The organism is Zobellella taiwanensis (assembly GCF_003012795.1).
Classification (GTDB): Bacteria; Pseudomonadota; Gammaproteobacteria; order Enterobacterales; family Aeromonadaceae; genus Oceanimonas; species Oceanimonas taiwanensis.
This window is the reverse complement of sequence record NZ_PXYH01000023.1, coordinates 1-56,462: the sequence shown is the minus strand read 5'-3', so window position 1 is coordinate 56,462 and position 56,462 is coordinate 1. Positions and strand designations below refer to the sequence as shown.

52 protein-coding genes, 1 pseudogene and 1 riboswitch (1 of these 54 running past the window's edge) are annotated in these 56,462 nt (G+C 59.6%); of the genes and pseudogenes, 20 read left to right on the top strand and 33 right to left on the bottom strand.

All coding sequences use genetic code 11. The features are described from left to right. The 11 genes from cysT to C7I36_RS14380 all read right to left on the bottom strand — a co-directional run. Window positions 1-305: the start of a sulfate/thiosulfate ABC transporter permease CysT gene (gene cysT / locus C7I36_RS14430; protein WP_106454397.1), read on the bottom strand. Its footprint begins 535 nt before the window's first position; the window shows 305 of its 840 coding nt (coding positions 1-305); it begins with the start codon at window positions 303-305; the stop codon falls past the left edge of the window. A 3-nt stretch (window positions 306-308) separates the two neighbouring features. Continuing rightward, window positions 309-1,310 (bottom strand): thiosulfate ABC transporter substrate-binding protein CysP, encoded by a 1,002-nt coding sequence (gene cysP, locus C7I36_RS14425; protein ID WP_106454396.1) that lies wholly within the window; start codon window positions 1,308-1,310, stop codon window positions 309-311. 147 nt (window positions 1,311-1,457) lie between these two features. After that, window positions 1,458-2,669 (bottom strand): benzoate/H(+) symporter BenE family transporter, encoded by a 1,212-nt coding sequence (locus tag C7I36_RS14420; protein WP_106454395.1) that lies wholly within the window; start codon window positions 2,667-2,669, stop codon window positions 1,458-1,460. A 77-nt stretch (window positions 2,670-2,746) separates the two neighbouring features. Further along, complete coding sequence (locus tag C7I36_RS14415) at window positions 2,747-4,087, bottom strand: MFS transporter (RefSeq protein ID WP_106454394.1); 1,341 nt, start codon at window positions 4,085-4,087, stop codon at window positions 2,747-2,749. Between the two features lie 96 nt (window positions 4,088-4,183). Beyond that, complete coding sequence (benD, locus tag C7I36_RS14410) at window positions 4,184-4,963, bottom strand: benzoate diol dehydrogenase BenD (RefSeq protein ID WP_106454393.1); 780 nt, start codon at window positions 4,961-4,963, stop codon at window positions 4,184-4,186. Then, a complete protein-coding gene (benC, locus tag C7I36_RS14405) occupies window positions 4,960-5,988 on the bottom strand; it encodes a benzoate 1,2-dioxygenase electron transfer component BenC (protein WP_106454392.1) in 1,029 nt (342 codons plus the stop codon). The genes benD and benC overlap by 4 nt, the downstream gene beginning before the upstream one ends. Before the next feature lie 17 nt (window positions 5,989-6,005). Then, complete coding sequence (gene benB / locus C7I36_RS14400) at window positions 6,006-6,497, bottom strand: benzoate 1,2-dioxygenase small subunit (RefSeq protein WP_106454391.1); 492 nt, start codon at window positions 6,495-6,497, stop codon at window positions 6,006-6,008. Next, window positions 6,494-7,870: a Rieske 2Fe-2S domain-containing protein gene (locus tag C7I36_RS14395; protein ID WP_106454390.1), complete on the bottom strand. Its 1,377-nt coding sequence runs from the start codon at window positions 7,868-7,870 to the stop codon at window positions 6,494-6,496. The genes benB and C7I36_RS14395 overlap by 4 nt, the downstream gene beginning before the upstream one ends. A gap of 100 nt (window positions 7,871-7,970) precedes the next feature. Then, the gene (gene catA, locus C7I36_RS14390) at window positions 7,971-8,900 is read right to left on the bottom strand and encodes a catechol 1,2-dioxygenase (RefSeq protein WP_106454389.1); all 930 of its coding nucleotides are present in this window, start codon (window positions 8,898-8,900) and stop codon (window positions 7,971-7,973) included. A 50-nt stretch (window positions 8,901-8,950) separates the two neighbouring features. Next, window positions 8,951-9,241 (bottom strand): muconolactone Delta-isomerase, encoded by a 291-nt coding sequence (gene catC, locus C7I36_RS14385; RefSeq protein ID WP_014290843.1) that lies wholly within the window; start codon window positions 9,239-9,241, stop codon window positions 8,951-8,953. 33 nt (window positions 9,242-9,274) lie between these two features. After that, window positions 9,275-10,393: a muconate/chloromuconate family cycloisomerase gene (locus C7I36_RS14380; RefSeq protein ID WP_106454388.1), complete on the bottom strand. Its 1,119-nt coding sequence runs from the start codon at window positions 10,391-10,393 to the stop codon at window positions 9,275-9,277. Window positions 10,394-10,500: 107 nt separating this feature from the next. Here C7I36_RS14380 and C7I36_RS14375 point away from each other — a divergent pair, with 107 nt between their 5' ends. Continuing rightward, window positions 10,501-11,403 carry a LysR family transcriptional regulator gene (locus tag C7I36_RS14375; protein ID WP_106454387.1) on the top strand — a complete coding sequence of 301 codons (903 nt, stop codon included), beginning with the start codon at window positions 10,501-10,503 and terminating at the stop codon, window positions 11,401-11,403. Between the two features lie 304 nt (window positions 11,404-11,707). On the opposite strand, the gene C7I36_RS14370 is transcribed toward C7I36_RS14375, so the two are convergent. Together C7I36_RS14370 and C7I36_RS17325 are read right to left on the bottom strand one after the other, a co-directional pair. Then, window positions 11,708-12,496 (bottom strand): IclR family transcriptional regulator domain-containing protein, encoded by a 789-nt coding sequence (locus C7I36_RS14370; protein WP_106454386.1) that lies wholly within the window; start codon window positions 12,494-12,496, stop codon window positions 11,708-11,710. A 34-nt stretch (window positions 12,497-12,530) separates the two neighbouring features. Further along, window positions 12,531-12,770: a hypothetical protein gene (locus C7I36_RS17325; protein WP_146137342.1), complete on the bottom strand. Its 240-nt coding sequence runs from the start codon at window positions 12,768-12,770 to the stop codon at window positions 12,531-12,533. Here C7I36_RS17325 and C7I36_RS14365 point away from each other — a divergent pair. From C7I36_RS14365 to C7I36_RS14340, 6 genes are all read left to right on the top strand, one after another. Next, window positions 12,769-13,587 (top strand): CoA transferase subunit A, encoded by an 819-nt coding sequence (locus tag C7I36_RS14365; RefSeq protein ID WP_106454385.1) that lies wholly within the window; start codon window positions 12,769-12,771, stop codon window positions 13,585-13,587. The genes C7I36_RS17325 and C7I36_RS14365 overlap by 2 nt on opposite strands. Beyond that, entirely contained in the window at window positions 13,587-14,381 is a 795-nt protein-coding gene (locus C7I36_RS14360) for a CoA-transferase subunit beta (protein WP_106454384.1), read from the top strand. Before C7I36_RS14365 ends, C7I36_RS14360 begins: the two co-directional genes overlap by 1 nt. Then, window positions 14,378-15,583, top strand: coding sequence for a 3-oxoadipyl-CoA thiolase (gene pcaF / locus C7I36_RS14355; protein WP_106454383.1), 1,206 nt, complete (start codon window positions 14,378-14,380; stop codon window positions 15,581-15,583). Before C7I36_RS14360 ends, pcaF begins: the two co-directional genes overlap by 4 nt. Before the next feature lie 123 nt (window positions 15,584-15,706). Continuing rightward, window positions 15,707-16,489 carry an alpha/beta fold hydrolase gene (locus C7I36_RS14350; RefSeq protein WP_106454382.1) on the top strand — a complete coding sequence of 261 codons (783 nt, stop codon included), beginning with the start codon at window positions 15,707-15,709 and terminating at the stop codon, window positions 16,487-16,489. 104 nt (window positions 16,490-16,593) lie between these two features. Continuing rightward, window positions 16,594-17,544 (top strand): methyl-accepting chemotaxis protein, encoded by a 951-nt coding sequence (locus tag C7I36_RS17890; protein WP_106454381.1) that lies wholly within the window; start codon window positions 16,594-16,596, stop codon window positions 17,542-17,544. An 89-nt stretch (window positions 17,545-17,633) separates the two neighbouring features. Next, complete coding sequence (locus tag C7I36_RS14340) at window positions 17,634-18,629, top strand: virulence RhuM family protein/type II toxin-antitoxin system death-on-curing family toxin (RefSeq protein ID WP_106454380.1); 996 nt, start codon at window positions 17,634-17,636, stop codon at window positions 18,627-18,629. Between the two features lie 206 nt (window positions 18,630-18,835). On the opposite strand, the gene C7I36_RS14335 is transcribed toward C7I36_RS14340, so the two are convergent. The 9 genes from C7I36_RS14335 to C7I36_RS14295 form a co-directional block, all read right to left on the bottom strand. Beyond that, the gene (locus tag C7I36_RS14335; protein ID WP_106454379.1) at window positions 18,836-20,020 is read right to left on the bottom strand and encodes a thiolase family protein; all 1,185 of its coding nucleotides are present in this window, start codon (window positions 20,018-20,020) and stop codon (window positions 18,836-18,838) included. 36 nt (window positions 20,021-20,056) lie between these two features. Continuing rightward, the gene (locus C7I36_RS14330) at window positions 20,057-21,334 is read right to left on the bottom strand and encodes a TRAP transporter large permease (RefSeq protein ID WP_106454378.1); all 1,278 of its coding nucleotides are present in this window, start codon (window positions 21,332-21,334) and stop codon (window positions 20,057-20,059) included. 3 nt (window positions 21,335-21,337) lie between these two features. Next, the gene (locus C7I36_RS14325; RefSeq protein WP_106454377.1) at window positions 21,338-21,808 is read right to left on the bottom strand and encodes a TRAP transporter small permease; all 471 of its coding nucleotides are present in this window, start codon (window positions 21,806-21,808) and stop codon (window positions 21,338-21,340) included. A gap of 123 nt (window positions 21,809-21,931) precedes the next feature. Further along, window positions 21,932-22,897, bottom strand: coding sequence for a DctP family TRAP transporter solute-binding subunit (locus C7I36_RS14320; protein WP_106454376.1), 966 nt, complete (start codon window positions 22,895-22,897; stop codon window positions 21,932-21,934). A 382-nt stretch (window positions 22,898-23,279) separates the two neighbouring features. After that, entirely contained in the window at window positions 23,280-24,437 is a 1,158-nt protein-coding gene (locus C7I36_RS14315) for a CdaR family transcriptional regulator (protein ID WP_106454375.1), read from the bottom strand. A gap of 24 nt (window positions 24,438-24,461) precedes the next feature. After that, on the bottom strand, window positions 24,462-25,619 hold the full coding sequence (locus C7I36_RS14310) for a glycerate kinase family protein (RefSeq protein WP_106454374.1): 1,158 nt from the start codon (window positions 25,617-25,619) through the stop codon (window positions 24,462-24,464). A gap of 69 nt (window positions 25,620-25,688) precedes the next feature. Then, a complete protein-coding gene (gene fabG, locus C7I36_RS14305; RefSeq protein WP_106454373.1) occupies window positions 25,689-26,426 on the bottom strand; it encodes a 3-oxoacyl-ACP reductase FabG in 738 nt (245 codons plus the stop codon). A gap of 18 nt (window positions 26,427-26,444) precedes the next feature. After that, complete coding sequence (locus C7I36_RS14300) at window positions 26,445-27,983, bottom strand: acyl CoA:acetate/3-ketoacid CoA transferase (protein WP_106454372.1); 1,539 nt, start codon at window positions 27,981-27,983, stop codon at window positions 26,445-26,447. 30 nt (window positions 27,984-28,013) lie between these two features. Next, the gene (locus C7I36_RS14295; protein ID WP_106454371.1) at window positions 28,014-29,540 is read right to left on the bottom strand and encodes a class I adenylate-forming enzyme family protein; all 1,527 of its coding nucleotides are present in this window, start codon (window positions 29,538-29,540) and stop codon (window positions 28,014-28,016) included. Between the two features lie 397 nt (window positions 29,541-29,937). Between C7I36_RS14295 and C7I36_RS17795 the strand changes: the two are divergent. Then, window positions 29,938-30,118, top strand: a pseudogene (locus C7I36_RS17795) (IS66 family transposase); the annotation flags it as partial. A gap of 133 nt (window positions 30,119-30,251) precedes the next feature. Here the strand turns inward: C7I36_RS17795 and C7I36_RS14290 are convergent. Together C7I36_RS14290 and C7I36_RS14285 are read right to left on the bottom strand one after the other, a co-directional pair. Continuing rightward, window positions 30,252-32,237 carry an exoribonuclease II gene (locus C7I36_RS14290; protein ID WP_106454370.1) on the bottom strand — a complete coding sequence of 662 codons (1,986 nt, stop codon included), beginning with the start codon at window positions 32,235-32,237 and terminating at the stop codon, window positions 30,252-30,254. A gap of 105 nt (window positions 32,238-32,342) precedes the next feature. After that, the gene (locus C7I36_RS14285) at window positions 32,343-33,257 is read right to left on the bottom strand and encodes an o-succinylbenzoic acid (OSB) synthetase (RefSeq protein WP_106454369.1); all 915 of its coding nucleotides are present in this window, start codon (window positions 33,255-33,257) and stop codon (window positions 32,343-32,345) included. Between the two features lie 134 nt (window positions 33,258-33,391). On the opposite strand from C7I36_RS14285, the gene menA reads away from it, so the two are divergent. From menA to C7I36_RS14245, 8 genes are all read left to right on the top strand, one after another. Then, entirely contained in the window at window positions 33,392-34,273 is an 882-nt protein-coding gene (gene menA, locus C7I36_RS14280) for a 1,4-dihydroxy-2-naphthoate octaprenyltransferase (RefSeq protein ID WP_106454368.1), read from the top strand. 336 nt (window positions 34,274-34,609) lie between these two features. Beyond that, a riboswitch (TPP riboswitch) is annotated at window positions 34,610-34,712 on the top strand. Between the two features lie 88 nt (window positions 34,713-34,800). Continuing rightward, entirely contained in the window at window positions 34,801-36,753 is a 1,953-nt protein-coding gene (thiC, locus tag C7I36_RS14275; RefSeq protein ID WP_106454367.1) for a phosphomethylpyrimidine synthase ThiC, read from the top strand. Next, on the top strand, window positions 36,750-38,267 hold the full coding sequence (thiE, locus tag C7I36_RS14270) for a thiamine phosphate synthase (RefSeq protein ID WP_106454366.1): 1,518 nt from the start codon (window positions 36,750-36,752) through the stop codon (window positions 38,265-38,267). The genes thiC and thiE overlap by 4 nt, the downstream gene beginning before the upstream one ends. Next, window positions 38,257-39,024 (top strand): HesA/MoeB/ThiF family protein, encoded by a 768-nt coding sequence (locus tag C7I36_RS14265; RefSeq protein WP_106454365.1) that lies wholly within the window; start codon window positions 38,257-38,259, stop codon window positions 39,022-39,024. The genes thiE and C7I36_RS14265 overlap by 11 nt, the downstream gene beginning before the upstream one ends. Further along, window positions 39,015-39,215 (top strand): sulfur carrier protein ThiS, encoded by a 201-nt coding sequence (gene thiS / locus C7I36_RS14260; RefSeq protein WP_096778238.1) that lies wholly within the window; start codon window positions 39,015-39,017, stop codon window positions 39,213-39,215. The genes C7I36_RS14265 and thiS overlap by 10 nt, the downstream gene beginning before the upstream one ends. Window position 39,216: 1 nt before the next feature. Next, complete coding sequence (locus C7I36_RS14255) at window positions 39,217-39,987, top strand: thiazole synthase (protein WP_106454364.1); 771 nt, start codon at window positions 39,217-39,219, stop codon at window positions 39,985-39,987. Continuing rightward, window positions 39,984-41,102: a 2-iminoacetate synthase ThiH gene (thiH, locus tag C7I36_RS14250; RefSeq protein ID WP_106454363.1), complete on the top strand. Its 1,119-nt coding sequence runs from the start codon at window positions 39,984-39,986 to the stop codon at window positions 41,100-41,102. The genes C7I36_RS14255 and thiH overlap by 4 nt, the downstream gene beginning before the upstream one ends. A gap of 313 nt (window positions 41,103-41,415) precedes the next feature. Beyond that, window positions 41,416-41,817: an NINE protein gene (locus C7I36_RS14245; RefSeq protein WP_106454406.1), complete on the top strand. Its 402-nt coding sequence runs from the start codon at window positions 41,416-41,418 to the stop codon at window positions 41,815-41,817. A 79-nt stretch (window positions 41,818-41,896) separates the two neighbouring features. On the opposite strand, the gene C7I36_RS14240 is transcribed toward C7I36_RS14245, so the two are convergent. The 4 genes from C7I36_RS14240 to C7I36_RS14225 all read right to left on the bottom strand — a co-directional run bounded on the left by C7I36_RS14240 (window position 41,897) and on the right by C7I36_RS14225 (window position 45,574). Continuing rightward, a complete protein-coding gene (locus C7I36_RS14240) occupies window positions 41,897-43,066 on the bottom strand; it encodes a hypothetical protein (protein ID WP_106454362.1) in 1,170 nt (389 codons plus the stop codon). Window positions 43,067-43,184: 118 nt separating this feature from the next. Then, a complete protein-coding gene (locus tag C7I36_RS14235) occupies window positions 43,185-44,117 on the bottom strand; it encodes a 5-oxoprolinase subunit C family protein (protein WP_181256386.1) in 933 nt (310 codons plus the stop codon). 3 nt (window positions 44,118-44,120) lie between these two features. Further along, the gene (gene pxpB / locus C7I36_RS14230) at window positions 44,121-44,831 is read right to left on the bottom strand and encodes a 5-oxoprolinase subunit PxpB (protein ID WP_106454360.1); all 711 of its coding nucleotides are present in this window, start codon (window positions 44,829-44,831) and stop codon (window positions 44,121-44,123) included. Further along, complete coding sequence (locus C7I36_RS14225; protein WP_106454359.1) at window positions 44,828-45,574, bottom strand: 5-oxoprolinase subunit PxpA; 747 nt, start codon at window positions 45,572-45,574, stop codon at window positions 44,828-44,830. Before C7I36_RS14225 ends, pxpB begins: the two co-directional genes overlap by 4 nt. Window positions 45,575-45,933: 359 nt before the next feature. Here C7I36_RS14225 and C7I36_RS14220 point away from each other — a divergent pair, with 359 nt between their 5' ends. Then, window positions 45,934-47,466: a TerC family protein gene (locus C7I36_RS14220; protein ID WP_106454358.1), complete on the top strand. Its 1,533-nt coding sequence runs from the start codon at window positions 45,934-45,936 to the stop codon at window positions 47,464-47,466. 46 nt (window positions 47,467-47,512) lie between these two features. Here the strand turns inward: C7I36_RS14220 and C7I36_RS14215 are convergent, their stop codons facing one another. Together C7I36_RS14215 and C7I36_RS14210 are read right to left on the bottom strand one after the other, a co-directional pair. After that, window positions 47,513-48,052, bottom strand: a complete 540-nt coding sequence (locus tag C7I36_RS14215; protein WP_106454357.1) for a glutathione peroxidase — start codon at window positions 48,050-48,052, stop codon at window positions 47,513-47,515. A gap of 281 nt (window positions 48,053-48,333) precedes the next feature. Then, entirely contained in the window at window positions 48,334-49,401 is a 1,068-nt protein-coding gene (locus C7I36_RS14210; RefSeq protein ID WP_106454356.1) for a tartrate dehydrogenase, read from the bottom strand. 102 nt (window positions 49,402-49,503) lie between these two features. Between C7I36_RS14210 and C7I36_RS14205 the strand changes: the two genes are divergently transcribed. Continuing rightward, window positions 49,504-50,448 (top strand): LysR substrate-binding domain-containing protein, encoded by a 945-nt coding sequence (locus C7I36_RS14205; RefSeq protein ID WP_106454355.1) that lies wholly within the window; start codon window positions 49,504-49,506, stop codon window positions 50,446-50,448. Beyond that, complete coding sequence (locus C7I36_RS14200; RefSeq protein ID WP_106454354.1) at window positions 50,448-51,344, top strand: helix-turn-helix domain-containing protein; 897 nt, start codon at window positions 50,448-50,450, stop codon at window positions 51,342-51,344. Before C7I36_RS14205 ends, C7I36_RS14200 begins: the two co-directional genes overlap by 1 nt. Before the next feature lie 74 nt (window positions 51,345-51,418). Here the strand turns inward: C7I36_RS14200 and C7I36_RS14195 are convergent, their stop codons facing one another. From C7I36_RS14195 to C7I36_RS14185, 3 genes are read right to left on the bottom strand one after another with little or no spacing between them, the layout of a single operon-like run. After that, window positions 51,419-52,369, bottom strand: a complete 951-nt coding sequence (locus tag C7I36_RS14195; RefSeq protein WP_106454353.1) for a PDR/VanB family oxidoreductase — start codon at window positions 52,367-52,369, stop codon at window positions 51,419-51,421. Between the two features lie 23 nt (window positions 52,370-52,392). Continuing rightward, window positions 52,393-53,841, bottom strand: coding sequence for an NAD-dependent succinate-semialdehyde dehydrogenase (locus C7I36_RS14190; protein WP_106454352.1), 1,449 nt, complete (start codon window positions 53,839-53,841; stop codon window positions 52,393-52,395). Window positions 53,842-53,879: 38 nt separating this feature from the next. Next, window positions 53,880-55,019, bottom strand: coding sequence for an aromatic ring-hydroxylating oxygenase subunit alpha (locus tag C7I36_RS14185; RefSeq protein ID WP_281258153.1), 1,140 nt, complete (start codon window positions 55,017-55,019; stop codon window positions 53,880-53,882). Between the two features lie 343 nt (window positions 55,020-55,362). On the opposite strand from C7I36_RS14185, the gene C7I36_RS14180 reads away from it, so the two are divergent. Beyond that, window positions 55,363-56,361, top strand: coding sequence for a BCCT family transporter (locus tag C7I36_RS14180; protein WP_219899664.1), 999 nt, complete (start codon window positions 55,363-55,365; stop codon window positions 56,359-56,361). The last annotated feature ends 101 nt before the right edge of the window (window positions 56,362-56,462 follow it).

The window sequence follows — 56,462 nt, the reverse complement described above, 5'->3', positions numbered from 1 at the left end:
TCCATCAGGCCGTCGAGCAGGGCCCGGCCGGGAAAGCGGTAGCGGGTGAGGATCCAGGCCATCAAGAGCCCGAACCCCAGGTTGAACAGGCTGGCCACGGCGGCGGCGCTGAGGGTGACCTTGTAGGTGGCCACCACCCGCGGGTCGGTCACCACCTGCCAGTACTGCTCCCAGCCCATTTGGCTGGTGTTGATCACCAGGCCGGTGAGGGGTAACAGTATGATCAGGCTGACGAACAGCAGGCTGGTGCCCAGGCTCAGGGTAAAGCCCGGCAACACCCGCTTGGTACCCAGCAGCGCCGCCATCGCTTAACGACCCCGGGCCTGCAGCTGATCCAGGCTGCCGCCGTTGGCGAAGTGGTCCTGCATTGCCTGCTCCCAACTGCCGAAGATGTCTTCTACCTTGAACAGTTCGGTGGCGGGGAAGCGATCGGCCACCTCGGCGGCGACGTCCTCGTTGTGTACCCGATAGTAGTAATTGGCCAGGATACGCTGGGCCTCGGGGGTGTAGAGGAATTCCAGGTAGGCCCTGGCGGCGTCGGCGGTGCCGTTGCGTTCCACGTTGCGGTCGATCCAGGTGACCGGGAATTCGGCCAGCACGTCCACCGGCGGCACCACCACCTCAAAGGCCTGGTCCGGATACTGGTTGCGGATATTGTTTACTTCCGACTCGAAGGTGATCAGCACATCGCCGATGCCGCGCTCCACAAAGGTAGTGGTGGCGCCCCGGCCGCCGGTATCGAATACCGCCACCTGTTTGATGAAGTTACCTACCTGTTCGCGGATTTTTTCCTCGTCGCCCTCATGCTGGAGGTGCGCCGCGCCCCAGGCGGCCAGGTAGCTGTAGCGGCCGTTGCCCGAGGTCTTGGGGTTGGGCAGCACCGACTGGACGTCGTCCCGGCCCAGATCTTCCCAGCCCTTGATATTCTTGGGGTTGTCCTTGCGCACCAGGAAGGCCATGGTGGAGAAATAGGGTGAGCTGTCGTTGGGCAGGCGGGCTTTCCAGTCGGCGGGGATCAGGTCGCCTTTCTGGTGCAGCACGTCCACGTCGGTCACCTGGTTGTAGGTCACCACGTCGGCGCGCAGGCCCTGCAGAATGGCCTGGGCCTGGCGGGAAGAGCCGGCGTGAGACTGTTTGATCTCCAGGGTCTCGCCGGTTTGCTCCTGCCAGTGCTTCACAAACACCGGATTGATCTCGGCAAACAGCTCGCGGGCGATGTCGTAGCTGCTGTTGAGCAGTTCCTTGGCCTGGAGCGGCAAGGCGCTCAGGCCGGCGGCAAACAGCACGGAAGCCAGAAGAGATTTACGCATAATTGAACTCCAGGGACAGGATAGGATCTGGTGAGCAGTTTAATATGCGATTGGAGTATTTAAACCATATTTGATAGTCGGTTTTGGAATATATAAGCAAAAGTGGATATATGGTGGCGGATCCGGCCCCGGATCCGCCCGGCCTGCTCAGGAGGCTTTTTCCCCGTCGGCCGCCGGTCGTGCCCGGGGCAGGGCGATGTGTCCGTCCAGCACCAGATGGGCCGTCAGGCCGAACACCACGCCCCACAGGGCCGACGACAGCCCGAACAGCGACAGCCCCGAGGCGGTGACGATAAAGGCGATCAGCGCCGCTTCCCGCCCTTTTGGCTGTTCCAGTGCGGCGGCGAGGTTGCCGCCAATGGCGCCGAGCAACGCCAGGCCGGCCAACACCGCTACAAAGGCCACCGGCAGCGAGGTGAACAGGCTCACTATGGTGCCGGCGAACAGGCCGCCCACCAGGTAGAAAACGCCGTTGAACACTCCGGCCACATAGCGCCGCTTGGGATCCTCGTGGGCGTCCTTGCCGGCGCAGATGGCGGCGGTGATGGCCGCCACCACTATGCTGATACCGCCGAACAGCGCCATGGGCAAAGACGCCAGGCTGGTCACGGCGAGCACCGGCCGGGCCGGCACCCGGTAGCCGGCGCCCTGCAAGATGGCCATGCCCGGCAGGAACTGGCCGGACAGGCTAACCAGCACCAGCGGCAGCGCCAGGCTCAGGGTGGCGGCCAGCGACCATTCCGGTTTGATCAGCTGTGGGGTGGCCAGCTCCCAGCGCAGGCCGGCCAGGGAGGCCCCTTCCAGCGCCACCGCCAGTCCAATGCCGGTCAGCAGCAACAGGATCAGGCTGTACTTGGGCCAGCAACGGCGGCCCAGCAGATAGGCGCCCAGCATGCCGAGGGCCAGGGCGGGGGAGCCGTCGATGGCGGTGAAGGCGCCCGCCCCGAACTGGAACAGGATGCCGGCCATCATGCCGGCGGCCACGCCCCTGGGAATGGCGCGCACCAGGGCGTCGAAACTGCCGGACAGGCCGATCACCAGGGTGATGGCGGCGGCGGTGAAGTAGGCGCCTACCGCCTCGTTGAGGGACAAGTCGGGAAACAGGGTCACCAGCAGGGCGGTGCCCGGGGCCGACCAGGCGGTGACCACCGGCGCCCTGAGCCAGAACGACAGCACCATGCCGGAGACGGCGGCGCCGAGGGAAATAGCCCATACCCAGGAGGTCATCATCTCCTGGGACACGCCGGCGCTGGCGCCGGCCTGGAAGAAGATGGCGAGTGGCCCGGCGTAGGACACCAGCACCGCCAGAAAGCCGGCGGCCACCGCCGGCAGCGACAGATCGCGCAGAAAAGAGGTCATATCCGGCTCCTGTGAAAACAAGAGAAAATAGTATGGCCCCGGCACAAGGCCGGGGCCAGGGTTATCGCCGCCAGGGTTTAGCCCTGGGTCGCCGCACCGGCCTCGGCGGCGGGCTGGCGGGCGCCAACGCGCCGGCCCACCAGGGCGATGGCGACGGTGGCGATGGCGCCGGGAATCGCCAGGGCCAGGAAGTTCATCTGGTGCGGCAGCGCCAGGGCCAGCAGGGTGCCGCCAAGCATGGGGCCGACGATGGCGCCGTTACGGCCGATGCCCGACGCCCAGCCCAGGGCGGTGGAGCGGATGTCGGCCGGGTAGAACTGGGCCACATAGGCATACAGCAGGATCTGCGAGCCGATGGTGGTGGCGCCGGCCACGGCCATCAGGCTGTACAGCAGCCACATGGGGTGGGGGTAGCCGAGCAGCACCAGGGAGGCGGAAGCCAGCATAAAGAAGCTGGCCAGCACCGAGCGCAGCGAGAAGCGATCGGCCAGCCAGCCGCCGCCCACGGCACCGACGATGGCACCGATGTTGAGCACCATCAGGAACATCAGACTGGAGCCCAGCTCGTAACCGGCAGCGGACATCAGCTTGGGCAGCCAGGAGCCCAGGGCATAGACCATCAGCAGGCAGCAGAAGAAGGCGGTCCAGAACATCAGGGTGCTGAGGGTACGGCCGCCGCGCAGCAGCTCCAGCACCGGCGCCTTCTTCACCTCGACCTTGGGCACCACCAGCTCATCCCGGTCGGTGATTTGTTGCTCTGGCGCCACCTTCTGCAGCAGTGCCCGGGCCTCTTCCTGGCGGTTCTGGGCCATCAGGAAGGCGACCGACTCGGGCAGGAATTTGATCATCAGCGGCAGCAGCAGCAGGGGTACTGCGGCCAGGTAGAACATGATCTCCCAGCCGTAGTTGGGCACTATCCAGATGCCCAGGCCGGCGGACATCATGCCGCCCACCGCGTAGCCGCTGAACATCAGCGCCACCAGGGTGCTGCGGTTTCGCTTGGGCGAGTATTCGCTCATCAGCGACACCACATTGGGCATGACGCCGCCGATGCCGAGGCCGGCGATAAAGCGCAGCAGGCCGAACTGCCAGGCGTTGCTGGCCAGGCCGTTGAGCACTGTGGTGAGGCTGAACAGCACCACGCACATCAGTATGGTTTTTTTGCGGCCGAGCTTGTCCGACAACATGCCAAAGCCCATGGCGCCGAACATCATGCCAAACAGGGCGCTGCTGCCCAGCAGGCCGGCCACATAGGGGTTGAGCTGCCACTGTTCCATCAGCAGCGGCAACACCACCCCGTAAATGACCAGGTCGTAGCCGTCGAAAATGATAATCAGGGTACACCAGAACAACACCCTCCAGTGGAAAGGGGTAAAGCTGGCGTTGTCTATGGTCTGGTTTACATCTATTTGTCTCATCGGGTATTACTCCGTATTTTTCCTTAATCCAGGAGTCGGATTGGCCCCTGCGGGCAAAAAAAAGGCTACCCATCCTCGGGCAGCCCTGTTGGTTTATCAGCCGAGATCGCCCCCGGCCACCGGCAGAATGGTGCCGGTGATATAGCTGGCCTCGTCGGAGGCCAGGAACAAAATGGCCGCCGCCTGCTCGTCCAGGGTGCCGTAGCGGTGCATCAGGCTGGTCGATTTGGTCTGCTCGACCAGGGTCTGGTACCACTGCTGCTCCCGTTCGCCCTGGGCCTCGTTGTTGCGCGGGGTCAGCCGGGGCGGCGCCTCGGTGCCGCCGGGAGCGGTGGCGTTGACCCGAATGCCGTGTTCGGCGTATTCAAAGGCCAGGTTGACGGTCATGGCGTTGACCCCGCCCTTGGCGGCGCCGTAGGGCACCCGCATCAGGCCGCGGGTGGCTACCGACGACACATTGACGATGGCGCCGCCCTGCTGCGCCACCATATGGGGCAGCACCGCCCGGCAGCACCACAGGGTGGGGAACAGGGAGCGCTGGATTTCCTTCTGGATCTGCTCCGGGCTGTAGTGCTCGTAAGGCTGGGCCCAGATGGTGCCGCCTACGTTGTTGACCAGCACATCGATGCGGCCGAACCGCTCATGGGCTTTGGTCATCAGGGTCTCGGCCCCGTCCCAGGTTTCCAGATCGGCCTGCACCGCCAGGGTCTCGGCGCCCTGTTGGGTCAGCTCCGCCGCCAGCTCATGCACGTAATCCGCCAGGTCCGCCAGCACCAGGCGGGCGCCTTCCGCCGCCGCCCGCTCGGCCACCCGCCGGCCTATGCCCTGAGCGGCGCCGGTAATCACCATCACCTTGCCGGTGAAGCGGGCACTCATGCCACCTGCTCCGAGACGGCCGCCACGCTGGGGCTGAACTTCTCGTAGTGGAAGGACGTGGGCTGGATGCCCTGCTCCCGGAAGTAACCCAGCACCGCGTCCACCATGGGGGGCGGCCCGCACAGGTAGACGTCCACCTCACCGTGCTGGATGGGGGCATCTTCCATGTGGTTGGTGACATAGCCCTTGCGCGGGTGGGCGCTGTCGGGGCTGGCCACCACCGTCTTGAAGCTGAAGTTGTCGATCTCGGCGGCGAAGCGCTCCAGCGCCTCGACCCCGACCAGGTCGTCGTCGTTGGTCACGCCGTAGATCAGGTGCACCGGCTGGTCGCAGCCCTTGGCCCTGAGATCTTCCAGCATCGCCAGGAAGGGCGCCAGGCCGGTACCGCCGGCCAGCATCAGCACCGGGCGCGCCACCGGACGCAGATAGAACACGCCCATGGGACCGGTCAGGCTCAGCCGGTCGCCGGCCAGGGCCTGGCCCACCAGCCAGGAGCTCATCAGGCCGCCCGGTACGTTGCGGATCAAAAAGCTCAGCTCCCGGCTGCCCGGGCGCGAGCTGAAGGAGTAGGCGCGGCTTTCCTCGCTGCCCGGTACCTTGATGTTGACGTACTGGCCCGGCAGGAAGGGAATGTCCTGGTCCGCGCTCACCTTAAGTTCGATGGCGGTGGGGGAGATCAGATTCACCTCCGCCAGGGTACCGCCAAACTCCGCCTGGCCGGTCTTGCACAGGGTGGAGGCGGCGGGAATGTCCACCACACAGTCGCTGGAGGGCACCATCTGGCAGGTGAGCACCTTGCCCTCGGCCACTTCCTCATCGGTGAGCGCCTCGTCGATGTATTCGTCGCCCAGGTCGAAGCTGCCCTGGCGGCAGCTGCCCTTGCAGGTGCCGCAGACGCCGTCGGAGCAGTCCATGGGCAGCTTGATTTGGTTGCGGTAGGCCGCGTCCAGCACGGTTTCGCCTTCGTTGCAGCGGATGAAGCGGGTGACGCCGTCTTCGAAATTGAGGGCTATGTTGTAGCTCATGATGCTCTCCCTACTCATTACAGGTGATAGATATCAATCACCTGATTGATGTAGTCGTTGTTCAGGATGATCTTCTTCTCGGTGATCACCGGCTGCTCACCGCGGGTGTCCAGGGTGTAGAAGGAGGTGCCGAAAAAACTCTGGGTCTGGTTGTAGCGGTGGCTGTTGGTCTGCCAGTTGAAGCGCAGCTTCACGGTGTCGCCTTCCCGCTCCAGGATCTCCAGGTTGGTGGTCAGGTGGGTGGTGCGCGGCTCGGGCAAGGAGCTTGCGCCGGAGCGCTCGGTCTTGATGCGGTAGACGCGGTCTTCCAGGCCCTTACGGTTGGGGTAATAGATGAGCGAGATTTCCCGCTGGGGATCCTCGGTCAGCTGGTCTTCGTCGTCCCATGCGGGCATCCAGTACACTACCTCTTCGTGGTAGCACTGCAGCCATTCGTCCCACTGGCGGTCGTCCAGCAGGCGGGCTTCCCGGTGAATAAAGGCCTGGATGTGTTCAAAGCTCATGCTCATGCGGAAGCCTCCTGTTCGGTGATGGAGATCAGGCGGGCGCGCTCGGTTTCGACCGCCTGCAGCATTTCTTTTACCCAGTGCTGGTGGTGGGTGACGTACAGCCCTTCGTCTTCCGGCTTGGCGCCGCTCAGCAGGGGCTTGAGACCGATGCGCTCGGCGCCGGCGTCCGGGCCGTCAATCCAGTGGGCGGCGCCCCGGCTCATGTCGTTCCACTTCAGGCCGCTGGCCTCGTAGCCCTGCTGGCAGGCGCGGAATTCTTCCAGGTCGTCCGGGGTCCCCATGCCGCTGACATTGAAGAAGTCTTCGTACTGGCGGATGCGCTTGGCGCGGTCGGCGGCCGGCTCGTTCTTCGGCGCCCAGCAGTAGATGGTGATCTCGGTCTTGTTGACGGAGATGGGGCGCAGCACCCGGATCTGGGTGGAGAACTGATCCATCAGGTAGACGTTGGGGTACAGACACAGGTTCTTGGTGGTGTTGACGATGGCGTCGGCCCGGGCCTCGCCCACTTTTTCCTGCAGCCGCTGCAGGTGGTTGTACACCGGGCGTACCTGGGGGTTGGTCAGCCGGGTCCACAGCATCATGTGGCCGTTGTCGAAGGAATAGAAGCCGCCCTCGTTGGACCAGCTCTTGGCGTCCACCGCCTCGGTGCCGCCCTTCTCGTAGTTGCGCTGGCTCATGGTGGACAGGTAGTTCCAGTGCACCGTGCCCACGTGGTAGCCGTCGGCGCCGTTTTCGGCGGTCAGCTTCCAGTTGCCTTCATAGGTATAGGTGGAGCTGCCGCGCAGCACTTCCAGGCCGTCTTCCGCCTGATCGACGATGTTGTCGATGATCTTGGTGGTTTCGCCCAGGTATTCCTGCAACGGCTGCACGTCGGCGCTGAGGCTGCCGAACAGAAAGCCGCGGTAGGATTCGAACTTCGGCAACTGCTTGAGATCGTGGGAGCCGTCGGTACTGAAGCTGTCCGGGTAGCCGCCCTTCTTCTGATCCCGGGCCTTCAGCAGCTGGCCGTCGTTCTTGAAGGTCCAGCCGTGGAAGGGGCAGGTGAAGGAGGTCTTGTTGCCGCGCTTTTTACGGCACAGGGTGGCACCCCGGTGGGAGCAGGTGTTGAGCAGGGCGCGCAGCTCGCCGTCCTTGGTGCGGGTGATCACCACCGGCTGGCGGCCGACAGTAGTGGTGAAGTAGTCACCGGGATTTTCCACCTGGCTTTCGTGGGCCAGGTAGATCCAGTTGCCTTCGAAGATGTGCTTCATTTCCAGGTCGAACAGTTCCTGGTCGGTGAAAATGCCGCGATCGCAGCGGTAGTGACCGGTTTGCGGATCTGCTTCTACCGCATGGCGGATTTTATTCTCGAGTCGATCAAGCTGGCGTGTCATCTGTGTCACTCCATGTGATGCCGTTGTCGGGCGTGAGTCTTCCCGGGCCGCCCCGCTGGGGGCGGCCGGCAATCTCTTGGTTTGATGGGAATTAAACGGTTCAGGCTTCCAGGGCGCGCTTGCGTTCGTGGCGCTGCTGGTGCTCGGGTTTGTCGGAGACGACCAGCTGAATGTTGAATTCCACCTTGGTGAACGGTTTGTTCAGGCCGTATTGCTCGGCGGCGGCGGCGTCTTCAATGCGCACCGCGTCACACACCAACTCTTCGCGGGTGGCGAAGGCGAAATCGTCGTAGGTGTACTCGTCACCGGCCAGGTTGATCTGGGTGGTCAGGTGCTTGTAGCCGGGCTGAGACACAAAGTAGTGAATATGCGCCGGGCGACGACCGTGACGGCCGAGCTGGTTGAGCAGGGCCTGGGTGGAGCCTTCGGGCGGGCAGCCGTAACCGGACGGAATGATGCTCTGGGCGGTGTAGCGGCCTTCGGCATCGGTCAGGATGCTGCGACGCAGGTTGTACTCGCTTTGAGACTTGTCGAAGTAGGAGTAGCCGCCCTTGAGGTCGGCGTGCCAGATTTCAACCAGGGTGTTGGGCAGCGGCTTGCCGTTTTCGTCGGTGACCACACCGGTGAGGATCATGGTTTCGCCATCCTGAGTGCCGTCGTCCATGCGGGCGAAGCCCTCGGATACCGGGGCGCCGGCCACGTAAAGGGGGCCTTCGATGGTACGCGGAGTACCGCCGGCCAGGCCGGCCTGCTCGTCCTCGGCATCCATGCGGATATCCAGGTACTTGTCCATGCCCAGGCCGGGAGCCAGCAGGGCGGCTTCGCCGTTCTTGCCCAGGTCGTTGATGTAGTAGACGGCGTTCCAGAATTCTTCGGGCGTGATGTCGAGATCTTCAATGATCTGGAAGACATCGTGCATCACACGGTGAACGATGGTTTTTACCCGCTCGTTGCCGCCGGTCTGGTTCAGGCCGGCTACTTTTTCCAGCAGTTCTTTGACTTCCTGGGTGTGCATGGTCTTGACGGACATTGCCTTGCTCCTTGCGTTGTTATTTGGTCGTAGGGGTACAGAGTGTTGAATCAGCGGTCATCCTGATGGATGGAGGACGGATGCCGGCACAGGGGCGCGACACTGATGTCCATATAGGGAAACAGCGGCAGGGCGCTTATCAGGTCCTGCAGCTCGGCATTGTCGGCCACGTCGAAAATGCTGACGTTGGCGTAGCTGCCGGCCACCCGCCACAGGTGGCGCCATTTGCCCTGAGCCTGCAGCTCCTGGGCGTAGGCCTTCTCCCGGGCCTTGATCTCGGCGGCCACTTCGGCGGGCATGTCGTGAGGAATATTTACCTTCATTTCAACTTTGAACAGCATGTCTTGTTCTCCTGTGAATGTGTCGGCGCGGCCTTAACGGCGGCGATAGCGGGCCAGTTGCTCTTCGTCGATCTCGATGCCGAGACCCGGGCCTTCGGGTAGGGTGACGCCGTTGTTATTGAAGTTCAGCGGGGTGACCACAATGTCGTCCTTCATCAGCAGCGGGCCGAACATCTCGGTACCGACGTGCAGTTTTTCCAGGGTGGCCCAGGCGTGCAGGGCGGCCGCTGTGCCTATGGTGCCTTCCAGCAGGGTGCCGCCGTAGAGGCCGATACCGGCGGCGCTGGCCACGTTGGCCACCTTGAGCGCCTGCAGCGGGCCACCGGCCTTGGCGATTTTGAGCGCCACAGAGCCGGAGAAGCCGGCGGCGGCCAGGGTGAACATGTCGGTGGCATCGGCCACGGACTCGTCCGCCAGAATGGGCAGGTGGAACTTTTGCGACAGCCGTACCAGGGCGCCGAAGTCCTTCATCGGGGTGGGTTGTTCCACCAGATCGATGCCGGCGGCCTGCAGTTCGGCCATGCCCCGGGCAGCGGTGCTTTCATCCCAGGCCTGGTTGACGTCGACCCGCACGCTGGCGCTGTCGCCCACGGCGGCCTTGATCGCCGCCACATGGCGCACGTCGTCCATCAGCGGGCGGGAGCCGATTTTGAGCTTGAAGTCGCAGTGGCGCCGGGCGGCAATCAGGCTTTTGGCCTCGTCGATGTCCCGGGCGGTGTCGCCGCTGGCCAGGGTCCAGAGCACCGGAATATGTTGGTGCACGGCGCCGCCGAGCAGCTGGTGCAGGGGCTGGTTCAGGCGCTTGCCCAGCAGGTCGAGCAGGGCGGTTTCAATGGCGGACTTGGCCAGGTTGTTGCCGCGGGTGGCCCGGTTGAGCCTTACCCTTAGGGTATTGATTTCATCCGCCGGCTGGTTCAGCAGCAGGGGCGCGAAGTAGGTGTCTATGGTCAGCTTGACGCTTTCGGGGCTTTCCGGGCCGTAGGCCAGGCCGCCGATGGTGGTGGCTTCGCCCAGTCCTTCCAGCCCTTCGCTGTCCTTGATGCGCACGATAACCATAGTCTGTACGCCCATGGTGGTCATGGAAAGCTTGTGCGGACGTATGGTCGGGATGTCGACCAGAATGGCTTCGATGGACTGGATGCTAGCTGACATGTAACCTCTGAACTTAGGGTGATAATCCTGTGTTGCAGTGAAGTTACATTGTTAAAGTTATACCCACCAATATTGATTAAGTTGCAACAAATACCCTGGAGGTATGGATGGAGCTGAGACACCTGCGCTATTTCATCGCGGTGGCGGAGGAGCTGAACCTGACCCGGGCGGCCCAGCGGCTGTTCATCGCCCAGCCGCCCCTGACCCGGCAGATCAAGCAACTGGAGGAGGAACTGGAGGTTCAGTTGTTTATCCGCAAGGCGCGGGGACTGGAGCTGACCCAGGGAGGGCTGTACTTTCTGCAGCAGGCCCGCACCATCATGGAGCGGCTCGACGCCAGCATAGAGGGCACCCGGCAGATCGCCCAGCTGCGCAAAACCGTGTTCGCCATCGGCTTTGTGCCCTCGGTGTTTTTCGGCCAGCTGCCCTTTATGGTGCGCCGGCTGCGGCGCAACAAGAACCTGGAAATTGTGTTGCACGAACTCAAGACCCAGGAGCAGGTTGAGGCGCTCAAAAGCGGCAAGATCGACATCGGCTTCGGCCGGGTGCACATCGAGGACCCGGACGTGGAGCAGGAAGTGCTGTTCAACGAGCCGCTGATCGCGGCCCTGCCCGCGTCCCATCCCCTGACCTGCCAGTCGCCCACCATGGCGGAGCTGGCAGAGGTGCCCATGGTGGCCTTTCCCGCCGGCTCAGGCCCCAACTTTGCCGACATTGCCCAGGGGCTGTTTCACCGCCGGGGCCTGAAAGTGCAGGTGATCCAGCAGGTTAACGATCTGCAGACGGCGCTGTCGCTGGTGGCCTCGGACATGGGCTTTGCCCTGGTGCCCGAGCAGGTGCACAAGCTGAAGCGGGAAGGGGTAGAGTTTGTGCCGGTGGGGGACGAAAAGCTCACCATACCGGTGATCGCCTCCCGCCGCCGGGGCGAGAACCCCAATGCGGCGATGCGGCTGGTTAACACCATACTGGCGGAGCTGGTGGAAAACCGGCTGACCGGGCGTTATCCCTGAGAGCCTGTTTACGCTCCTTGTGAAGCTTGTCTGTCGGCGACACGGGCGTACAGGATACCAACTCGTTTCGTTGTACGGACGGGCATAGGGCAACCGAATGGGGCGCGGGCGGCTCGCCCGCATGGGTGTTACGCCTGAGGTTGAGGCGTTGCCTCCGGGCCGGAGGTTCCCGCTGCGCGCAAAAGCAGGCGGGCCGCCTGCGCTCCACGAGCAAAGGTGCACATCGCAAACGACGATGCTTATCTGTCAGCTAAAGGGGCAGAGGTCGCCCCGCCTGGCAGCCCGAGCTTCTGGCAAACCGCCCTCAGCCCTGCAGGCTTTCCCGGATCAGCCGGGCCTTGTCCTGCAGTAGCGGCAGGAAGCGGCCGGTGAGGGTGCTCATATCTACCCGGGCGGCGTTGGTGCTGATGTTGATGGCGCCGAGCAACTGTCCCCGCTGATCGAAAGCCGGCACCGCCACCGAGCGCAGGCCCGAATCCAGCTCCTGATCCACAATGGCGTAGCCCTGGCGGCGCACCTGCTCGATGGCCCGGCGCAGTTCCGCCTTGTCGGTAATGCTGTGTTCGGTGTGGGCCTGCAGCGATACCCGTGCCAGGCAGGCGGCCAGCTCGGCCTCGGGCAACTGGGCCAGCAGCACCCGGCCCATGGAGGTGTAGGCGGCGGGCAGCCGGGTGCCCACCGACAGGCGAATGGCCATCAGCCGGTGCTCGGCGGCGGAGCGGGCGATATAGACCACGTCGTCGCCGTCGAGCACGCCCAGGGAGGTGGACTCGCCGATTTCCCGGGTGATCTCCTCCAGGTAGTGCTGGATCACCACCCGGTAAGGGTTGGCGGCCAGAAAGGCGTTGCCCAGCTGCAGCACCCTCGGGGTCAGGGCGAAGTGGCGCTGTTGTTTGTCGAGGTAGCCCAGGGCGTGCAGGGTGAGTAGAAAGCGGCGGGCCTTGGCCCTGTCCATGCCGGTTTTGGCCGCCACCTCGCTCAGGGTCATGCGCGGGTGCTGCTGGTCGAAGGCCTGCAATACTTCCAGGCCGCTGGCCAGGGCTGCCACGAAGTCCCGGCTGTCGGGGCTGAGCCTGTCGTCTGTGATCATCATCTTCTCGCTGTTGCTGTCCCGGATTGGCTGCCGCTCATGGTAGCAAAAAGGGGGGCAAAAAGTTCGCATAACGAACCCTTGTTACTTTCCCTTCCGTTTCCACATCTTGATGAATAAAAAATAACCTTTTTATTTTCAGTTGGTTAATTGTTATTTCAAAAAAATGACAGGCACAGGGGTTTGCCAGCTCCGGTAAATGGGTGTAAATATGTTCGCATTGCAAACCCAAGTTCGCAATGCGAACTTTAAATTCACCCAGGGAGGCGATACCCATGGCCCAATTCATGAGCCTGCACGACGCGGTCGCTCGTTACCTCCAGGACGGCGACACCGTCGCCATGGAGGGTTTTACCCACCTGATCCCCTTTGCGGCGGGTCATGAAATTATCCGTCAGGAAAAGCGCCGGCTGACGCTGATCCGCATGACTCCGGATATCCTCTACGACCAGCTGATCGGCGCCGGTTGTGCCGAGCGGCTGATCTTCTCCTGGGGCGGCAACCCCGGCGTGGGCTCCCTGCACCGGCTGCGCGACGCGGTGGAAAAGGGCTGGCCCAGCAAGCTGGAGATTTTTGAGCACAGCCACGCCGCCATGGCCTGCGCCTATGAAGCGGGCGCCGCCGGCCTGCCGCTGGCGGTGCTGCGCGGCTACATCGGCAGCGACCTGCCCAAGGTGAACCCGCAGATCCGCTTTATCGAGTGCCCCTTCACCGGCGAACGGCTGGCGGCGGTACCGGCGGTGCGGCCCGATGTGAGCATCATCCATGCCCAGCGCGCCGACCGGCAGGGCAATGTGCTGGTGTCCGGCATCGTGGGCGTGCAGAAGGAAGCGGTGCTGGCGGCCAAGCACAGCATCGTTACCGTGGAAGAAATCGTCGACGACCTGCAGGCCGACCCCAATGCCTGTGTGATCCCGGGCTGGGCCATCGACGCCATCGCCGAGGTGAAAGGGGGCGCGGCGCCGTCCTACGCCCACGGCTACTATCCGAGAAACAACAGCTTCTACAAGGAATGGGACGCGATCTCCCGGAATCGTGACACCTTCAACCAGTGGCTGGATAAAAACGTATACCACGCAGGAGGGCAGGCATAATGACGCTCGAATACACCTCTTCCGAAATGATGACGGTCACCGCCGCCCGCGCCCTGAGCAACGGCATGACCTGCTTTGTGGGCATCGGCCTGCCCAGCGAGGCGGCCAACCTGGCCCGCCTGACCCACGCCCCCGAAGTGGTGCTGATCTATGAATCCGGCACCCTGCAAACCAAGCCCGACATCCTGCCCCTGTCCATCGGCGACGGTGAGCTGTGCGAGCAGGCGCTGACTACAGTGGCGGTGCCCGAGATGTTCCGCTACTGGCTGCAGGGCGGCCATATCGACGTGGGCTTTCTGGGTACTGCCCAGATTGACCGCTACGCCAACCTCAACACCACCCTGATCGGCGACTACCAGGCGCCCAAGGTGCGCTTGCCCGGCGGCGGCGGTGCCCCCGAAATCGCCTCCAACGCCAAGGAAGTGTTTATCACCCTCAAGCACTCGCCGCGGGCCTTTGTGGAGGCGGTGGACTTTATTACCACCCTGGGCTACGGCCGGGATGGCAAGGGCCGCGACGGCGTGCCCAACATCGGCCGGGGCCCGACCAAGGTGATCACCGATCTGTGCGTCATGGCCCCCGATGCCGAGACCAAGGAGCTGGTGGTGACCTCGCTGCATCCGGGCGTGACCCGTGAGCAGGTGAGCGAGGCCACCGGCTGGCCGGTCCGCTTTGCCGACGAGCTGGCGCTGACCCCCGAGCCTTCTGCCGAGGAGCTGGAAATACTGCGCTCGCTCAAGGCCAGAACCGCCGAACACCATGCCAAGCCGGTTGCCCAGGGAGATGCCCAATGAAGCCCGTTTATCTGTGCCATCCCCGCCGCACCGCCATCGGTCGCTTCGGCGGCACCCTGGCGGCGGTCCGCCCCGACGACCTGGCCGCCCAGGTGTTCAAGGCCGTGCTGGCCGAGGCGCCGGAACTGGATCCGGCGGCCATCGACGAAGTCATCATGGGCTGCGCCAACCAGGCCGGCGAAGACAACCGCAACGTGGCGCGCATGTCGTCCCTGCTGGCGGGCCTGCCGGTGAGCGTGCCCGGCACCACCATTAACCGGCTGTGCGGCTCGGGTATGGATGCAGTTGGCACCGCCGTGCGTGCCGTCAAGGCCGGCGAGCTGGATCTGGTGCTGGCTGGCGGCGTGGAGTCCATGTCCCGCGCCCCCTTCGTGATGGGCAAAGCCGACACCGCCTTCAGCCGCACCCAGGCCATTGAAGACACCACCATCGGCTGGCGCTTTATCAACCCGCTGATGAAGGCCCAGTACGGCGTTGACTCCATGCCGGAAACCGCAGAAAACGTGGCCGAGCAGTTCAATATCTCCCGGGAAGATCAGGACGCTTTTGCCGCCCGTTCTCAGCAGAAGGCCGCTGAATCACAGAAAAATGGCCGCTTTTCCGAGGAAATCGTGCCGGTGGAAATTCCCCGCCGCAAGCAGGAGCCGCTGATCTTCGCCGACGACGAGCACCTGCGCCCGGACACCACGGCCGAGAAACTGGCCAGGCTGCCGACGCCTTTCCGGGCCGGTGGCAGCATCACCGCCGGTAACGCCTCCGGGGTGAACGACGGTGCCGCCGCCATGCTGATCGCCAGCGAGGAAGCGGTGCAGCGCCACGGCCTCAAGCCCATGGCCCGCGTGCTGGGCATGGCCACCGGTGGCGTTGAGCCGCGCATCATGGGCATTGGCCCGGTGCCGGCGGTGCGCAAGTTGCTGGAACAGCACAACCTGACCATGGACGACATCGACCTGTTCGAGTTCAACGAGGCCTTCGCCGCCCAGGCCCTGGCCTGCATGCGCGAGCTGGGGCTGAAGGACGACGACGCCCGGGTCAACCCCAACGGCGGCGCCATCGCCCTGGGTCACCCGCTCGGCATGTCCGGCGCCCGCCTGCTGCAAACCGCCGCCCACGAGCTGCACCGGCAGAACAAGCGCCTGGCCCTGTGCACCATGTGCGTGGGCGTGGGCCAGGGTATTGCTACCCTGATTGAGCGGGTTTAAGGTCGAATTCAGGGGTGCGCCGGAGCGCGGGCGGCTCGCCCGCAATTTGCCGCGCAGCGGCAACCTGAGCCTGCCGAACGCCGGCCCAGGCCGGCGTTCCCTTAACTATTTGTTGGAGGCTGAATGTTTTTTCTGAACATCAATGGCCGCGCCGTCGGCTACCGCCTGCTGGGCGATGCCGCACTGCCGCTGGTGGTGCTGGCCCATCCCCTGGGCATGAGCCAGGCGGTGTGGGACGACCTGCTGCCGGCCCTGTTGCCCCATTACCGGGTGCTGAGCTGGGATCTGCCCGGCCATGGCAGCAGCGCCGCCTGGAAGGGCGAACGTATTACCCCCGCCGATCTGGCGGCGGAAGCCCTGGCTCTGGTCGAGGTGGCTGGTGGCGGGCGTTTCCACTTTGCCGGCACCTCCATTGGCGGGGTGATTGGCCAGCAACTGCTGAGTGCCAACGCCGAGCGCCTGCTGTCCGCCACCCTCACCAACACCGGGGCGGTGATCGGCACCGCCGAGGCCTGGCAAGCCCGCGCCAGAGCGGTTCGGGAACTGGGCCTGGCCACCATGGCGGTGGACATAGTGCCGCGCTGGTTTGGCCCCGCCGCCTGCCAGGCCCAGCCCGCCCTGCTGGCCGGCTGGAACACCATCATGGGCCGGAATGACGCCAACAGCTACGCCCTGCTGTGCGAGATGCTGGGTGAGGCCGACTTCCGCGCGCAACTGCAGGGCCATGGCGTGCCCCTGCTGCTGGTGGGCGGCAGCGACGACGTGGCCACCCCGCCCGAATCGCTGCGCGCCCTGGCCCAATGCAGCGGCGCCGGCGAGCCGGTGATCCTGGAGCAGGTAGGCCATGTGCCCTCGGTGGAATGCCCGGCGGTGTTCGCCGAACTGCTGGTAAAACGTGTGAGCTAACCCTCAGCGAGGGCGCCCCTGCCCGCAGGGGCGCCTGTCGTCATCTACTCCAATACTCCTGTCTTCAGCAACCCCAGCCCGAAACCGGCAAGAGATAACTCGCCATGAACTCTTACGAAGCTAGTTTTGTTCGCACACCCCACCCGGAATCCCATACCAAAACGGCGCTGATCGCCGCCATCTGTACCCTGACCATACTGCTTGGCGCACTCTCCATCCGGCTGGGCGGTGAAGATGGCGTGGCACTGACGCTGTCTTTGTCGGGGGTGCTGCTGGCCCTGGCGGCGGCTTGCCTGGCCCTGAAGTTGCCGGCGCGCATGGTCGACCAACCGGTAGCGGAGCCCGTTGTGGCTAAAACGCCGCCTGTGCTGCCACCCGCGGCCGAACCCGAGCCCGTGAAAATAGCCCACCCAGTACCCGCTCCGGTCTACCATCAACACCTGCTGGAACAGCTCGACCAACTGGGCGCCAATGCCGGGCTGATCCTGGAAGAAATGGCCCAGGCCGGCGTTCTGGCCCGGCAATCCGGCAGCAAGGTGGCCGAGACCGCCCACCGCATCCGCGCCTCGGAGGCCGCGATCCGCTCACTCGCCGGTGATATGGAGAATATCGATCGGGTCTTCAGTCAGTTACAGGATCAGTCCGCCGAGATCGGCGCCATCGTGGGCAATATTCAGGACATCGCCAAACAGACCAACCTGCTGGCCCTCAATGCCTCCATCGAAGCAGCCCGGGCGGGGGAGCATGGCCGGGGTTTTGCGGTGGTGGCGGACGAGGTGCGCAACCTGTCCCGCCGGGTGAACCAGTCCAGCGAACAAATTCGGGACATTGCCGAAAACCTGGGGCATTCCGCTACCAGGGCCCGCACCGGGCTGGAAAATATCGACCAGTCCCGTGGTACCTGTTTGCAGGAGGCCAGCCAGGCCCTGGCGGCGATTGATGACATCCAGGCGGGCGCACAGACCCGCATGGAGATTGTTCAGCAGGTCACCCAACGGGTGGGCCACCAGCAGTCGCTGGTGGCGGAGGTGCTGGCGGACATGGCCGGCGCGTAGTAGATGTTGTTTATCGGTTGACACCCGTCGGCAAAGCATTGTTACTGAGGCTAAACCAACCGGATGCCGGCCAAGGAACGAACAAGACGATGCCAAACCAACAGATCCAGATTTTCACCAGTGCCGACGGGCAAGCGCAACTGGAAGTGGCGCTGGAGCAGGAGACGGTGTGGCTGAATCAGGCGCAGATGTGCGAGCTGTTTGGCCGCGATCAGTCAGTGATTTCCCGCCACATTCGCAATGTGTTCAAGGAGGGCGAGCTGCCCGAGGAAAGCAATATGCAAAAAATGCATATTGCTGGCTCAGACAAGCCGGTCTCTCGTTACTCACTGGATGTCATCATATCTGTGGGCTACCGGGTAAAGTCCCAGCGCGGCGTCCAGTTCCGCCAGTGGGCTACCCAGGTGCTGAAAGACCACTTGGTTCAGGGCTACACCCTTAACCGGCGCCGCCTGGCGGAGCGGGGCATCGAGTTCGAGCAGGCGATGAATTTGCTCAGCCGCACCCTGAGCAATCAGGGGCTGGTATCACCGGAGGGGGCCGCGGTGGCGGGCGTGATCAGCGACTATGCCCGCTCCTGGAGCCTGCTGCAGGGCTACGACGAGCAGCAACTGGCGGAAATCGGTATCAAACAACCGGATATGAGCCCGCTGGAGCTGGACGAAGCCTTGGCCGCCATCGGCGAACTCAAGCAGACCCTGATCGCCAAGGGCGAGGCGACCGAGCTGTTTGGCAGGGTGCGGGGTGATGGCCTGGCCTCGGCGCTGGCCACCATAGAGCAGGGCTTTGGCGATGAGCTGTTCTATCCCAACGTGGCCAGCCGGGGCGCCCATTTGTTGTACTTTGTGATCAAGAATCATCCCCTGGCAGACGGCAACAAGCGCTGCGGTTCCTTCCTCTTTTTGTGGTACCTGCGCCGTAATGCGGCATTGTTGGCCCGGCCGGTGGAGCAACTGATTAACGACAACACCCTGGTGGCCCTGGCGCTGCTGGTAGCGGAAAGCCTGCCGGATCAGAAAGCCCTGATGATCCGGTTAATCGAGCATTTTATCCTGCTCAAGGAGCCGGCCGGGGATAAGGGCTGATGAATGACCGGAGAGCAACAGTGGCTGGCCTGGTATGTCGCTGCTGCTGGAGTTGATGGGCTGAGGTGCGGCTGGTATTTCTGAAATTTGCCAGCCTTTTGCTCAAAAACTGAAAGGGCCTGTGATTACAGGCCCTTTCAGTAACGTTTGCAGTTAGGTGTTCAAAAAAGCTGGCCATGTAGGCCAGCAAACCCAGGTGAAAACTCTTACTCGCGTTCAAATAGCATGGAAATTCCCTGGCCTCCGCCGATACACATGGTGATGATGCCGGTATTGGCGTTTCTACGCTCCATCTCATACATCAGCTTGACTGTAAGAATAGTGCCCGTTGCCCCCACTGGATGGCCAAGAGCGATTGCGCCACCATTGACGTTCACCCGCTGTTCATCGAGCTGTAGATCTTTCATGACCGCCAGCGCTTGAGCGGCGAAAGCTTCGTTGATTTCATAAAGATCAACTTGATTGGCTTCTAGGTTGAATTTCTTAAGCAGCTTTTTGGTCGCAGGTGCGGGACCAAATCCCATGATTTCGGCTTCACAACCGGCTACCGACCAGCCTCGGATGGTCAGGCGAGGTGTCAGGCCAAGTTCCAGAGCCTTGGCGCGCTTCATCAGCACCACGGCGGCTGCGCCGTCATTGATGCCGGAGGCGTTGGCTGCCGTCACACTGCCGCCTTCCTTGAATACCGGACGCAGGCTGGCGAGTTTTTCACGATCAACGGCCCTGGGATGCTCATCCGTTTCGAACAACCTGGTTTCCTTACGGCCAGTCTTAATTTCTACCGGTATAATTTCGTCTTTGAACAAGCCGCTCTCTATTGCTTGTGCCGCTTTGAGCTGGCTGGATACGGCAAAATCATCCATCTCCTCACGGCTGATATCGAACCGTTCAGCCACATTTTCGGCGGTCATGCCGTTGTGGTAGGGGCCTTCCGGCCAGGTCAGGATGGAAATCAACCCGTCTTCGAGGGTGCCGTGGCCCATGTTGTAGCCGTAACGACCTTTGCGTACATAGAAAGGCAACTGGGTCATGTTTTCTGTACCACAGGCCACTACGATGTCGGCCTGACCAGTCTGGATCTGCATCATGCCGTCAGCCACTGCCTGCAGTCCGGAGCCGCATTGTCTGTTAACGGAATAGGCGGTGGTTTCTTTGGGTAAGCCAGCCCTCAGCTGGCAAATACGGCCAATAAATCCACTTTCGGCTACCTGTCCCACATTGCCCACTATCACTTCATTGACCATGGCCGGTTCTATCCCGGCGCGCAAAACGGCCTCACGGATGGTAATAGCACCCAGATCATGCTGGTGTACATCTTTAAGGCTGCCACCCAGTGTACCAATCGCTGTCCTGGCACCACTGACAATGACGATATCGTCGTTATTTTTCATGTTTACTCCTGAAAACGGTGATAAATGATTCGTTAACTACTTTCCAAAGAAGAACTCTGGAAGCCAGAGGGTCAGCGCCGGAAATATATTTACCAAGAGCAATACCAGCAGTAATGGTGGTAGGAAGGTTGCCGTATACTTTGTGACCTTTTCGACTGGCGTATTGGAGACACTGCTCAGTACGAAAAGGACGGTGCCAAAAGGCGGGGTCAGTGTGCCGATGATCAGGTTAAGGACCACAATAATACCCAGTTGAATGGGGTCCATGCCAAAACCAATGGTCAAGATCGGCAGAATAATAGGAACCAGCAGGTTGATCGCAGCCACGGTTTCCATGAACAAGCCGACCAGTAGCAACAAAACATTGAGGGCTAATAGGATCAGCAAATAATTTTCTGTGGTTGAAAGTATCAGTTGAGAGATGGTTTGTGGTACTTCCTTGCTGGTTAGTATCCAGGCAAACAGGTTGGCTGAGGCCACAATTAAAAGTACCTGTACGGATGTCACAACTGAGCTCATGACTGATGCCTTGAACGAGGCATAGCTGAAGTCTTTGTAAATAACACTCAAGATAATGGCGTAGCTGCAGGCAATGGCTGCGGATTCAGTCGGGCTAAATATACCGGAAAAGATACCACCGAGGATGATCACCGGCGCCATAAGAGACGGAAGGGCACGTACAAAGGCAACCCAAATTGCTTTACGGCTGGCCTTTTTTTCATCCGGACATTTCAGTCGCTCGCTGAATAGATAGATCATCACCATTAATGACAATGCCATCAGAAAGCCGGGAACAATGCCTGCAGCGAACAGGCGTTCAATGGATTGGGATGAGGCTATGGCATAGACAATAATCGCCATGCTGGGAGGGATGATTGGGCCAATAATAGAGGAGGCAGCTGTTACCCCAATTGAAACCCGCTCACCATATCCTTTAGCTCGCATGGCTTTGATGGTTGAAGCCCCAAGACCACCGGCATCTGCGACGGCGGCTCCGGACATGCCAGCAAAAATAACACTGGAGGCCACATTGACATGTGCTAGGCCGCCACGGATATGGCCCACGCATACGGCAGCAAACTCAAAGATCCTATGTGTGATACCACCGCTATTCATCAGATTACCGGCAAAGATGAAAAATGGAATGGCCAAGAAGGTAAATGAGTTTACACCAGCAACCATCCGCTGTATCGCCGTAGTTTCTGACAGTGACGGGTCTAAGAACACGTAAATAACAGAGGCCGCGCCGATGGAAAATGCAACCGGTATACCTAGCAGCATAAACAGAAAGAGCAATCCTATTAATATTAACATCGCTCAGCCCCTCTTTTTAAATATGTTGTATGTTTTTATTAATGAAATCAATATTATTAAAACACCGGATACAGGAACAATCATGTACAGATAGGATTGACTGATGTTAAGCGACGGGCTGCTAAAGAATTTGAGTCGATCTGAGAAGATATAACCATAATAAGATAGAAAACCTGCAAAAAAGATGATGATCGATAACTTCAACAGCTCAAGAGCAGCAATTACCCTTGGGTTGAGTTTTTTGCATAGATAATTCCAGAACGCATCCACCTTGATATGCTGATCTGTTCTGAATAGATAGACAGTACCCAGGAATGTCAGCCATACCAAGGCATATCTGCTAAATTCAATTGGCCAATCAAGCGCTTGAGAAGAGAGCTCTCGGGTGACAATATTTATCATCATCACTATGAAAATCAGTGCAAATATTATGGCAGGGAGTGCCGTTTCTATTTTTTTATAGATGTTTATCATATCACCCTCTGACTTGGTTTGACATATTGGGAGAGCTCCATGGTTGGCTGGTGAATAACATAGCCCCTCAAGATTGATGAGGGGCTTTTTCCAGCTGTATATTGTCTCTCTGACAATTTTTAATTATTTTATTTTGGCGATTTCGGTATAGAGATCCCCATATTCTGACCAGTTATCTTTGTAATTGTCGGACATGAATTTTGTTTTTTCACGGAAGGCGTCGCGATCTACGTTGACAATATTAACACCTTTTTCCTTGAAAAATTCTATCGCTTTTTCATCATCCTTTTCAACCAGGTCTGCAGTATACCGACCCATGTTTTTAAACACATCTAGCACAGTTTCTTTATCTTGACTGCTTAACGATTGCAGAGAGTTATCGTTTATTACATAATGAACGGCAGTAATTACATGACCAGTCAGGCTTAGGTTATTGCCAACTTCATAGAATTTCATGGCCTTGATCGAGCCGAGGGGGTTTTCTAGGCCATCGACCATATTCTGTCTCATGGCTAAATAGGCTTCGGAGTAAGGAACAGGGGTAGGGTTACTACCCATGGCTTTGGCATAGGCTACGGTAATGGCCTGTTCAGGTACGCGCAGCTTGAAATCGCTGAAGTCATCAGGGTTGGTCACTGGCTTATTGCCAATGACATGGCGAACTCCCCAGGTACTGGAGCCTACTATATGGGCATTAAACTGTTGGCGAAAGTCTTCGAATATCTTACCTGCAGACTCACTTTCGAAGAAACGCATTAAATGTTCATTATCCCTGAATATATATGGCATTTCAGTTATAATGATGGGCTTGAAAATATTACCAAGCTGTCCTGAACCGACTTCAACAATATCTACACCGCCTACAATAACCTGTTCAAGCAGTTCTTGCTCTGAGCCAAGTGAGCCAGATGGAAAGATCTTTATCTCTACCCGACCTTCAGTCTTATCTGAAACTCTGCGGGCAGCTTCTTCTGCACTCTTGTGCCAAGGATGGTTAACATCATATACATGCCCCAGTTTCAGCGTTTCTGCATAGGAGTAACTGGAGACTAGTGCGAGAAGGGTAGAGGCGATAATTGTCTTGTTCATAATCAAATATTCCTTTTTGTCGAAGCTCGATTGAAAGTACTAGCCATTAAATTCTCTCCAAGCCGGTCCGCATTCAAATAGCTCGTTGTTTACCAAGCCAGGTACTTATATTAACAGAGTCTGTCACTAAAAATTTGAACAAGTGCACGGTTACAAAATTGAAACATAAAACTACCTTTGTGCAAATACACAAGGCGAAATGTAACAACCTGGCTGGCAGAGCAATCCGGCGACAGGGATACCACCCAGTAAAACGGCGTTGCAATCCTTCACCCGGAGGTGACTCCGGGCGATGATGAGGACAGTTGTGTATTTTGACAGCTATGAGCGTCGAAAGAAGCCGACAGCTGTAAGAGTGAGTCTCATTTGGCAGCAGGCATGCTCAGCTGATGCTTTCGATCCACAGGTTCCGTCTGGGGTGTTCTTTTCTGTAGCAGTGGATGGCGATGGTCAGTTGGAGAAGATCCATAAATTGTAAAGGGTCGAGCTGGGTGATTTTCTTGATGCTTGATAAACGGTAAGAAAGGGTGTTCCTGTGAATGCCTAACTGGGCAGCAGTCTTACCCATTTCTGCATTGTTCTCGATAAATAGGTCCAGGGTTTCAATAAGCTGTGCTCCCTGAGCGTGCCCGGTCAGGTTATTGGTGATTCTATTAAAAAAACTTGCCAGATAGCTGGTTTCAAGTTCCTTCAAGAGACACAAGACTGCCATATCATTAAATCGATAGATTCTCTTTGCACTATCTACTTTCACTCCCACATCGATGACTGAACGAGAAAAGATGATCGACTCTCTGATATCCAGTGGTGAATCGGCATTAATGCCCACACCGATCTTAAAACTGCTTAATTGGCTTGAAATAGCCAGTTCTGCTTTATCTATAATAGTAGGTATCGAGGCATCGGCAGGGGGAAGCAGCAGTACTTCATTATGATTTATCAGGATGATCCTGTCTGTGTCAATCGTGGAGGAGAGCTTACTCAGTAAAGAGTCGATGACTTCTCCCACCATCAGAGTGCGAGTGTCTGTTTTGATAATGATAGGTACGGTAGCGGAAAGCAATATATTGCTGACTTCATTGATTTTATCAAGTGCCGACAAGCCTCTCTCGTGGTCTCCAAATTCAATAAATTCATTGACTAAACTGTCATTTACTCTTTTTTTCCAGTTTGCAGTATTTATCTCATGTGCTTGTTTTAACAGCAGTTCGGCTGTGAGAATGGCCAGCTCTGAGTAACGGGCGATGATGACCGGGTTGCCACTAATGCCGATTACAACAGCAACCTCATCTCCTATCATGATCGGATGATTAATACCTGGTTCCGTATTTTCATAGCGGGCGGCATCCGCATCATCATTGATAGTGATCCGTACGCCTCTTTTGATGCTCTCAATGGCGGCACCGTGTTTCAGACCAACCCGCTTGTGGTTGCCAGATGCGATGATAATGCCGTTGTTATCCATAACGTTAACATTGTGATGAATAATGGCCATGGATCTTTTGGCGATTTCATTAGCCAATTCGGTATTGATTTTCATAAGTACAGCCTGTTGATAGCACTTTCATCTGGCATAAATAAGATGGCCCACTCTGAGGGTGTGGCCGAGTTGCTCTGCCGCCATCTCCATCAGAGCTTCTCCATCTGCCATCGCCTCGGTCAGCTGCATGGGTTTTTGTATGATAGAACTCATAGCATGGATATTTGGCAGTTCCAGACGGTTATCCCGCAGATCGAGGGTACCGGCAAGGGCAACTACGGGTATTCCCTGTGTGGCCGCACGTTGAGCCACACCGACCGGGACCTTGCCAAAAGCGGTTTGCTTATCGATCTTGCCTTCGCCGGTGATCACCAGATTACTGCCAGTAAGCACATCATCAATCTGAATGAGATCAAGTACGACCTGGATCCCGGGTTTAAGAAGCGCATCGGTAAACCATATCAAGGCTGCTCCCATACCTCCCGCCGCGCCTGCACCGGGAGTGTCGGTCGCCTGTTTGTTGACGCAGGCCTCTACGGTTGAGGCGTACTTGGCCATCGCCATTTCTAATTCATCAAGGACGTCTGCGGTAGCTCCTTTTTGTGCCCCATAAATCATGGTTGCCCCCGAGCTCCCCAACAGAGGATTGCTGACATCACAGCATATCTCGATGACAACATCCTTAAGCAGGGAGGTCTGCTTACTGATATCGACACTGTATACCTCCTGCATATCGGCGGCCCGTGCGGGGGAGGGGAGTAGGACGCCTTCCCGATTGTAAAAATCGACACCCAGTGCCTGGGCAAAGCCCATGCCTGCATCGTTGGTGGCACTACCACCCAGCCCGATGATCAAGTGATTGCAGCCCGACTCCAAGGCATGCATGACCAGTTCACCAAGACCATAGCTGGTGGCGAGCCTGACATCGCGTTGATCGATGGGGGTTAATTCAAGACCGCATGACTGCGCCATTTCAATTATCGCCATCCTGCCATTACGCAAGTAGGCGGCCTTCACCTTGCTGCGATAGGGACCCGTAACATCGACATAGGTTAACTGTGCTTCGCTTAGGGTGGGGCAACTCTTCACTGTTGCTATTAATCCTTCTCCCCCATCGGCCACTGGCATGCAAATAATACTGCTGTCGGGCAGGGCTTTTTGCAATCCCCTGGCGGCTGCACTGCATGCCTGCTCGGCAGACATGCTTCCTTTGAAAGAATCAATAGCGACGACAATTTTCATCTTTACCCTCAACATCCATAATGAATCAGCAGGAGCCAGCTGATACGGGCAGAAGGCTCCTTGGCTCAGTTACAGCACCATGCCGCCGCCGACATTGATCACCTCACCGTTGATATAACGAGCGGCATCAGAGGCAAGGAAAGCGACGCATTCACCCACATCTTCCGGTTGGCCAGCAAAACCTGCCGGAATTTTAGATATCATGACATCCCAGACCTTTTCCGGAATACCTCGGGTCATTGCCGTATCGATAAAGCCCGGACATATCGCATTTACCGTCACCCCTTTCCTGGCAAGTTCACGGCAGGCTGTTTTGGTCAGCCCCACAACACCTGCCTTTGATGCCGCGTAGTTGGACTGGCCCACATTACCTAGCCAACTGGCGGAAGCAATATTGATGATTCTGCCCGAGCCTTGCTCGCGCATCCTGATGGCCGCTTTCTGCATGCAGCGGAAGGTGCCTTTCAAGTTCACATCAATGACTTTATCCCAGTCGTCTTCAGTCAAATTATGCAGCATTGCATCACGGTTGATGCCCGCATTATTCACCAGTATATCCAGTTTTCCATGGCTGCTTACAACGGATTCGAAGAGATCATCAATGTCCTTTTTGTTTCCGACATTACACCTGAAAAAAGAGGAGTTAATACCCTCATCTTTCAAGCTTTTTACAGCGGTGATACCGCCATCTTCATTCAAGTCAGCAATTACAACGGTTGCACCCTCACGTCCCAGTACGCGGGCGATACCAAAACCAATACCTTGATTTGCACCAGTGACGATGGCGACCTTTCCTTCAAGTTTCATATTTCCTCCTGTGCAACATTAGGCTGTGAATATATTCATTGGCATTGTTTTTAATTTTTCTGAAATTAGAGGTTTGAACTCCATAAGCTGAAGTATATCTTTCTCAAGGTCAATCCCGGGGGCTATTTCAATCAGCATGATTCCTTTATCTGTCATCTCGAATACAGCCCGCTCGGTAACAAAATGCATTTTTTGACTTTTCTCTACAGCAAGTTTTCCGCTATAAGATATTTGGTTAACAGTGTTGACCAGCTTTTTAATATGCCCTTCTTTTACTATGTTAAGCTTTCCATCATTTAACTCTATTTCGAGCCCCTTGGTGGTAAATGTGGAGCAAAATACAACATGTCTTGCATTCTGGGTAATATCGATAAAGCCACCCGCACCTGTGCATTGTGAGCCCAGTCTGGTGGCATTAACGTTCCCGTTCCTGTCTAACTCTCCTGCACCCATATAGGTGATATCAACACCGGCGCCATTGTAATAAAGCATCTGGTCCTGATGGCTGATCATGGCCGAGAGGTTTCTACCAATACCAAAGTCAATGCCACCCGACTGAAGACCACCATAGATGCCGGATTCGACCGTAATAGTGACATCGCTTTCCATTTCTTTTTCTTTTACTATCTGTCCTATTACATCATTCGGGATGCCAGTTCCTAAATTGATGATGGCACCAGGCTTTATAAAATCGACGGCTCTTCGGCCAATTATTTTTCTAATGTCAAGCGGTGCTTTTGAGGTTTCCTGCTGAGGTGATACACGGATTTTTCCACAATAAGCCGGGTCATAATACCAGGAAGAGGTTTGACGGTGATCCCTTTCCGGATTATCACATATCACTATGTTGTCAATAAAGTCACCGGGCACGACAACCGATTTAGGATCGAGGCTACCGCCTTCCACCAGATATTTCACCTGCGCAATGACCCTGGCTCCAAAACGCTTTGCTGCCAGTACCGCAGGTAGTACTTCCAGCTTCATGGCTTCTTCATCGGTGGTCAGGTTACCTTTGGGATCGGCGGAAGTACCACGGATGATCAAGGTGTCTAGGGGGATGGAAGGATAAAAAATATATTCTTTATCCTTGAATTTCACCACTTCTACGATATTTTCTTTTGTGCAGCTGTTCATTTTGCCGCCTTCGATCCTGGGATCGATGAAGGTGTTCAACCCAACAGGCGAGAGTCTGCCTGGCAGGCCAGCAGCCATTGCGCTGTATAAATGCACCATTTGCCCCTGGGGCAGGCAGTAGGCCTCTACCTGATTGCCCGAGATCATTTCCATCCATTTGGGAGCCAGACCCCAGTGCGAACCGATAATTCTTTTTACCAGCCCGGGATGAGCCAGATGCTGAATACCTCTATTTCTGTCACTTTGTCCGGCAGCATGGACCAATGTCAAATTTCTAGGTGAATCCGTATCGAGGAATCGCTTTTCTATTGAAGATAATATAGATTCGGAAGCGCTGACCAATGTCATGCCAACAGTACAAATGGTACTGTTATCCCGGATCAGCTCAGCTGCTGCTTCTTTGGTAATAACCTTGTTATTCATTCGCTCTCCTTTTATATGAGATCGACCATGTCAAAGATACTTGTAGATATTATCCTTAAGTGTTCTTTTACTGATTTTCCCGTTGTTTGTTCTTGGTAAGTTATCCATGAATATTATTTTTCTGGGGACTTTGTATTTTGCCAGTTTGCTGCAAGCCCAAGAGATAATCTCTTTTGCTGTGATGGAACACTCTGGATCAGCAACAATAAATGCCATGGGCTCCTCACCATAAATTTCGCTGGGGTAAGGGACTATCGCTACTTCACTGATCCCCGGGTAGGTAGACAGGATATTTTCAACCTCCAATGAGTAAATCTTTTCGCCCCCCCTGTTGATCATGTCCTTCAACCTTCCCTGGATATAGATGTAATCATCGGGATCTATGTAGGCCAAATCGCCAGTGTTAAACCAGCCATTATCGAAGGACTCTTTGTCGGCCTGGCTGTTATTCCAGTAAGACTTTATGACAACGGGGCCTCTAACCCAGAGTAAACCCGTCTGCCCCCTGGGTAGTATTTCCCCACTTTCATCTTTTATCTGAAACTCTACACCTGGAATAGCCTTCCCCGAGCTGCCACGTTTATGATGGTTTCTTACATCTTCAACAAAGATGCTGGCTGGAGAACTGGTCTCCGACAAACCATAAACAGGGTGAATATGAGAGTTTTTGAATGTGACCTTAATTGACTCTATGGTGCCATTGTTAAGATGGCCACCACCACAAGCGATCTTTTCAAGAGAGTCCAAACCGAATTTTTCTTTACTACTCTGTGCCTCACTGCAAAGAAGGATAAATACCGTGGGTGAGCCATGCAGGAAGGTGACTTTTTCTTTTTCTATGCACTCCAGAATTTGGATGGCATTGAATTTTTTTTGTAAATGAATGGTCCCACCAATATGAACAAACAGCCCAAGTATGGCGACCAAGCCAGTGATGTGACAGATTGGCACCGCCAGTATGGTTGTATCCTTTTCGGTTAATGAAAATGCTTGTTGATATGATACTATGCTATGAAGCAGGTTGCTGTGGCTGATCATTGCCCCTTTAGGCTTTCCTGTCGTTCCTGAGGTGAACATAATTACTGCAGTGTCATCAGAGCTTATATCAGAGGCGGTAACGGGAGTAAGAGACATGTTTGGTGTCTCTTCCCATTTGCTCAATACTGTGAGTTGTGATTTAGGAGGTAATGAGTCCTTATATTTATCAATGTGGTCATCATGACACAAAACCAATGAAGGTATTATTTGTTTTACTAACGGAGATACCTCATCGGATGTCAATTTTGTACTGATAGGGATGACGATGATGCCTAAGCTCATTGCAGCATAAAATACTTCACAGAAGAGTATCTCATTACCAACGGCCAGAATGATTTTTTCATTTCTTCGTAATCCATATTTATGATGTAGTTGGCTGGCTACGGTTTTCACTCGTTGAAGAAAGGACCGATAGGTTATTTCCTGAGCATCAATCACAAAGGCTACTTTATCTGGCCATCTTTGAGCGCTCAGCTCCAAGCTCTGATATAAGCTGTTGCATTGAAGTTCATGTGACATCGACTTTACCTCTTGCTGGCCATGATATGAATGACCGTCATAATTCTTAACTAGATGAAATATTAGCCGGTTTGTGATTTATATCTGCGTGAGAGCTCACACAGATGTTTCTGTTTTTTTTCAATTGTGTTGTGAGAATGCACATGTGAACCCTATTTATTGGTGAGACCCTGCAAGGGTTTCGAGCCCGGCACAGCTGGTAAAGCGGGTGGCTGGAGTATGCATAATATCTTCGACGGCTCAGGCAGTGTCGCCAAATTTGATGGGTTCCGTATGGGGCTTATTGTGGTGCTGTGCATCCCGGTGCTCCCGAGGGATGCCGGCTGTCCAGCAGGGCAACGATATGCTGTGTGAAGTTCTTGGTGGATGACTGACTGGCCCTTGATCAACAACGAAGCTGAGCGGTTATGCTTTGTGGCATAAGGGCAGCTAATGGGGATACACTGGGGCTAAGTGTTCTACCAGCGAATGCTATCTCTGGTAGAAACCGTCAAGCGATTGTGTCGATGTCCCCAACAATGGCTGCAAGTGTGAGCCGCGCCTGTATTGAGAAAATCGACTATCCGCTCCTCGCAGAATTTTGTGCGTTAGCTTGCCACTACACTCGCTGGTGGCTTAATTCTCTCGAAAGGTATATAAACAAAACCCCCTGCAAATCAGGGGGTTTGTCAGGAGTCTGAAAAGGGCCTGCAATCGCAGGCCCTTTGGGTATCAGGAGGCGGGTTGTTCCGGTTTTTCCTGCTTCTCCGGTACCAGCGGAATGGCCGGCTTGGCGATCAGCGACCGGGTGTCTTCAACGGCCTCGGTGAGGATCACCTGGATATGCTGGCCCAGCTCGTAGACGGCTTCCTTGTCCAGGTAGACGCGGCCGTCGTCCCAGCTGCATTCCAGCCGGTCCCGGTTGGCCAGGATCAGGGAGGAGGGCATGAATACTACGGCGCCGTTTTCCTGCAGGCGCAGCTTTACGCCGCCCCGGCCGATGTCGATGATTTCGGCGTCGAATACCTTGCCCTCGGCCACGGCCGGCTGCAGGTAGCGCACATAGAGCCAGTCGGCGATGTCGCGCTCGGCGCGGCGGTGCATGCGGCGCTGCTCGGACAGGTGCTGGGCCAGCTCGGCGCTGGGCACGTGGGCCTCGTGCTCCTGCTCGGCCAGTATCGCCTTAATCAGCCGGTGGTTGATGATGTCGCCGTATTTACGGATGGGCGAGGTCCAGGTGGCGTAGGCGGCCAGGCCCAGGCCATAGTGCTCGGCCGGGGTCACGCTCATGGCGGCGAAAGACTGGTAGCGGCGCACCCGGTTGTCCAGGTAGCTGGTGTCGCGAGAGTCCAGCCAGCGGCGCAGGGCGCAGAAGCCCTCCAGGCTGGCCAGGCTTTCCGGCTCGAAGGGGGCTTCGTGGGCCTGCAGCAGTTCGGCTACCTGGGCCAGTTTCTCGGGATCGAAGCCGGCGTGCACGTTGAACACCCCGGTGCCGGCGTGTTCGGCCAGCCAGTTGCCGCAGGCCAGGTTGGCGGCGATCATCGCCTCTTCCACCATCTGGTTGGCGATGCGGCGGTGATCCACGTGAATGGCCACCACGTTGCTGGCGTCGTCCAGCTCGAAGCGGTAGTCGGGCCTGTCCTTGAACACGATGGCGTGCTCGCTGCGCCAGGCGCTGCGGGCGCGGGTGAGTTCGGTCAGCTCGCGCAGCTGCTCGGCGATCACCTCGCTCTCGGGCTGCCAGTCGCCTTTCTGCTCGACCCAGTCGGAAACCTTGTCGTAGGCCAGCTTGGCCTGGGAGCGAATACGGGCGGCGAAGAATTCCGCCTGGCCGGTGACCTTGCCGTCAAAGTCGATCAGCAGTCGGGCGCACAGGGCGGGGCGCTCTTCGCCGGCTTTGAGCGAGCACAGTTCGTCGGCCAGGGTGCGCGGCAGCATGGGAATGTTGCGGCCGGGCAGGTAGACGGTAAAGGCGCGTTCGGCGGCGACCTTGTCCAGATCGCTGTCGTGGGGCACATAGGCGGTGGGATCGGCGATGGCCACGGTCAGTTCCCAGCCGTTGTCCAGCTTCTTCACGCTGAGGGCGTCGTCCATATCCTGGGTGGACTCGCTGTCGATGGTGAAGAAGGGCACCTCGGTGAGATCCCGGCGCGGCAGGGATTCTTCCAGGGTCTGCCACTCGTCCTGGCCCCGGGGCGCCTGGTTGGCCAGCTTGTTGCGGGCCAGCACCACCCACCAGGGGGCGATGGGGTCGTCGACCCCGGCGATCAGCTCCACCACCTCGGCGAAAAAGCCGTTGTCCTTGAGGGCGTGGCGCTTGAGCTCGCCCAGCACCCAGTCGCCTTCCTTCAGGCCCTTTTCATCCAACCCCTTGATGGTGCGGGCCTTGATGGCGTCCTTGATCAGCGGGTGATCGGGCACTATGTTGAGCCGGTCGCGGAACCACTTCACCCGGGCCACGAAGCGGGTCAGCCCCTGCTCGACCAGGGTTTCCGGCTCGGCCACTTCCTTCTCGTTTTCGGTGCGCACCAGGGCGGTGACGCGGTCGCCGTGCAGCACCTTCTTCATGTAGGGCGGCGGGATGAAAATGCTTTCCTTCTCGCTCACCTCGAGGAAGCCGAAACCTTTGGCGGTGGCCTTGACGGTGCCTTCCTTGGTCGGCATGGATTCGCGCAGCTGTTGCTTGAGCTGGGCCAGCAGGGGGTTGTCTTGAAGCATAGATAGGGAACCTGTCGAAATATCGGCCTGACTATACGGATTTACCCCCCGTCTGCCAAGGAAACCTTGGCCCGGCGCCGGGTTTCGGTGCCCAGCCGGAGCCGGTCAGCCGTATTCCCGGAGCAGGGTGAGTCTGTCGATATCGGGCCGGCCGTTGCCGTCCGCGCCCCTGTCCAGCAGGTAGCGCAATCGGTCCAGCATGGCCGCCTGTCCCGGCATCCATTGGGCGCTCAGGCGCGCCAGCTGGGCGTTGCCCAGGCCGCTTTCCAGGCTGTCGGCCACCACCACTTCCAGCCCCCGGGCCCGGGCTGCCTCGGCCAGTTCCCGGCACAGAGCCAGGCTGCCCAACTGGCTGGGCCTGAGCACCAGGGCCCTGAGCTGGTCGAACAGCGGATACTCGGGGGTGGCATGGCGGCCGAGATCGAAGGCCACCGGCCAGCCGTGGCGCTCCGCCAGCCGTTGGCTGGCGGCCAGGTCGGCGGCGGGCTCCAGCAGCCAGTCGATGCGGCCGGGGTCGATGCGACGCCACAGCCCTTCCAGCTGCTCCTCGCCCAGCCGGCCGCCCGCGTCCAGCACCAGCTGCAGGCCGGGCACCAGCAGGGTCAGCTCGCGCACCAGGCCGGCGTCGTGCTGCACCTCGCCGGTGAGGGTCAGCCAGGCCCGCCGCGGGTGAACCCGGCGGCAGCGCCAGGCGCGGATAATGGGTTCTCGCTCGCCTTCCAGCAGCGGCAGCGAGGAGGCCGGTTCGCCGTCGATGGCGGTGAGGGCGCAGTCCAGCCCGAATTGTACCGAGGGCAGGCGGGCACCGTGGGGCTGGCCCTGGGCCAGCCGCGCGCAGGCGGCCAGCAGCTCGTCCCGGGCCTCTTCGACGCTTTCGCGGGACTCGCCGGGCAGGGGGGCGACCTCGCCCCAGCGGTCGTCGATGCACACGTAAAAGCCCCGGCGGCGACCGAGGGGGGTACCCCTGATGGTGAGCGCCATGGTCAGGGGAAGTTCATAGCCGTAAACCGCAATCCGCATTGTCATGATCCCGTTCATCGTCTTCAGATATTTTTACCTGAAAGTAACATTTGAGGGCGGGGGAGGGTAGTGCTGTTTTTATCGCCCGGGGCTTGGGTATGATAGGGGCTTTCCTTGAGACCAAGAGAGTATTTATGCCCCTGAGCACCTGGCTGCACGCCATCCGACCCAAGACCCTGCCCCTGGCGCTGGCGTCCATCCTGCTCGGTGCCGGGGTAGCGGCCGGGGAGGGCGCCTTCAACGGCGGCGTGCTGCTGCTGGCCCTGCTCACCGCCCTGCTGCTGCAGATCCTCTCCAATCTGGCCAATGACTACGGCGACGGGGTGCGCGGCACCGACTCGACCGGCCGCACCGGCCCTGTCCGGGTGCTGGCCTCGGGCCAGGTCACGCCGGCGCAGTTAGGGTCCGCCATCCGGCGGGTGGCGGCGCTGACGGCGTTGTCCGGCCTGTTGCTGCTGGGCCTGGCCCTGGGCGCCGACTGGGGCGCCTGGCTGGGTTTTCTGCTGCTGGGCGCCCTGGCCCTGCTGGCGGCCCTGGGTTACACCCTGGGCCGGCGGCCCTACAGCTACCGGGGGCTGGGGGATTTGGCGGTGTTCGTTTTTTTTGGCCCGGTGGCGGTGCTGGGCACCAACTGGCTGATGCAGCAACAATTGGGAGCCGGCGCCGGCCGGGCCGCCCTGGTGGCGGGCCTGCTGTCGGTGGCGGTGCTCAATATCAACAATATCCGCGACCTGGAATCGGATCGCCGGGCGGGCAAGCACACCCTGGCCCTGCGCCTGGGGCTGGCCCGCGCCCGGGTTTATCAGCTGCTGGTGCTGGCCACGGCCCTGGTGGCGGCAACGCAGCTGATGGCGGGCTGGGGTTTTCTGGCCCTGCTCGGGCTCTGGCCCCTGGCCGGTGCCGCCCGGCTGGTGCTGACCGAGCAGGGGCCGGCGCTGAACCGGGCCCTGGGGATGACCGCGCGCGGCACCCTGATTTTTACCGGCCTGCTGGCCCTGGGGTTGGCCTGGGGGTAAAACCGGGGGCAGGGCAAGGAGTCCCAATCCTTGTTTTGATGTGAATGCTGGCTTGGGTGTTGTACGCCCCGTGGGGCGCGGGCGGCTCGCCCGCATGAGGGGCACCGAGGCAGGCGAAGGTTCAGCCCAACCCGCTATGCCTGTTCTACCTGGAGCCTTTTTAAACCTGCGGTGGCAGGTTGATCCGAGGGTTCGCGCTGCGCGCAAATGCAGGCGGGCCGCCTGCGCTCCCAAATCCCCGCTTTAAATGTCTTTGTTGATAAAGCGTTAACCCAGAATTGCAAAAATTGTATCCAACCGCTTTGCTTTTGACCGGTGGCTCTGGCTATACTGGCGCCCATCTTGTCGGAGTGCCCCCAAGGGCTGAGACCGCGAACAGCGGGATCCGTTGAACCTGATCAGGCTAATACCTGCGAAGGGAAACAAGTGAGAACCAGGCCCCAAGACCCTTTCCCGCCCGGCCGGTTCTTCCTCAACACTCCTGACAAGCATTTTCACGAACCAAATGGACGCAAGGTGAGATTGCTATGTCAAAAACGAATCGTCGCGAAGTACGCAGCCAGGCCCAGGAATACATCCAGAACCTCAAGGGCGAACCCTTTCCCAACTCCGGCCGTATCTATATCGAAGGCTCGCGCCCGGATCTGAAGGTGGCCATGCGCGAAATCCGCCTGGCCGACAGCTTCAAGGGCGGTACCAAGGAAAACCCCATTTTCGAGGCCAACGCGCCGGTGCCGGTGTACGACACCTCCGGCCCCTACGGCGATCCGGACTCCGAGCTGGACGTCCGCCAGGGCCTGCCCCAGCTGCGCCGCCAGTGGATACTGGAGCGCGACGACACCGAGGAGCTGGACAGCGTCACCTCCCAGTTCACCCAGCAGCGCATGGCCGACGACGGCCTGGATCACCTGCGCTTCGAGCACCTGCCCAAGCCGCGCAAGGCCAGGCTCGGCCAGTGCGTGACCCAGCTGCACTACGCCCGTAAGGGCATCATCACCCCCGAGATGGAATACATCGCCATCCGCGAGAACATGGGCCGCGAGCGGGTGCGGGACGAGCTGCTGCTCAAGCAGCACCCGGGCCAGAACTTCGGCGCCAACCTGCCCGAGTTCATCACCCCCGAGTTCGTGCGCAAGGAAGTGGCCGAAGGCCGTGCCATCATTCCCGCCAACATCAACCACCCGGAATCCGAGCCGATGATCATCGGCCGCAACTTCCTGGTGAAGATCAACGCCAACATCGGCAACTCGGCGGTGACCTCCTCCATCGAGGAAGAGGTGGAGAAGCTGGTGTGGTCCACCCGCTGGGGCGCCGACACCGTGATGGACCTGTCCACCGGCCGCTACATCCACGAAACCCGCGAATGGATCATGCGCAACAGCCCGGTGCCCATCGGCACCGTGCCCATCTACCAGGCGCTGGAGAAGGTGAACGGCGTGGCCGAGGATCTGACCTGGGAAGTGTTCCGCGACACCCTGATCGAGCAGGCGGAGCAGGGCGTGGACTACTTCACCATCCACGCCGGCGTGCTGCTGCGCTACGTGCCCATGACCGCCAAGCGGGTCACCGGCATCGTCTCCCGTGGCGGCTCCATCATGGCCAAGTGGTGCCTGTCCCATCACAAGGAAAACTTCCTCTACGAGCACTTCCGCGAAATCTGCGAGATCTGTGCCGCCTATGACGTCTCCCTGTCCCTGGGTGACGGCATGCGCCCCGGCTCCATCGCCGACGCCAACGACGAGGCCCAGTTCTCCGAGCTGTACACCCTGGGCGAGCTGACCAAGGTGGCCTGGGAATACGACGTGCAGGTGATGATCGAAGGCCCCGGCCACGTGCCCATGCACATGATCAAGCGCAACATGGAAGAGCAGCTGGAGCACTGTCACGAGGCGCCCTTCTACACTCTGGGCCCGCTCACCACCGACATCGCCCCCGGCTATGACCACTTCACCTCCGGCATCGGCGCCGCCATGATCGGCTGGTTCGGCTGCGCCATGCTGTGCTACGTGACGCCCAAGGAGCACCTGGGCCTGCCCAACAAGGAAGACGTCAAGCAGGGCCTGATTACCTACAAGATCGCCGCCCACGCTGCGGATCTGGCCAAGGGCCACCCGGGCGCCCAGATCCGCGACAACGCCATGTCCAAGGCCCGCTTCGAGTTCCGCTGGGAAGACCAGTTCAACCTGGCGCTGGATCCGGAAACCGCCCGCGCCTACCACGACGAGACCCTGCCCCAGGAATCCGGCAAGGTGGCCCACTTCTGCTCCATGTGCGGACCCAAGTTCTGCTCCATGAAGATCACCCAGGATGTGCGCGACTACGCCGCCAGCCTGGAGAACAACATCGCGGTGCAACTGGTGGACATGGACGGCAACAGCGAAACCGTGGTCGCCGGCATGGCCCAGATGTCCGAGGAGTTCAAGAAGCGCGGCGGCGAGCTTTACCACCAGGCCGACAAGCTGGAGCGGGAGGAGGCATGACCCGACCCATCGTCTGGACCGTCGCCGGCTCGGACTCGGGCGGCGGCGCCGGCATTCAGGCCGATCTGCACACCATACAGGCGCTGGGCGGCCACGGCTGCTCGGTGATCTCCGCCATCACTGCCCAGAACTCGGTCACGGTGTCCATGGTGGAGCCGGTGCTGATGCAGGCCTTCACCAGCCAACTGGTGGCCCTGGCCACCGACCTGCCGGCCCGGGCCATCAAGATTGGCCTGCTGCCCGGCGGCCTGCGCGCCGAGGTGCTGGCCCGCTACCTGAAGGAATACCGGCGCCAGTGGCAACCCTGGGTGGTGCTGGATCCGGTGGCCATCGCCAGCACCGGCCAGGCCATGGCCGAGCCCAACCTGCTGCCGGCCATCAAGCAGCACCTGCTGCCCGAGGTGGACCTGGTCACCCCCAACGCCGCCGAGCTGGCGGCCCTGTCGGGCATAGTGCCCGACTCACCCGGGGCGGTGCGCGCCGGCGCTGCGGCCCTGCTGGAGCTGGGCGCGCGCGCCGTGCTGGTCAAGGGCGGCCACCTGGCGTGGAGCGGGGATCAGGCCCTCGACTACTTTACCGACGGCCAACGCGAGATCTGGCTGGCCAGCCCCCGGCTGGACACCGTCCACGGTCACGGCACCGGCTGCACCCTGGCCTCGGCCATCGCCACCGCCGTGGCCCAGGACTACCCGATCGAGGATGCCCTGGTGCTGGCCAAGGCCTACGTCAACCAGGGACTCAAGGCCGCCGAAGGCCTGGGCCGGGGCGCCGGCCCGGTGGCCCACCTGGGCTGGCCCGACCGACGCGAAGACTTCCCCACCGTGGTGATGCCGGGCTCGGCCCTGGGCAAGCGGCTGGGGCTCGAGGGCGGCCTGCCCCAAGGTGCCTTCGCGCCCATGGATACCCTGAAGCTCGGGCTCTACCCGGTGGTGGACTCGGTGGCCTGGCTGGAGCGGCTGCTCGGGCAGGGCGTGCGCACCCTGCAGCTGCGCATCAAGGACAAGATGGATGCCGAGGTGGAGGCCGATATCCAGGCGGCGGTGGCCCTGGGTAAACGCTTTAACGCCCGGTTGTTTATCAACGACTACTGGCGGCTGGCCATCCGCCACGGCGCCTACGGCGTGCACCTGGGCCAGGAAGACATCGAAGTGGCGGATCTGGAGGCCATCCGCGCCGCCGGCCTGAAACTGGGGCTGTCCACCCACGGCTACTACGAGATGCTGCGGGCCCGGGAGCTCAAGCCCTCCTACCTGGCGCTGGGGCATATCTTCCCCACCAAGACCAAGGACATGCCGTCCCGGCCCCAGGGCCTGGCGCGGCTGGGCCGTTACGTGGCGCTGATGGACGACTACCCACTGGTGGCCATCGGCGGCATCGGCCGGGAGCGGGTACCGCTGGTGGCCGAGACCGGGGTGGGCAGCATCGCCCTGGTCACCGCCATCACCGAAGCGGCGGATCCGGATGCGGCTACCCGCGAGCTGCTGGCCCTGGTGGAGGGGGATCATGCTGAGTGACGGCGAATTCCTGCGCTACAGCCGCCACCTGCTGCTGGAAGAGGTGGGCGAGGCCGGCCAGCTCCGGCTGAAAAACGCCTCGGTGCTGATCGTCGGCCTGGGTGGCCTGGGTTCGCCCGCCGCCCAGTACCTGGCGGCGGCCGGGGTGGGCACCCTGTGGCTGGCCGACTTCGACCAGATAGAGGTGAGCAACCTGCAGCGCCAGACCCTGTACGACAGCGACAGCCTCAAGCTGAGCAAGGCCGAGGTGGCCCGGGACAGGCTGCACAGGCTCAACCCCGAGGTGGAGCTTGTCGCGGTCAACCAGAAGCTGGACGAAGGCGCCCTGGGTGACTTCGTGGCCGAGGTGGACCTGGTGCTGGACTGCACCGACAACATGGCGGTGCGCCAGGCCATCAACGCCGCCTGTTACGCCTGGGGCAAGCCGCTGCTGGTGGGGGCCGCCATCCGTTTCGAGGGCCAGTTGCTGGCGCTCAACCCGGAACTGGATCACGGCTGCTACCGCTGCCTGTACCAGCCGGAACAGAGCGAGCGGCTCAACTGCGGCAACGCCGGCGTGATCGGCCCGGTGGTGGGCACCATCGGCCTGTTGCAGGCGCTGGAAGCCATCAAGTTTTTAACCGGCACCGGCAGCGTGCCCTGGGGCGAACTCAAGCTGTTCGAGGCCAAGGCCCATCGCTGGCACAGCCTCAAGGTACCCAGGGATCCGGCCTGCCCCGTGTGCGGCCCAGAGAGTGGAGAATCATCATGCGCGTAACCCTGAACGACGAAGCGCTGGAGCTGGCGGAGGGCACCACCCTGGGCCGGCTGCTGGCGGAGCTTGAGCAAGACAAACCCGGGGTGGCGGTCGCCCTCAACCAGCAGGTGGTGGCCCGCAGCCGCTGGCCCGAGCAGGCCCTGGCGCCCGACGACACCATCACCCTGTTCCATGCCATCGCCGGAGGCTGAGATGAGCCTGACCATCGCCGACAAGACCTTTACTTCCCGCCTGTTCACCGGCACCGGCAAGTTTGCCAACGGCGCCGTCATGAAGGCGGCGTTCGAATCCAGCGGCTCCGAGCTGGTGACCATGGCCCTGAAGCGGGTGGACCTCAAGGCCCACAGCGACGACATACTGCCGCCGCTGCTGGCGCTGGGCGTCAACCTGCTGCCCAACACCTCGGGCGCCAAAAACGCCGACGAGGCGGTGTTCGCCGCCCGGCTGGCACGGGAGGCCCTGGGCACCAACTGGCTCAAGCTGGAGATCCACCCGGACCCCAAATACCTGCTGCCCGATCCCATCGAAACCCTGCGTGCCGCCGAGCGGCTGGTGCAGGAGGGCTTTGTGGTGCTGCCCTACTGCGGCGCCGACCCGGTGCTGTGCAAGCGGCTGGAAGAAGCCGGCTGCGCGGCGGTGATGCCACTGGGCGCCCCCATCGGCTCCAACAAGGGGCTGGTGACCCGGGACTTCCTCGAGATCATCATCGAGCAGTCCAATGTGCCGGTGGTGGTGGATGCCGGCATAGGCGCGCCCAGCCACGCCGCCTACGCCATGGAGCTGGGCGCCGATGCGGTGCTGGTGAACACCGCCATCGCCGTGGCCGGCGATCCGGTGGCCATGGGCCGGGCCTTCCGGCTGGCGGTGGAAGCCGGGCGCATGGCCTTTGAAGCGGGGCTGGCTGGCCAGAGCCACCAGGCCCAGGCCTCCAGCCCGCTCACCGCCTTCCTGGGGGCGTTATGAGCTTCTTCGAGGTCTGGTCTTCCCTGGATTGGGACGACATCAAGCTGAGCATCTACGGCAAGCAGGCGCGGGACGTGGAGCGGGCCCTGGCCCGGCCGAAACGGGATCTGCAGGACTTTATGGCGCTGATCTCGCCGGCCGCCGAGCCCTACCTGGAGCAGATGGCGCAGCAGGCCTGGCGCCTGACCCGCCAGCGCTTCGGCAATACGGTGGGCTTTTATATCCCGCTCTACCTGTCCAACCTGTGCGCCAACGACTGCACCTACTGCGGTTTTTCCATGAGCAACCGGCTCAAGCGGCGCACCCTGACGGAGGCAGAGATAGAGCGGGAATGCTTGGCGATCAAGGCCATGGGCTTCGACACCGTGCTGCTGGTGACCGGCGAGCACGAGGGCAAGGTAGGGCTCGACTACTTCAAGCGGATGCTGCCGATCATCAAGCGCCACTTCAGCTATGTGATGATGGAGGTGCAGCCCCTGTCCCGGGAGGAATACGCCGAGCTGCGGGAATACGGGCTGGACAGTGTTATGGTGTACCAGGAGACCTACCAGCACCTGACCTACGACCAGCACCATATCCGCGGCAAGAAGAAGGACTTCCGCTGGCGGCTGGAAACCCCGGACCGCCTGGGCAAGGCGGGCATCGACAAGATCGGCCTAGGCGCCCTGTTCGGGCTGGAGGACTGGCGCGCCGACAGCTTCTATGTGGCGGCGCACCTGCGCTACCTGCAGAAGCACTACTGGCAGACCCGCTATTCGGTATCCTTCCCGCGCCTGCGGCCCTGCGCCGGCGGCCTGGAGCCCAAGTCGGTGATGAGCGACCGCCAGCTGGTGCAGCTGATCTGCGCCTACCGGCTGTTCGACCAGGAGCTGGAGCTCAGCCTGTCCACCCGGGAGTCGGAGCAGTTCCGGGACAAGGTGATCCCGCTCGGCATCACCAGCATCAGCGCCGGCTCCAAGACCCAGCCCGGCGGCTACGCCGACGCCACCGTCGAGCTGGAGCAGTTCGAGATCGACGACGACCGCGCCCCGGCCGAGGTGGCCAGGGCGGTGGCCGCCGCCGGCCTGCAGCCGGTATGGAAAGACTGGGACAACAGCTACTCCGCCAGCCGGTAACTGATAGCCTGAATGTCAGCTATAAGCTGCCTGTTGTTGGCTGCAGGCAGCGAAAAATCTTGCTCGAAGCAGCAGTGGGGATTGCCGAAGCCGACCGTCACATGCCATGGATGGCATGTGCCGAGCGTCCCAAGGATGGGCTTGAAGCGTGTCGGCGGAGCGCAACCGCACTGATGTTTCGCACTGCGCGTGTTCTCGGCTTACAGTTCCCGAAGGGGCACGACGAACCGGGTCGCCGTTTTGCCGACAGGCGTGGCAGTTGCACACGGCAACGTCTAGAATGGCCGTTTTGGGCAACCCGCTCCGAGGCAGCATGAACAACACGCACAGCAAGGTGATCGGCTATATCCTGTGGATTTTCGGCTTTATGGGCGCGCACCGCTTCTACTACGGCCGCCCCATCAGCGGCACCATCTACTTTTTTACCCTGGGCCTGTTTTTTATTGGCTGGATAGTGGACTTGTTCCTGATCCCTTCCATGGACCGCGCCGCCGAGCGCCGCTATGTTGTCGGGCCCAAGGACTACAACGTCAGCTGGATACTGTTGACCTTCCTCGGCATCTTTGGCGCCCACCGGCTCTATATGGGCAAGTGGATCACCGCCATCCTCTGGTTCTTCACCGGCGGTCTCTTCCTGCTCGGCTACCTCTACGACTACTGGACCCTGAACGGCCAGGTGGACGAGGTCAACCGGGAGTCGCGCCGGTTCGGCTGACGCCTGGGGCGCGGGCGGGCGCCCGTGCCCCAACCGGTCACTTTATTGTCGGCGCTGAACTCGGCTTGCGGGCAACGGCTTAGCCCAGCAATCCGGCCTGCCTGAGCCGCGTGATCCAGGCCGGGCGCTTGCCGTGGTGGCGTTGCAGCTCGGCCAGGCCCTGCTTGAAATCCTCCTCCCTGCCGGCATGGCGCAGGGCTTCCGCCAGCGCCCGGGCCAGGTTCAGGGCCTGATCATAGCCGACCCCGGAGCCGCGCTTGAGCTGTGTATCCATCTCCTGCCAGATCCGCTCCGGATCCGCCGCCAGGGCGGCGAGACGGGCCCTGTGCTCGGCCAAGTGCCTGGCTTCTAGCTCGGCCTGGACGAGCCGTTCGCGCTCGAGGCGCCGCTCGCGCGCGCTGGCGTAGCCGGTGGCGATCTGGGCCAGGGTGCGGCGAGGAGCGCTCGACGTCCGGGGCCGGCGGCCCCGTTGCCAGTCGAGGAAACGCCGGCGCAGGCCGCGCTCCGCCTCCAGCCCCCGGCCTTCGAGCAGCAGGCGCGCCGTTGCCCTGAGCTCCGGCAGCGGCTGTTGCTCCAGCCAGAGATCGTATTCCGGCTCTTCCTGCCCGGGTTCGGCCGGGCTGGCCGCCGCCGCGGCCTGCAGCCAGTCCGGATCGATCTCCAGAAAGTCTGCCAGTGCCTGCTGGGCGGGTGTTAGGGTCGCCAGGCCGGGCGGCAAGGGCGGCTCGAGATCGCCATCGCCCAGCTCGCCGGCGCTGAGACGGGCCAGCCAGCCGAGGTACAGGGGCCGGACATCGCCCCTCAGCAATTCCTGCCGCAGGGGCAGCAACCGGCTCAGCCAGTCGGGGCCGTCGTCCTGGCGCCAGAACCGCTCGCTCTCGCCGGCTTCGTCGTTGAAGCTCCAGGTCAGTACGCAGTGCCGGCCGGTGACGCTGCTCTCGAAGGTATCGCTCTGGCCGTGCTCGGCCGAGGGCTGCAGGCAGGCATCCAGCATGGCCTGGTCCAGGGCGTCCGTCGGCAGCTTCAGCATCAGCAGGCAATGTCCCCAGTTGGCCGAGTAGAGGTGGGCGTCGAAGTAGCGGTGCATCCATTCCAGGGGGTCGCCCTTGAGGTCGCCCCAATGGTACTCGTTGATAAAGCTGCCGCTGGTGATGGTGGCCCGGCTGGAGCGGGCGCGCAGCTCGGCCTGCTGCCGGGCGCTCAGGGGCTGGTCGAGGGCGGCAAACTCGTAATATTGGTATTCGCTCATGAAGGCATTCCCTCTCTGCTTGGGGGCCGAAGTGCCCGATATGGTGCAACCTTTGGGTATCCGTGTCCATGGGATGACGGCGGCGTCCCTCGGATGCCGATGCCATCGTGCCCTCTTCTTACTCGAACCGCGCCCGGAATTGCCGGTATTCCCGCTGGGCGGCGTCGGTGGCGGTGCTGTACAGCCAGAGCGGCTGGCCCGGGCGACACTGGGCCAGGCGGGAGCAGGCCAGGGGCGTCAGGGTGCCGAGGCGGGGATAGCCGCCGATGGTCTGGCGGTCGTTGAGCAGCACTATGGGCTGGCCGTCCGGCGGTACCTGCACCGCGCCCAGGTTGATGCCCTCGGAGATCATCGAGGCGATGGAGCAATGCAGCGGCGGCCCCTGCAGGCGGATACCCATGCGATCCGAGCGGTTGTCGACCCGCCAGGGTTGGCCGAAAGCGTTGAGCAGGCTGGCATCATCGAAAAAGCGGAACTGGGCGCCGGGGATCAGCGCCAGCCGGGGCATTTCCCCATAATCGGGCAGGGCGTCGTCGGGCAGGCGGCGTGCCGGTATGGCGGTTTCATTCGGCACAAAAGCCAGCCGGTCGCCGGCGGCCAGCTTGCTGCCATCGCCCTTGTGGCCGCCCAGGCCGTCGCGCACCACGCAGGCCCGGCTGCCCAGCACCGGCTCGGCGATAAAACCGCCGGCTACCGCCAGGTAGGCACGCACACCCTGGCGGCACATGCCGAGGCTCAGCACCTGGCCGGCCTTGAGGGTAAAGGCCCGCCAGGGCGCGAGAGGCTTGCCGTCCAGGGTCGCCTGCATATCCGGGCCGGCCAGGGCCAGCCGGCAGTCCTGCCCGGCCTTGAGTTCCAGGCCGCCGAGGGTGATTTCCAGCGCCGTGCCGCCCCAGGGGTTGCCCAGCAGCCAGTTGGCCCAGGCCCAGGCGTGCAGGTCGGCGGGGCCGCCCTGGGTGACGCCCAGGCGGCGTACGCCGTAGCGGCCGGCGTCCTGCAGGGTGCTGAGCGGGCCGGGGCGGCTAATGGTGAGATATCCTTGTGCCATCATGAACTACCTTGTTGCCATGGGAGAGGTATCGCCGCCGAGGCGCTCGAAGGCGGCCTTGTCGACCGGCACGAAACGTACCCTGTCGCCCACCTGCAGCAGGCTTAAGCGTTTGCTGCGCGGGTCGAACAGGGTGGCGCTGGTGCGCCCGAGCAGGTTCCAGCCACCGGGCGAGACTTGGGGATAGGCGGAGGTCTGGCGGCCGGCGATGGCCACGCTGCCCGCCGGCACCCGCGGCCGGGGGGTATCGAGCCGGGGCAGCTCCAGTTCGGCGGGCAGGCTGCCCATAAAGGCGAAGCCGGGGGCAAACCCCAGTGCGAAGACCCGGTACTCGTGCTCGCTGTGCAGTTGGATCAGCCGGTCGGCGGCGAGGCCGGTATGCCGCTCCAGCCGGGCCATGTCCGGGCCCACGCTGGGGTGGTACCACACCGGCAGCTCCTTGACCGGGGTGTCGGCAAGGTCCCGGTCCGGGGTCAGCCCGGCCAGCACAGCCTGCAGCTTCTTCCGTGCCTGGTCGTCATCCAGGCGCAGGGGATCGTACTGCACCAGCACCGTGGTGTAGGAGGGCACCAGATCCACCAGGTCGTCGCCGAAGGCCTGCTCGCAGGCCCGAACCAGGGCGGTAATCCAGCCCATGTTGCGTTCATCTATGCCGTCGAACAGCCGCACCAGCCAGGCATCCATACCGGCATTTTCCAGCCGGGGCTGGGGGCTCATGCCAGTTGATCCAGGGCCTGGCGGATGGCCTTGACCGCCGCGATGGACTCGGGGTTGTCGCCGTGCACGCACAGGGTGTCGGCCGCCAGCGTAAGCGGGCTGCCGTCACTGGCGGTGAGCGCCTGGCCCAGGGCGATGCGGCGGGCCTGCTCGACGATGACGGCGGGGTCGTGGTGCACGGCGCCGGGCAACCGGCGGGAGACCAGGTAGCCCTGGGCGTCGTAGGCGCGATCGGCGAAGGCCTCGAGCCAGAGGGTGACGCCGTGCCGCGCGGCAAGTGCCTGGGCCGGCTCTGGATCCTTGGTGGCCATCACCATCAGCGGCAGGGTGGCGTCATAGGCGGCCACCGCCTTTATCACCGCCTCCAGCCGGGCCGGGTCCTGCATCATGTCGTTGTAGAGGGCGCCGTGGGGCTTGACGTAGGCCACCCGGCCGCCTTCGGCCCGGCACAGGGCGTCCAGCGCCCCCAACTGGTAGAGCACCAGGTTCTCGATTTCGGCGGGGGAGCAGGCCAGGGAGCGGCGGCCAAAACCCACCAGATCCGGGTAGGCCGGGTGGGCACCCACTGTCACCCCGTGGTCCAGCGCCAGGCGCACGGTGCGGCGCATGGTGTCCGGATCGGAGGCATGAAAGCCGCAGGCCACGTTGGCCAGATCCACGAAAGGCATCACCTCCCGGTCGCAACCCATCACCCAGGGGCCGAAGCTTTCCCCCATGTCGGCATTTAGCAGTAGTTTGGGCATGGTGTCAGGCTCTTTGGATATTGGTTGAAAAGGCCATCTTATCCCGTTTTCCCGGGGTTTTCTCCGCCGGCGCAACGGCCCCTTGTTTTCCTCTGGGCTATTTATCAAATGCCGCCAACTGATTATGATGTAGCCTCATTTTAACCAAGAGGCCCGGCCAAAAACCGGTAACTATATGGATTGCTCGCGAAGTTGCCTGCAACTGATCTCCGCTCGTTTCGTTTGTTTCTTTCCTGACCGCGCTACGGTACCTGCCGTCCCATCCAGATCCGAACCCTGCCCCGGCTATACTCAGCTTGCCGGTCTGGCCCGTGCGGCTTGTTAATCTGCATCCGTCTTACTGACTCAAGAGGTAATTCATGGAATTCCTGATGGATCCGTCTGTGTGGGCGGGCCTGCTGACGCTGGTGATCCTGGAAATCGTGCTGGGTATCGACAACCTGGTATTTATTGCCATCCTGGTCAAGAAACTGCCGCCCCACCAGCGCGACCGGGCCCGTATTATCGGCCTGTCGCTGGCGCTGATCATGCGCCTTGGCCTGCTGAGCCTGGTGTCCTGGCTGGTTACCCTGACCAGGCCGTTGCTTACCCTGGGTGAACTGAGTTTCTCCGGGCGGGATCTGATCCTGATGGCCGGCGGTCTCTTCCTGCTGTTCAAGGGCACCATGGAGCTGCACGAGCGGCTGGAAGGCAAGATGCACGAGGCCAGCACCAGCGTGGCCTATGCCGGTTTCGGGGTGGTTATCGCCCAGATCCTGGTGCTGGATGCGGTGTTCTCGCTCGACTCCATCATTACCGCCGTGGGCATGGTGGACAACCTGGCAGTGATGATGATCGCCGTGGTACTGGCCATGGTGGTGATGCTGGTGGCGTCCAAGCCGCTTACCGAGTTCGTCAACGCCCATCCCACCGTGGTGGTGCTGTGCCTGAGCTTCCTGCTGATGATCGGTTTCAGCCTGGTGGCCGAGGGCTTTGGTTTCCATATTCCCAAGGGCTATCTGTACGCCGCCATCGGCTTCTCGATTTTGATCGAGTTTTTCAACCAGCTGGCCAAGCGCAATTCCCAGAAGGCCGAGGCGCGGCTGCCCCTGCGCGAGCGCACCACCCAGGCCATCTTCAACCTGATGGGCGGAGGCCGCCCGGTGGCCGAGGCGCCGGCGGACGACAGGCAGCACAAGGAGCAGCAGGGCTTTGCCGAGGAAGAGCGCAATATGATCAGCGGCGTGCTGTCTTTGGCGGAGCGCTCCATCCGCACCGTAATGACGCCCAGGGCCGATATCGCCTGGATAGACATCCACGACGACCGGGACGAGGTGATGGCACTGTTGCTGGGGACTTCTCACAGCCTGTTCCCGGTGTGCGACGATGAGCTGGACAACATCATAGGGGTGGTGCGCGCCAAGGAGCTGGTGTCCGGGCTGAAGGAGGGCAGGTCACTGCCCGAATTGGCCCGGGACCACGATCCCATCATAGTGCCCGACAGCATCAGCGTGATCCGCCTGCTCAACATACTGCGCGAGGCGCGCGGTAATATGGTGCTGGTCAGTGACGAGTTCGGCACCGTGCAGGGGCTGGTAACGCCCCACGACCTGCTGGAGGCCATCGTCGGCGAGTTTCTTGAAGAGGACGAGGAGCCAGAGGTGCTGGCCGATGAACACGGCTGGCTGGTGAAGGGCAGCACCGATCTGCACTACCTGGAGCAGGTGCTGGCGCGCAAGGGGCTGGTGGATCCGGCCGATGAATACGCGACCCTGGCGGGCCTGCTGCTGGCCCTGGCCGGCCAGCTGCCGGAGCCGGGCGCGGTGTTCGAACGCGAGGATCTGCGCTTTGAAGTGACTCAGGTCGATGATTTCCGCATCGCCCAGGTGCGCATTACTCCGCTGGGCACCTGAGTAAGGACGGTGCCGTAACCGGTCATGCCCGCGAAGGCGGGCGTGACTACAACACCGCCTCTATGGCGGTTTTCAATTTTTTGCTGTCCGGCCCCGTCAGGCTGGAAAACACCGCTGTCACTCGCCCTTCCCGATCGATCACGTATTTGTAAAAGTTCCAGCGCGGCGCCTTGCCGCTCTGGCGGGAGATTTCCCGGAAGATGGGGTGGGCGTCGTCGCCTCGCACCTTGATGGGCGCCACCATGCTGAAGGTCACCCCGAAGTTGACGTAGCAGACCTCCGCCGCTTCGGCTTCGCTGTTGGCTTCCTGGTTGAAGTCATTGGACGGAAAACCCACCACTTTCAAACCCTGGTCCTTATATTGCTGATGCAGCGCCTCCAGCCCCTCGAACTGGCCGGTAAAGCCGCAGTGGCTGGCGGTGTTCACCACCAGCAGCGGCTGGCCGGCAAACTGGCGCATGTCTACCGTCTCGTTCGAGTGCAGCCGGGGCAGCTGGTGTTCAAACAGGGCGGCAGCGTTTGGCTCGGTTGCGCTGGCGGTCTGGCACAGCAGCAGGCCACAGAGGCCGCTGAACAGTTTTTTCATCTCGATCACTCCCTGATGATCCACGGGCATGGTTTAAGGTTACCGCCACAAAGACCCTGGCGGATAAAAGATCCTTGCACCGGAGGCGATATCGTCATTGCCGACGAGGCTACCACCAGCGGTTGCGCCGCAGCCGATGGGGATTCAAACAGTGCTCATAAGATGCTTTATTCGATATTGCTCACATGGCGTCTGATGAAAAGATAGTCCGGGCGAACACGCCCGGACTTGCCTTAACGGATATTGACGGCTGTGAGAAGGTTTCAGCAGATATCCGTTGATTATTGGGTCGCTATCAGATCGGTGATGGCCTGACCCAGCTCCTGAGTGCTGGCGGAACCGCCCATGTCGCGTGTCAGGGAGTATCCCTCGCGAATGAGGGTTTCCACCGCCGCCATGATGGTGTCGTGGATCTCCTGGCTACCCAGATGCTGCATCATCATGGCTGCTGCCCAGATAGTGCCAATGGGATTGGCGATGTTCTGGCCGGCGATATCAGGCGCTGATCCGTGCACTGGTTCGAACATGGAAGGAAATTCTTTCTCAGGGTTGATGTTGGCTGAGGGCGCGATGGCGATGGTGCCGGTACAGGCGGGACCGAGATCCGACAGGATGTCACCGAACAGGTTGGAGCCAACGATAACGTCGTAGAATTCCGGCATTCTCACCAGGTTGGCGGTGAAGATGTCAATGTGGAACTGATCCACTTTGACGTCTGGGTATTGCTCCGCCATGGCCGCAACCCGGCTGTCCCAATAGGGCATGGAGTGAAACAGGCCGTTTGACTTGGTGGCCGAGCTTAGGTGTTTCTTGTCCCGGGAGCGGGCCAGATCAAAGGCGTATTTCAGAATACGGTCGGTGCCCTTGCGGGTGAAGATGCTCTGTTGGGACACAACCTCGTCGTCAGTTCCCTCATACTGAATGCCGCCGATGGCGGAGTACTCGCCTTCCACGTTCTCACGCACCACGTAAAAGTCGATGTCGCCGGGCTTTTTATTGGCCAGTGGAGACTGCAAACCTTCAAACAGGCGCACCGGGCGCAGGTTGACATACTGGTTGAAGGCGCGGCGAATAGGTAACAGCAGGCCCCAAAGCGAGATATGGTCCGGCACGCCGGGAAAGCCGACGGCACCGAGGAAGATGGCGTCAAAGGACTTGAGCTGTTCCAGCCCATCTTCCGGCATCATGCGGCCAGTACGGTGGTAGGTTTCACATGACCAGTCGAAATGAGTGAAATTCAACGTAATATCGTGCTTTTTAGCTGCGGCTTCCAGCACCTTGAGACCTTCGGGGATGACCTCCTGGCCAATACCGTCACCGGGAATCACTGCGATGTTGAACCTGGACATTTTGATAACCTCTGGTTGTCTTATTTGAGAGTTTGGACATTCAGTTTACGACCCGCTCTGATAAGATGGAGCCATGAACTGTAATCCTTGAGTTTACAAAGTATGGATAAGCTGCCAGCGCTGGACGACATTCGCGTGTTTGTAACGGCGGCCCGGCTGATGAGCTTTGCCCGGGCCGCCGAGCAGCTCATGGTGTCCCCCGCCTATATCTCGAAGCGGGTGAAAATGCTGGAGGAAAACCTGGAGCTGGCGCTGTTTTTTCGCTCGGCCCGGGCCATTTCCCTGACCCGGGAAGGGGAGATAGTGCTGCGTACCGGCGAGCAACTGTTGCAGGGGCTGGCGGCGATGAAAGGGGAACTGAACGCTTCCCGGCAGGAGGTACAGGGCAAGCTGCGCATCAGTTGCAGCACCGGCTTCGGCAGCGCATACATCAACCCCTTTATTCTGGCGCTGCGCTCCCGCTATGACCGGCTGGACATCGACCTGACCCTGACCGACAGGGCGGTAGACATCATCAGCGAAAACATCGATCTGGATATCTGCATTGGTGGCGCCATCCCCGAGCAATACATAGCGCGCCGCATTGCCGAAAACGTCCGCGTGTTTTGTGCCTCACCGGGCTATCTGGCCCGGCGCGGCTGGCCTGAGCATCCGCGCGAGCTGGAAAAGCAGCACGACTGCATCAGTATTCGCGAGCGCAACCAGGCCCCCGCCAGCTGGAAGGTAGAGCGCGGGGCCGAGGTGACGACCGTGTATCCCAACAGCCGGCTGAGCGTGAACAACGGCGACGTGGCCAAACAGTGGTGCCTCAAGGGCGAGGGTATTATGCTGCGCTCCCTCTGGAGCGTTCTGCCTGAACTGGAGCAGGGCGCCCTGCTGCGGGTGCTGCCGGAGTGGCAGCAGCCGGCGGATGTTTACGCCGTGTATTCCCAGCGGGTCGGCACCAATGCCAACCTGCGTGTCTTTATTGACAACCTGGAGCAATATTTGGCGCAACGGTGGCAGGGCAAATTCAGGATGAATGAACAAATAGTGAGTAACCAATAATGACGGGCACAACTGCATTCGGAGAGCGCCTGCTGTCCCTACTGAAACAACGGAAAATCAAGCAGCTAAAAGTGGCCGAAGCCCTGGGTGTGTCGCGTACGGCGGTAAACAAGTGGACCAAAGGTGGCATGATTGACGATGGCAACCTCGAGCGGCTGGCGGCCTTTCTGGAGGTGGACAAGATCTGGTTGAAGTATGGTGAATACGCCAGCGGCACACCTGATGCCCAGCCCCGCGCAGCGCGCAATATTAATGAAGTTCATCTGCATGACTCCGCCGATATTGTCACCTGGGAGTGGGATTTGCTTACCGGCAAGGTGCATTATTCCGACAACGTAGAAAGTGTATACGGAGTCCGCCTGAGCAGTAACGATGAGTTTTGGGACATGATGAGCGAGCAGGCCCGGGAAAAGCTGGTCAATGGCTATTCCAGGATCATTCGCGAAGGCGGCGCCCATGAAATGGACTTTAAAATAGACAGGAACGGCAGTCATCGCTGGATTACTTCCCGCGCCACTGGAGTGAAAGGCCCCAATGGCAAGGTGACCAAGCTGGTGGGTATCAGCCTGGATAACACCGAGCGCAAAAGCACCGAGCTGCGCTTGCGCAAAATGAAAATTTATTTCGATATGCTGCTGAAGCATCTTCCGCACCTGGTGGTTTTCACCGATAGTGCGGGAGAGATCCTGCTTGACAATCACGAGTCTCGCTCCGAGAAGATGGATTATCTGGAGCTGCAACGGCTGCTGTATCAGTTGGTGCTGAATAACCATGAATGGCTTGAGCAGTTGAGCGCCAGTGGTTACGGTGAACTGGTGTTTCAGGGGCGGCGGATTACCGCTTATCATCATATAGATGATGAGCGGCAGCCATTTCTGATGTTTGAACTGCGCTGAGTCGGATGGCGTGGTTTATTTAAAAAAACCGGCCCAATTAAGGAGCCGGCTTTCTTGGCTGTAGCTCCTTTTGCTCAGAGATCCAATACCAGGCGGTTGCCTTTAGCACGGGATACACAGATCATCATGCTCTTCTGGGCGGTGCGTTCACCTTCGTCCAGATAATGGTCGCGATGGTCAGCCTCACCTTCCAGAATCACGGTTTCGCAAGTGCCACACACGCCGTTGCGACACAAACACTCGATGGCAATGCGCTTATCGTTTTCAATGGCCTGCAAAATCGACATGTCCTGGCCCACCTCCAGGCTGAAGCCGGAGCGTTGAAAATGTACTTCGAATGAGTTGCCACCGCTGGCGATCTCACCAAAGTTTTCGAAATGCACTTGCTGCTCACCCAGATGGACATTGCCGTGTTCGATTACGGCGTTGATGAGTGGCTGTGGACCGCAGACATAGAGATGAGTGTTCTGGTTTTGTTGCTGTACCAGCCGCTCCACCGACAACTGCTGGCCCTGTGCGTTGTCATAGACAAAGAGCCGATCTCCGATACGCTGGCGCAGCTGTTCCACGTAGGCGGCGTTGGCGCCGTTGCGGAAACAGTAGTGCAGCTCAAAATCCATTCCCTCCTGCTCCAGCTCGTAGAGGTAGGACAGGAAGGGGGTGATACCAATGCCGCCGGCGACCAGCACATGCTTGCAGGTTGTGTCATGAACCAGAGGGAAGAAGTTCTGTGCCGGTGAGAGATGTAATACATCCCCAACCGCCACCTTGTCATGCATATAGGCGGAGCCACCTTTGGAATTTTCGTCCCTCAGCACCGAAATACGGTAGTGCCCGGTGCCGGCCGGATCACTGATCAGTGAATAGGCGCGTCGTAGGCCAGCGTCATCCATGTGTACGGCGACGTGACTGCCGGCGGTGAACGGAGCCAGCTCCGTGTCCCGGGCCATAAATTCAAACATCTTGATGGTCGGGCTCAGCTGCTCGATACGGCTGACGGTGACTGCAATTTTTTGCTGGTTCATAACGGTACTCGCTTTAATTCAAATCAGGCGATGTCAACACAGAGGTACTTCACGGTCAGGTAGTCCTCTATGCCGTAGCGGGAGCCCTCCTTGCCCAGGCCGGACTGTTTGACGCCACCAAAGGGAGCCACTTCGTTGGAGATCATGCCGGTATTGATGCCGACCATGCCGCTTTCCAGTTTTTCGGCGACCCTGTACACCCGGCGCACATCCTGTGAGAAAAAGTAGGCGGCCAGGCCGAAAATGGTGTTGTTGGCCTGGGCCAGCACTTCGTCTTCATCGTGGAAGCGGATCAGAGTGGCGATGGGGCCGAAGATTTCTTCATGAACGATGTTCATCGAGTCGTCGACATCCACCAGAATCTTCGGGTTGATGTAGTTGTCTCTTTCCTCTATCTCGTTGCCCAGCTCGATCAGGCGGGCACCTTTGGCCAGCGCATCGTCCAGCAGTACCTGCATGCCCTCGATGGCTCGCCGGGTGATCATGGGGCCGATGTCTGTGCTCTGCTCCAGACCATTGCCGACACGCAGCTGAGCCACCCTGGCGGTGAACTTCTCCAGAAACTCGTCGTAGACGGTATCATGCACATAGAAACGGTTGACGCAGACACAGGTCTGGCCGCCGTTACGGAACTTGGCCAGCATGGCGCTGGCAACAGCCTTGTCGATGTCCGCATCGTCAAACACGATGAAGGGAGCATTGCCACCGAGCTCAAGCGAGGTTTTCTTGATGGTCGAAGCGCATTGCTCGGACAGCACGCGACCCACCTGGGTGGAGCCGGTGAAGGAAAACTTGCTGATCAGCGGGTGCCGGGTCAGCGGCTCACCCAAGGCGCGGGCATTACCGGTGACCACGTTGAAGATACCGGCAGGAATGCCCGCCTGGGCGGCTAGCTCAGCCAGCGCCAAGGCAGTAAAGGGGGTTTCGGACGCCGGCTTGATCACGATACTGCAGCCTGCGGCCAGGGCTGGCGCGGCCTTACGAGTAATCATGGCTGCCGGGAAGTTCCACGGAGTGATGGCACTGCACACACCGATGGGTTGCTTGATGGTGGACAAACGGTTGCTGCCGACGGTAGGTGGAATCGTCTCACCGTAAACCCGTTTTCCTTCTTCGGCGAACCACTCGACGAAGGAGGCGGCATAGCGGATCTCGCCCTTGGCCTCGTGCAGGGGCTTGCCTTGCTCCAGAGTCATGATGATGCCGAGATCGTCGATGCTGGCTTCGATCAGGGTGAACCAACGATGCAGGATTTTGGATCTTTCCTTGGCGGTCAGGGCGCTCCACCCTGCCATGGCGGCGTGTGCTTGTTCTATGGCCGTGTTGACCTGCTCGACGCCGAGGCTGGGCACAGTGCCCAGCACGGCCAGGTTGGCCGGGTTAGTGACGGTGATACTCTCGTCGGCACCTACCCACTGGCCGTTGATATAGCACTCTTGTCGAAACAGGTTAGGGTTGCTGAGCGTATTCATACTGTAATTTCCTTGCGGTTTTAATGCGGTAAGCGAATTCAGTCAAGGTGTGCGCTGGCAACCAGTTTGTGGAAATGAGCCACGCCGTGTTCACTGATCCCACTACGCTGCCGATCCGCCATGATGCGACCCTGTCCCCGGTAGCCGCGTGATTTCAGACCACGCTGTACGCTTTCTACCAGACGCAGATCTTCCGGGCGGAACACGGTGCGATACCACTCCACCAGATTTTTCTGATATTCGGTCAGCTCTTCATTGAGGAAGTAGATTTCATAGTGCTGCAGGGTTTCACCGGCGCTGACCGGAAACTCGTAAATAACAGTCATAAAGTCACCGCCCGGAGGCATGTTGAACATGGTGCAGGGCCAGATCCAAAAGCCAAAGAAGCGCGGATTGACCAGTGTACTGTCGAACTGGTAAGAGGATTCAGACGGCTTGGCCTTACCTATCTGTACCGTCCAGTTGTCATGTAACTGATGCTCGTACACGCCAACATCCACCGAGCTGGCAAAGCTGACGTGGTTGGTCGGGCAGTGATAGCACTCGATATAGTTATCAACGATGGTCTTCCAGTTGGCCGGGGTATGGCTGACAAAGCGGGCGGCCAGCTTGAGATCCTTGATGACCGCACAGGCTTCTTCCATTTTTTCGGCCAGGCCCGGCAGCTGTTCCTCGATTGGCTGTGGCTCTCCCCGGGTCAGGTTGACGTAAATAAAGCCTGCATGCTCAATCACATGGAAGCTGCTCAGGCTCATGGCGTCCGCTTCAAAGTTATTGACGTTCTCACAGTTGGTGGCATGAGCGAGTTTGCCATCCAGTTTGAAGGCCCAGGCGTGGTAGGGGCAGGTGATTACGTTTTTGGTCTTACCCGACTCGCCGCTGATCAGCTGATGGCCACGGTGAGGGCAGACATTATAAAAACCACGGAGTACATCATCCCGGCCGCGGACGATCACCAGGCTTTCGCCAATCAGCTGGCGGGTGATAAACGCATTCTTTTCAGCCACCTCGCTACAGTGAGCGACACAAACCCATGAGTTAGCGAAGATTTTTTCCTTTTCAAACTCAAACACCTCTTCTGAGGTGTAATAGCGAGCAGGTATGGTCCAGGCGTTATCGATGTCGCTGTGGTCATCCATGGAAATCATCTTGTTGGCATTGCTGATCGCGAGATTCATCTTGTTCACCTTTGTAAACTATGGGTTGACAGTTTGTGTGGATGTTAGTGCCGCCACCTGAGTCAGTCAACAGTGGATTGCAAAAAAAGTTAACCAAGTTAACATTTATCATATTAAATTCTTTTATATCAATGTCTTGTGTTTGTTTTTGCTTGTTTATTTATGGTTAATTTTTCGTTGACTAAGTACCTGGGTACCGCTATCTTTTGTAAACCACTGGTTTTGGTTGTGGCGCGACACCGAAACCTCTGCCCTCGTAGCTTGGATGCAAGCGAACCCTGCGGATGCTGTGGCAGGTGATTTTTTTGAAGACAGGGACTTTTAAGCAAATGGAGAGAGTTTTATGATGAGGCATAAGAAGTCGGTTTTTTATATTTCTTTACTTCTTAGTTTGTTGTTGATAAGTGTTGGAGTGTTTATACCTGAAAAGTTGGAATCGTTTTCTAATGGATCGCTTGGATTTATATATAACAACCTAGGCTGGTTTATTTTAGGTTGTGTTTTTATATTCTTTTTGTTTTGTATGTACTTGGGTATTTCAAAATTTGGCCAGGTTCGGTTAGGAGATGACAACGACAGGCCAGAATATAACACTGCAACCTGGATAGGTATGCTTTTCAGTGCATCCATCGGCATCAGTCTTGTTTTTTGGGGGATTGCCGAGCCGGTATCTTACTATATAAGTCCACCGGTTGGAGAGGGGTATAGCGAACAGGCAGCCAAGACAGCCATGCAATATGTCTATCTGCATTGGGGTGTTTCTGCTTGGGCTTGTTACGCCTTGGTGGGTGTCTCTCTCGCATTTTTCCAGTTCAGGAAAAAATTGCCATCCTCACTCAGTTCTGTTTTTTACCCTTTGATTGGCAATAAAATTTCAGGTCCTGTGGGTAAATGGATTGATGTGATTGTTATATTGTCAGTGGTCATTGGAATAGCGACGTCACTTGGTTTTGGTACGCTGCAGGTAAATACCGGGGTAAATGTTCTCTGGGATCTTCCTATCAACATTTCCACTCAGGCTATAATTATAGTGGCGGTGACAGTCGTTTACATAGCATCAACAATATCTGGGTTGCAAGGTGCTATAAAACATCTTTCCAATCTTAATATGATACTGGCATTCGCTTTGTTGGGATTTGTACTCTTGATGGGGCCCACTCAGGCAATTTTCAAAATTTTGTTCCAGGGAGTGGGGGATTATGTACAAAATTTTGTCAGTATGTCCTTCCGTACCGAGCCCTATGGTGATGGCAGCTGGATTGCAAATTGGACGCTATTCTACTTTGGATGGTGGATTGCCTGGGCACCTTTGGTAGCAGGGCGGGAGCACACTTTGCTGTAAATTTAACCAAAGAATAATTGGGCCCGATAATCGTCGTTCCAACTGGCTCGCTTCAGCTTGTTGCGCTGGCTCGGTGAGCCACATTCGCTCTGCCTGAGGAT

Coding starts and splice junctions, on each gene's coding strand:
- C7I36_RS14375 (WP_106454387.1), top strand. CDS start 10,501: ATGGAGCTGAGACACCTGCGCTATTTCATCGCGGTGGCGGAGGAGCTG.
- C7I36_RS14350 (WP_106454382.1), top strand. CDS start 15,707: ATGTTTTTTCTGAACATCAATGGCCGCGCCGTCGGCTACCGCCTGCTG.
- C7I36_RS14330 (WP_106454378.1), bottom strand. CDS start 21,334: ATGTTAATATTAATAGGATTGCTCTTTCTGTTTATGCTGCTAGGTATA.
- C7I36_RS14220 (WP_106454358.1), top strand. CDS start 45,934: ATGGAATTCCTGATGGATCCGTCTGTGTGGGCGGGCCTGCTGACGCTG.
- C7I36_RS14300 (WP_106454372.1), bottom strand. CDS start 27,983: ATGAATAACAAGGTTATTACCAAAGAAGCAGCAGCTGAGCTGATCCGG.
- fabG (WP_106454373.1), bottom strand. CDS start 26,426: ATGAAACTTGAAGGAAAGGTCGCCATCGTCACTGGTGCAAATCAAGGT.
- C7I36_RS14210 (WP_106454356.1), bottom strand. CDS start 49,401: ATGTCCAGGTTCAACATCGCAGTGATTCCCGGTGACGGTATTGGCCAG.
- pcaF (WP_106454383.1), top strand. CDS start 14,378: ATGAAGCCCGTTTATCTGTGCCATCCCCGCCGCACCGCCATCGGTCGC.
- catC (WP_014290843.1), bottom strand. CDS start 9,241: ATGCTGTTCAAAGTTGAAATGAAGGTAAATATTCCTCACGACATGCCC.
- C7I36_RS17890 (WP_106454381.1), top strand. CDS start 16,594: ATGAACTCTTACGAAGCTAGTTTTGTTCGCACACCCCACCCGGAATCC.
- C7I36_RS14180 (WP_219899664.1), top strand. CDS start 55,363: ATGATGAGGCATAAGAAGTCGGTTTTTTATATTTCTTTACTTCTTAGT.
- C7I36_RS14295 (WP_106454371.1), bottom strand. CDS start 29,540: ATGTCACATGAACTTCAATGCAACAGCTTATATCAGAGCTTGGAGCTG.
- C7I36_RS14195 (WP_106454353.1), bottom strand. CDS start 52,369: ATGAACCAGCAAAAAATTGCAGTCACCGTCAGCCGTATCGAGCAGCTG.
- benB (WP_106454391.1), bottom strand. CDS start 6,497: ATGAGCATGAGCTTTGAACACATCCAGGCCTTTATTCACCGGGAAGCC.
- C7I36_RS14245 (WP_106454406.1), top strand. CDS start 41,416: ATGAACAACACGCACAGCAAGGTGATCGGCTATATCCTGTGGATTTTC.
- C7I36_RS14360 (WP_106454384.1), top strand. CDS start 13,587: ATGACGCTCGAATACACCTCTTCCGAAATGATGACGGTCACCGCCGCC.
- C7I36_RS14415 (WP_106454394.1), bottom strand. CDS start 4,087: ATGAGACAAATAGATGTAAACCAGACCATAGACAACGCCAGCTTTACC.
- C7I36_RS17325 (WP_146137342.1), bottom strand. CDS start 12,770: ATGGGTATCGCCTCCCTGGGTGAATTTAAAGTTCGCATTGCGAACTTG.
- C7I36_RS14335 (WP_106454379.1), bottom strand. CDS start 20,020: ATGAAAAATAACGACGATATCGTCATTGTCAGTGGTGCCAGGACAGCG.
- C7I36_RS14225 (WP_106454359.1), bottom strand. CDS start 45,574: ATGCCCAAACTACTGCTAAATGCCGACATGGGGGAAAGCTTCGGCCCC.
- thiE (WP_106454366.1), top strand. CDS start 36,750: ATGACCCGACCCATCGTCTGGACCGTCGCCGGCTCGGACTCGGGCGGC.
- C7I36_RS14340 (WP_106454380.1), top strand. CDS start 17,634: ATGCCAAACCAACAGATCCAGATTTTCACCAGTGCCGACGGGCAAGCG.
- C7I36_RS14310 (WP_106454374.1), bottom strand. CDS start 25,619: ATGAAAATTGTCGTCGCTATTGATTCTTTCAAAGGAAGCATGTCTGCC.
- pxpB (WP_106454360.1), bottom strand. CDS start 44,831: ATGAGCCCCCAGCCCCGGCTGGAAAATGCCGGTATGGATGCCTGGCTG.
- C7I36_RS14200 (WP_106454354.1), top strand. CDS start 50,448: ATGACGGGCACAACTGCATTCGGAGAGCGCCTGCTGTCCCTACTGAAA.
- benD (WP_106454393.1), bottom strand. CDS start 4,963: ATGAGTGCCCGCTTCACCGGCAAGGTGATGGTGATTACCGGCGCCGCT.
- C7I36_RS14315 (WP_106454375.1), bottom strand. CDS start 24,437: ATGAAAATCAATACCGAATTGGCTAATGAAATCGCCAAAAGATCCATG.
- menA (WP_106454368.1), top strand. CDS start 33,392: ATGCCCCTGAGCACCTGGCTGCACGCCATCCGACCCAAGACCCTGCCC.
- C7I36_RS14320 (WP_106454376.1), bottom strand. CDS start 22,897: ATGAACAAGACAATTATCGCCTCTACCCTTCTCGCACTAGTCTCCAGT.
- catA (WP_106454389.1), bottom strand. CDS start 8,900: ATGTCCGTCAAGACCATGCACACCCAGGAAGTCAAAGAACTGCTGGAA.
- C7I36_RS14185 (WP_281258153.1), bottom strand. CDS start 55,019: ATGAATCTCGCGATCAGCAATGCCAACAAGATGATTTCCATGGATGAC.
- cysP (WP_106454396.1), bottom strand. CDS start 1,310: ATGCGTAAATCTCTTCTGGCTTCCGTGCTGTTTGCCGCCGGCCTGAGC.
- C7I36_RS14420 (WP_106454395.1), bottom strand. CDS start 2,669: ATGACCTCTTTTCTGCGCGATCTGTCGCTGCCGGCGGTGGCCGCCGGC.
- thiC (WP_106454367.1), top strand. CDS start 34,801: ATGTCAAAAACGAATCGTCGCGAAGTACGCAGCCAGGCCCAGGAATAC.
- C7I36_RS14265 (WP_106454365.1), top strand. CDS start 38,257: ATGCTGAGTGACGGCGAATTCCTGCGCTACAGCCGCCACCTGCTGCTG.
- C7I36_RS14395 (WP_106454390.1), bottom strand. CDS start 7,870: ATGACACGCCAGCTTGATCGACTCGAGAATAAAATCCGCCATGCGGTA.
- C7I36_RS14205 (WP_106454355.1), top strand. CDS start 49,504: ATGGATAAGCTGCCAGCGCTGGACGACATTCGCGTGTTTGTAACGGCG.
- C7I36_RS14255 (WP_106454364.1), top strand. CDS start 39,217: ATGAGCCTGACCATCGCCGACAAGACCTTTACTTCCCGCCTGTTCACC.
- C7I36_RS14325 (WP_106454377.1), bottom strand. CDS start 21,808: ATGATAAACATCTATAAAAAAATAGAAACGGCACTCCCTGCCATAATA.
- C7I36_RS14365 (WP_106454385.1), top strand. CDS start 12,769: ATGGCCCAATTCATGAGCCTGCACGACGCGGTCGCTCGTTACCTCCAG.
- C7I36_RS14285 (WP_106454369.1), bottom strand. CDS start 33,257: ATGCGGATTGCGGTTTACGGCTATGAACTTCCCCTGACCATGGCGCTC.
- C7I36_RS14290 (WP_106454370.1), bottom strand. CDS start 32,237: ATGCTTCAAGACAACCCCCTGCTGGCCCAGCTCAAGCAACAGCTGCGC.
- C7I36_RS14235 (WP_181256386.1), bottom strand. CDS start 44,117: ATGATGGCACAAGGATATCTCACCATTAGCCGCCCCGGCCCGCTCAGC.
- thiS (WP_096778238.1), top strand. CDS start 39,015: ATGCGCGTAACCCTGAACGACGAAGCGCTGGAGCTGGCGGAGGGCACC.
- benC (WP_106454392.1), bottom strand. CDS start 5,988: ATGAGCTACAACATAGCCCTCAATTTCGAAGACGGCGTCACCCGCTTC.
- C7I36_RS14380 (WP_106454388.1), bottom strand. CDS start 10,393: ATGTCAGCTAGCATCCAGTCCATCGAAGCCATTCTGGTCGACATCCCG.
- C7I36_RS14215 (WP_106454357.1), bottom strand. CDS start 48,052: ATGAAAAAACTGTTCAGCGGCCTCTGTGGCCTGCTGCTGTGCCAGACC.
- C7I36_RS14370 (WP_106454386.1), bottom strand. CDS start 12,496: ATGATGATCACAGACGACAGGCTCAGCCCCGACAGCCGGGACTTCGTG.
- C7I36_RS14240 (WP_106454362.1), bottom strand. CDS start 43,066: ATGAGCGAATACCAATATTACGAGTTTGCCGCCCTCGACCAGCCCCTG.
- C7I36_RS14190 (WP_106454352.1), bottom strand. CDS start 53,841: ATGAATACGCTCAGCAACCCTAACCTGTTTCGACAAGAGTGCTATATC.
- thiH (WP_106454363.1), top strand. CDS start 39,984: ATGAGCTTCTTCGAGGTCTGGTCTTCCCTGGATTGGGACGACATCAAG.